This window comes from Xanthobacter sp. NM-59, assembly GCF_021401125.1.
Taxonomy (GTDB): Bacteria; Pseudomonadota; Alphaproteobacteria; order Rhizobiales; family Xanthobacteraceae; genus Xanthobacter.
On the sequence record NZ_JACBFQ010000006.1, the window covers coordinates 230,428 to 283,023 of the forward strand.

Genomic DNA, 52,596 nt, shown 5'->3' on the forward strand with positions numbered 1-52,596 from the left:
ACCGCCAACTACGTGATCGCGGGCACCACTTTCACGGGTGGCCTGCTTTACGACACCAAGACACAGAGCTGGTCGGCCTTCCCGACCGCCACGTCTAACGGTTCGAATTATCCCGGTGCCGACGTCTCATCCCCCTATGGACCGGGCTTCGGCTCACAGGGCGGCATTCTGCGCGTTGTCGGCAGCTATCAGACCACAGCTTCCGCGCCTTACGACCTCGGCTATCTCTACGATGCCGCGGCCGCGCCCGGACAGACACTAACCACCCTGCAATATCCAGGCACGGGCGCCGCGGAAACGCTGTTCACCATCGCCCATTCCACCTTCGGCAACCAGGTCGTCGGCAATTACGACACTCGGCTCGCCACGGGAAATGCCTTCATCTACGACATCAAGACCGGCACCTACACCACCAACAACAAACCCGGCGCCGTGAGCACCACGGCCTACGGTATTTGGGGTGACAAGATCTCGGGTGGCTATTTTGAAGCTCTGCCCGGCGGCGGCCTGGGGCCCGAGCACGGCTACATTTACGATCAGACCACCGGCCTCTTCAAAACATATGATCACCCCGACTCCATCGGCACCCATTTTGAGGGCATCGTCGGCGCCGGCCGGTCCGATGAGTATAACCTCGTCACCAACTGGTTCTCGGCGGATGGCGCGGTGCATCCGGCCGTGATGCATGTGGCGGCGGACGGGACCGTCACCTGGTATGAGATCAACATCCCCGGCGGCACGGTTTCCTCGAACTCCGCCTATGGCGATCAGGTGGTTGGCATCTATACGCAGGATGGCACGATCTACGCCTACATCGCCACCATTCCCGGCATCTACAACCCCATCCGCAACACCGGCACCCTGACCTCCAGCGTGGCCGATGACGTCGCGCTTTCGGGCCGCAAGGGCGATGACATCGTCAATAGCGGCACCGTTCAGATGAGCGGCCGGGGCGGCATCGGCATGCGGGGCGAAACCTATGGTGTGCTGAACAATGCCGGCGTGGTGCTCGCCACGGGCGCCGGCGGCGCGGCGGTGGACCTGCACGGCGTCTACGGCACCCTGCTGAATTCCGGCGTGCTGCAGGCGGGCATAGAAGCGGACGCCCTGCGCACGGGGGCCGACAGCTACGGCACCGAGATCGTGAACACCGGCGTCATAGATGGACGCATCGCCGCGACGGCCGGGGCCGATAAGCGGTTCGAGAATAGCGGCTGGATCGGCGTCACCGGCATAGACACCTCCATCACCCATCTCCTCAGCGGCACGTTCGTGCAGACCGAGGCGGGCACCTTGTCGCTGCGGGTCATGGGCATCACCGGGAACGACACATTCGAAATCACCGGCGTGGCCCGGCTCTCTGGCACGCTCCAGGTTCCGTTCCTCACCTCCAGCCTTCGCAATACCTATGACCTGCTTCATGTCACAGATGGCATGACGGGCGCCTTCACCACCCTGACCACACCCGGCCTGCCCAGTTATGTGGGCGCGTCGCTGGACTATTCCAGCACCGACGTGGCGCTGAACCTGACCTCGCGAATGGCCCTTCAGGCCGGCCTCTCGGCCAACCAGTCGGCGGTAGGCGCGGTGGTCGACCGCGCCTTCAACGCAGCGGCGGTGACAAATGCCGGCAGCTTGGCAACGGCCGCGCTCGGCCCGCTCTACAGCCTGACGGCGGCCCAGCTGCCCCAGGCGCTGAGCGCCCTTTCAGGCGAAGCCTATGCAAGCGAGCAGTCGATTCTGGTGGGCGACGGCCTCTATGTCCGCCAGGCGATGCTGAGCCGGCTGCGGCAGGATGCCTATGCGGGCGAGGGCGGGCCCGCGGCGGCCCTCGGCTATGGTGGCCCGGCTTTGGCCTATATGGGCGCTACCGCGCCCCAGCCGGGCACGGCCTCCGCCGCGCTCGCCACCGCCGCGCAGGCGCCTGCGGCCCGGCCGGCTGCTTCTGCCCCCGGCCTCGCGGTCTGGATGCAGGGCTTCGGCGTTTCCACCACGCTCGATGGCAACGGCAATGCCAGCAGCGTTGACGAAACCTTCGGTGGCATCATGGCGGGCGGCGACGTCGCGGTGGGCAGCTGGCGCGTGGGCGCGGCGCTGGGCTACACCCACTCCAACGCCACCATGTCGGCCGTCGCCAGCTCGGCCGGGGCCGATAGTGTGCTCGCCGCACTCTATGCCGGCACCAATGCCGGGCCGTGGAGCGTGCGGCTTGGTGCCAGCTACGCATTCAGCCAGATCGACACCAGCCGCACCATCCTGTTCCCCGGCTTCGCGCAGCAGACCGGCGCGCAATATGACGGTGGCACGGCGCAGGTATTCGGCGAGGTGGGCTACAAAGGCCTTGCGCTCCAGGCGCTGGCCCTTGAACCGTTCGCGGGCCTGGCCTGGGTGCATCTCGACACCAATGGCTTCACGGAAACCGGTGCCGGCACCTTCGCCACCGCCGGCCTGACCGGCTCGAATGCCGCGGCAGACATCGGCTACGGCTCCCTTGGCGTGCGGGCGGCAACGCTGCTGCCCCTCTCCGGTGAGCTCGCCCTCATGCCCCACGCGTCGGCAGCCTGGCAATATGCGTTCGGTGATCTCACGCCCAGCGCCAATCTCGCCTTCACCAGCCTGCCCGGGTCCAACTTCTCCGTGGGTGGCGTGCCGCTGGCCCAGAACACAGCATTGCTGGAGGTGGGGCTTGACCTCAAATTCAACGCCCAGGCACGGATCGGCGTCTCTTATATGGGCCAATTCGCGGACAGCGTGACCGTCAACGCCGTTCAGGGCGCCTTCATCTGGAGTTTCTGAGGGCCCATCCGGCAAAGCGGGGCAGCTCCAGCGAAAACCGCGTCAACTCCGGAGGCCGGAGGAGCTGCCCGTTTCCTTAAAGCCCAAAGGCGCTGCCCAAATGGCGCCGAAAGCCTGCGGGGCCAGTGGGGCCGCGCCTAGGCAGTGGCCCCATAAATTTGCGGGCCTAGTTTGGTCGTGATTCAAGCCACCAAGCTGGGAGCTTGAGAGATGCGCACCCCATTTGGCGGATGAGGAATGGTCAATCATCGCGCCGCTTTTGCTGAGCAAGGTGCGCGGCGTTGCGCGGGTGGATCACCGCCAGAAGATCGGCGACATCCTCTTGCGCTGCCGCGCCGGCACGTTGGGCGGGACGTGCCGGAATGCTATGGCCCGCCCACAACCCGCTGCAACCGCTTCGTGCACTGGCAGGCCGCCGGGGTCTGGCGCCGACTGCTGGAGGTGGTTCAGCGGCCCATAACGGCGATGTCGTGATGATAGACAGTTCCTGCGTTCGGGTGCACCAGCGTGGTACTGCAATCAAAAAGGGGGCGACAGCGATCGCTGCAGAAGAGGCTCCCGGGGTGCTCTGACCACCAAGATCCACGCCGGAGTGGATGGGACGGATGGCCGATCCAGCTCCCCCTGACCGCCGGCCAGGCCGGCGACGCGCCGATGGGCGCGAGCTTCTGGCACGCCTCGCGCCGGGCGGGCTTCTTCTCGCTGACAAGGCCTACGACACCGACGCCATCCGGGCCGAGGCGGAGAGGCGCGGCTGAGCGACGCGGCACATTCGCCGAAGTGCCACCGCGTGTCATCCGCAGTCTCACCTTCGCTTTCAGACCGTGGCTCCATCGCCAGCGGACTCACGTCGAGCGTTTCTTCAACCGCATCAAGAGCTGCCTGGTCTTGCCACGCGCGACGAGCACCGACCGGAGACTTTCCGCGCAGCTCTCAAGCTCGCAGACGCTCGTATCTGGACTAATGCGTTATGAGTCCGCGACCTAAAGCGGAGAACCGACGGCAATTTTCGAAAATGCCGCCAAAACGGAAGGCTTTTCCGGACGGTGACGTCGCGGCTACAAATGCCAATTACTCAGCTGAACGGGTCAATTTCGGCGATTGAAAAGCACCTTTAGAACGCCGCTCCACGCTGACCTGTAGGGCGCTCCGTCGCGCACTCAGGCTACGGGCTGATCCTGCCGCGCCTCAACAGGCGCAGCATGCGTGTGCCCCGCCCTCCAAGGTGAATGGCATGAAGACATAGCGCCCATATAGCCGATCTCATGTAATAAGATAGCTGACAACGGCGGTGGCCGACGCACCACAAAGGACGGCGCATTCGAAACCGAAGCACCTCCGCGATATCCACACCGTTTCAACCCGCCCGCGAGCGCCTCCTCCCGATTTTCGAGAAGAGAACTCGCCTGCGATAAATTCAGCCCTCCCGGAACCACGCCGGAAAACGCGGATCGTCTGCAAGGTCCAATTCCAGGCGCGTGCCGCAGACCTCCGCGCCAACGGTAAAGGCACCGACAGCACGCACCGAAGTACTGGCCTTCCCCCGCAGCGCCTTGATCTTCTCCATGGACGGCTGGAAGGTGGGATGGAAGAAGAACGTCACCGGCTCGCTGAACGAAGGCTCCTCCTCGGCCTCCACGAGCAAGTCAAAGCTCACCCAATTTCCATCCACTTCAATCTGGCTTGCCCTCAACGCAAATCCGTCCCGCGCGGGCATGCCACCGAATGCGCCCTTGTTTGGATCAAGGTCATAGGGGTCAACCTCGTCGCTCGTCAGGCGACCCAGCGGCACTATGCGGTCGCCACCCACCGGCGCAGTGATTACGGCACCCGAGCCTTGCGCAGCCGCTGGCGACAACGGGATATCGCCGAAGGCGCCCTCTTCCCAACCCGCATCCTGGCCGATGGAATCCAAGAGAGCCATCAGATTATCGTGCGAATAGGTCTTTCCGTCCGGCAGCGCCACGATCCGGTAGAAGATCGTCTGCAGACCGAACTTACCCTCCATGCGTCGGCGGATGAGATCCCGCTCTGCCGCGGTCCTGTAGCCGAAGACGCCGAAATGCCGCATTCCGAGCCTCCTGCCGCCATCGGCTCCTCCTGCGTTCGTACGGGGCACCGGCAGGCTGAACAGCACCTCGCGCATGATCTGCGCGAGGTCCGGATCGTTCATGGAGAAGCCGATAAACACCACCGGCTGGGTCATGAAAAGCGCGATCAGCCGCCGCCGGTTTTCCTCGCGCAGGTAGGTCCTGCCATAGGCGCTCTCCGTGAGCACGACATTCTGCGGGTCGCCGGCATGGCCATGCAGATAGACCACCGAGGTCTCGGCATTCGGATCGGTAAGATCGATGAAGAAGCTCTGAACCTGATCCGGCTTGCACCAGTCCACCTGTTTGGGCATCCGCCCATGTAGCTTCTGGTGCGACAGCGCCGCACAGGATTCGAAATTCGTCGTGAGGATGTGTCGGAAACCGAGCCGCGCGATCAGATGATGCGGCTCCGCGACGTCCTTATCCCTGAAGGCATGGCGAATGAAATCGTAGAAGCGTTCCGGCCCAAGAGCATTGAAGAACTCCTCGGCCTGCCATGCCGGATCTTGAAGCTCCTGCACGACGCTCGAATGCTTCGGAGCAATATAGTCCGTCCCAAGCTTCACCAGCTCCTGGGCCAACTGTGTCAGCAGATCGCCCCAAGATGGATAGCCCGAAGCAACACTCGTGCCCGCGCCCAGCAATGCCAGCGGCCGCACCCGCCGCATCGAGCTCACCAGCTCCTGATATTGCGCATCACGATCGAACGACGGCAGGTCTTCCGACCCAGCGCCTCCATTGCCTGTCTCCGCTCTCATGGCACGCACCTCCACTTCAGGCTACCGCAGACGCTCGGAAGGAAAGGACATTTCGATATATAAAATATGTCATTATAATATCTCGCTACATTTGATAAAAATAATATTTAATTTCTCATATTAATAATCAATACAGCCGCACAACACGCCAAATTCGGCACAGCCCATACGACCTCCGGATATCTCAATTTTAAGAAATACATTCTCGATATATTCTGTCTTTTTGGACAGTTTATGACCAGATCTGTGACATCATATTGGGTGAAAACAGGAACTGCTCGAAGACGATGGCCGCGAAAGCCCTGCAAACGGTCGCACCCGCCAGTGGACAGCAGCACCGGCCACCCATGGGTCAGCGCCGCCGCCTCGTCTGCACGGTTCGGATGGCAAGGGCATGTGATCTCAACCCCGGGTGCCGCCACTCCCATAAAGCTCAATCCCAGACGGCGCGCCCATATCCGCCTCAAGCAGATGCGGCCACGAGCAGCCGTCCAATCGGTGCGGTCCGTATATCATTGTGGTCTTTGATGAAATCGCAGCGCAGGCTGTGAATCCTCGCCTTCAGATTCAAGAGTGCCTGCCCATCGTACGTAACATTGAGAACCTCGCCGCTCTTCATCTTCTGTGGGCCGTTGGCACCCATCGCGCCGAAGAGGTCCTGGCTTCCACCGAAAGTGGGAGACACCTCGAACACCCCCTTGGCGATGTCCCCGGACGCACGAGACGCAACAGCATAGAGCAGGCCGACGGCGTGGTCGTTCCAGGTATGGGACACAACAATCCGCCGGCTGACTTTCCCGTCCGCCACAACGGATCGAAAGAAGCCGTCTTGGTTCCCGCTGATCTTTACTCCGAAAGCATTATGCGAGAACGCGCCTTGAAGCAGCGTCAGGCTGTATGCCTTGCGCCTTTGCATGGCCGCGACAGCCGCCGTGACCAGCCGGGCACCGAAGCTGTGGCCCACGTAATGAATGCGTTTCGCGTCGACGAGGTCTGCAGTGTCAAGGATGCTTCCCAGCCCGGTGCCGACCACGCCCGCGCGGCGCTTCAATTCGAAATAAGCGAACTGGTTGAGCACCTTGGCAACCGCCGCGATCGGGCCACTGAAAATGCCGAGGGCCGCGTCCGTCGCAACATCATGATCTATCGCCTGGGCTCCCCCGTCAGTGGTCGGCTCATACTGGTCGGCGCCGCTTCCGAGAAAGGACTGCATCAGGTCCCAGCCGTCGCTAGCCTGATCCAGGATCCGGCCATGTTCACTCAAAAGGTCCGCATCGCGGCTCTGCCCGATGGCACCGCGCAGCATCTCCACCAGAGCCCTCGCATCGCCGGGACTGGTATTGACCGCAGCATCCCGGACGTGCGCCGCGAACACGTCCGGGTCCAAGCCAAACATCGCTCCAAGCTCGCGGGCCCGCCGAACAAGCTTGGACGCATCCGCATCAGAACCGGCCGCCGCAGCTGCAGCGGCCGGATCGTTGCCGAGAACCGCAACCACTTCGAGGGACAGGTCGTCGCGGAACTGATCGGAAGGCCAATACACCTCCACCACTGCGAAACTGCGGCCGGGACGCGCATTGCCGCCTTGCTCGGCAAAATGCTGCGCGATCTTCCGGTACATTTCCCCGGCGTCGTCGGGGTCCTGATGCCACCCGTGGGACATGACGATCAGATCGCTTACGCCGGAACCACATAGGGGATGGGGCACGCCATCGGGAATTGCGCCGCTTTTGTCGAACTTCAACTGCACAAAAGGTAGAGCCGCAAGGTCCGCCATCGTCCTCTCCTGTTCAAACCGACTGCATGGCGCGCATCAGATCAACCAGCCCGCTGCCCTGGAATTCTCTGCGCCGCCCGAGATCCGTGGCGCTCTGCAGAAAAATATCCTTGATGCGTTCCGGTTGACCGATGAATTCGCGGCGAACGGAAAGAAAGGCAGCTATTGCGCCAGACACATGGGGCGCCGCCATGCTTGTTCCGCTTTGCTCACGATAATACACGACGTCCGAAGGCACCTTTGTCGCGTTATTGTTTCCAGTGGCCACGACCTCCGATGGCAGCTGTCCAGCAACTTGCTGATCGCCTCGCAGACTGGCGATGACCCCGGCCGAGGCGCAGGACACGATGCGCTCACCCGGCGCCACCAGGTCGGGCTTGTTGCGACCATCGGCAGTCGGCCCCCGTGATGAGAAGTAGGAGACGCCATAGGTGTGCGGCTGTTCGGGATGGGTGGAGCCGACGGTTATGGCGAATTCCGCGTTGCCGGGATCACTGATCGACTGGTCGAGGCCAACCCGGCGGTTCTGGGAGGAAAGCTCCGGCTTGATGAGGGCTGACCCATCGTTCCCCGCCGCGACGACAACCACGACCCCCTGCTTGACGAGACGGTTGACCGCGACACACAGCGGGCTCTGGCCTGCAGCGAACCATTCGGCCTCGAACGGGTAGCCAAGGCTGAGATTAATACCGTGAATGCTGAGCCAACGCCCATCGTCATTGGTCCGAGCCACGAAATCCAGTGCGGACAGCAGCCAGCTCTCCCGTCCCCTCCCATTGTCTCCCAACACCTTCAAGCTCAAGAGCTTAGCCTTCGGGGCAACGCCGGTGAGCCGAGACCCGCATTCGCGCACGAACTGCCGCACGCAGGCGTCCCCGTCCCGTTCACGCGTCACCTTGAAGACGTTGGTCACCTTGCCATCTTGACCGGCCACTCGCTTGGGCGTGGCACCGGCGATGATGCCCGCCACATGGGTCCCATGCCCGTAGACGTCCGTCAGCGGGGCATCCCCGCCCGTGAAGTCACGGTGGGTAAGCTTGCCATCCACCGATGGCCGGGGGCTCGAATAAGGTGCCGAGCCCTGAAAGGGGGGTGAAAGATTGTCGAAATCCGCAAAGTGCGGGTGCGTCCCGTCAATGCCGCTGTCAGCGACCGCCCAAACGATACCCACCCCTTCCGCCCCGAAGGAGCGCAGGCACGCATCCGCCTTAATGGTCTGAACCGAGTGGTCTAGATACGGCTCCAACTCTCGATCGGGCCAAACCTTGTAGATCGCGGGTTTACCGTTCTCAACGTCACGCTCCAGCAGGTCGCGCAGTTGCTGCAGCGTGAGCTCAGCAAAAACGTGATGCCGGCTCCCCTCCGCGTTAAAGCCTTTTTTATGATTTCTTCCAATGACACCGCGAAGCAGTTCGACAATCTGTTTCACCGCAGCGTGACGACCGCCCGGAAAATCGAGATTCATCTCGATAATTAGCGCCTGTACCCGCTTCTTGTCATCACCATAGGCGGCGACCACCTTCGGCGAGACGACATAGCGTGCAGATGTATCGTTAATCTCATCAAGTGAAGAGCGTTTCTCCACGTTCGCCTCCCAAACGCTGGCTTTTCTGGATTTGCCAACCGCGAACCCGGCCCTATCAATATGTCCACCGCCCCGGCCCCGCTGGAAGCCGGGATTGGCGTGTTGCTTGTCGCTTTCACCCAGGGAGCCGCTTTTCGGGGCACGACAGCGTCAAGGCTCACACAGGCAGCCGGTCGCCTCGGTCAGCGCCGAACCCATTTTTCAGCCTTGCCGAGGGCCCCCCATGCCGCAAGACCGAGGAAGACAGGCAGAAATGCGCTGCTCGTTCCCGCAAGCGCGGGCACCGAACTCGCAATGGTGCCCAGCAGGGTGCCGGACGAGGAGCTGGCAAGTATCTGCGTGAGCACGGCGCCAATGATGCCGATCGCGCTCTTACGGCCATTCAGCAGCTTGCCGATCGTCTCGCCGAGCGCGCCATTGACCGGTCCAAGGGTCTTGCTGGCCTCAGCCACCTGCGGGCCGATGCGCTCGGCGAGCAGCCGCGTCAGCATCAGGAGTGCTGCAGCGGAATCGTCGGCCGCGGCGGCGGGCTGCTGCGCAATGGGTTGCGGGATTGTCGCGGGCGTGGCAGGCGCGACGGCGGCAGTGGGTGGAGGCGCGGCAGCATCCCTCAATGAAGCGACGATGCCTTCGATGCGGCCGAGATCGGCCGGCTTGCTGGCCAATGCCAGACGCAGCAGCAGCAAAAGCAGGTCCTCGGGGGCCGTGGGCGACTTGGGCGTCTCTTCGGCCATAGGTTTCTCCTGGGCGGCAAGCAGCTTGCGGATAAGATCGAAAAGGAGAAGGCTCCCGGCCCCCTCGCCAGGTGCCAGCGGCGCCGCAGGCCCGGGGGTCACGACCGCCTCGCCGGTAAGGGAGATGCCGAGAGCCCCTGCCGTCTCGGGTCCAACCTCCCCGTCTGCGGTGAGGCCATTGCGACGTTGGAACTCCACCACCGCGGCCTGCGTGCCGGCCCCATACTCGCCGTCCACACCGCCCGGGTCGATGCCCTGACGGAGCAACGCCTCCTGGATCGCCACCACGACTTTCGCGTCCATGTTCGGGGCCTCGGGCCTGTAAATGACCGCAGGCTGGACGAGGGGGTGGATCGGCCCTTGCGTGTAGCTGATGTGGGTTGGAATGAGGATGCCCGCATCCCAGTGGCGGCCCTGAACCGTGTCTCGCACCACGCCGTAACGCACGCCTTTGGCTTCCACGGTGCCGCCGCGCCCGTCACAGAGTACGATATGGCCCATCGCATCGGGACTTGGGGGATAGCGCAACAGAATGCCACCCACCGTCGCGGCCGCCTGTTCTACCGGAATCCGTGTCCCCAGACGCAGCATGTCGGCTTTCCAGGCCCCGGTATAGGCATCGGCCTGCGCTGGCGGAACCGCATCGTCGACGCAACCATAAAGTATACCTGCCTCCTGAAACACCAGCCAGGAAATGAACTCAGCACAATCCCATGGCCCCTTCCAGTTGGCGTTGTCCTTGGGTACCCGGATGTTCTTATACTCTTCACCGACATGCTCGAGCGCGCGCTTCAGGAGGCCCTCTCCGCTGGCGACGCCCGGGGACACCACGACATTGAGCTTCGGCTCGTCGGCCAGAAATGCGTCGGCGCTGCCCAGCTTGAACATGCGATGAGCCTGTCGCCATTGCTCCTCACTAAGATTGTTGCCCTTTCCGGACTCACGGTGCGCGATGGCCTTGAGGAGGGCGATGGCGCCCTCGGGATCATCCAGCATGTCCCGCGTGAGGATGCGGGCCGGCGGATAGCCGGGAATGCCGAAGCTGTGCGCTCCGGTCCATTTCGCGCCGGCCTCGCCAATACTCATTCCGGTGTACTTCCGAAAGAGCAGGTCAAAATTGGAAGCCGCGCCATTTACCGGCGAGGGGAAGCGCGCAATCTTGTGTTGCCCGTGTCCAATAATCCCGTAGCCAATCTGGCCGAAGCGTGCCGCCTCCTCGGCTGGATATTGTGCACCTGGATTATTGTATCGAAACGAAGCGACTTCCGTGCCGGAGACATCCGACCGGATATCTGCCGTATTCGGACTTGTCGACTTGCCGATTGCGCCCGCCATCGTCCGCTCCCTCGCCCTGAGAAGGTTGCGATTTTCAGCATCTAACTCTTGCGCACTGCTTGTTCGGGCCGCCGCTCGTCAAAGGCGGCTTGCGGCCTTTCAGGCGCGGACACAAAATAATTATAACGCGTATTTTTGTACTATACACCAATTAGGTGTAGTCAAGCTGACGGCAAATCACATCCTCCATTTAGGGGATGGACAGCGACAGGGACGTCGCGATGGGGGAAGCCGACGAAACTCGGCATTGCCCCCTCCCACAATGCGCCGCGGAAGCCGCAGGGCGGCTGGCGTGCCGGTGGGGAGATTGGATCTGTTCGCGCGCCACGGCGACGCCCGATCGGCCCGATCGGGGGCCCGCAGGGCGCACGCATGGGGCGTCCGGCAGCCCGACCTTGGGATGGCCGTGCTCGCCTGCGCGGCGGAACTCGCTATTGCGCCGGCCCGGCGGGCGCGCTCCGCAGGTGCCCGGGCCAACGGCCTTCGATTGAGGCCTCGTGATGACCCGACGCGTTCTGCCCGTCGAAACCTGCCTGCGGTTCCCAAAGGGTTACAGTGGCGTTCACAAAAGCTCGGGAATACTGATCTTCGAGCCGGAAATAAAAATGACAGGTGAGAGCGCCAAACAGGCTCGCTGCTTGACACCCTCGCCTGTCAGTCTGGCTCGCCGGGAGGTCCGCCATTCAAGATGCAGAAGACCACACCCTAGAGGTCGGTGATCGTCCCCTCGAACACTTCGGCCGCAAGGCCAAGAGTTTCGGAGAGGGTCGGATGCGGGTGGATGGTCAAGGCAAGGTCGCCCGCCTCCGCGCCCATCTCGATCGCAAGCGCCGCCTCCGCCACCAGCTCGCCAGCGTTCGGGCCCACCATGCCAGCACCCAGAAGGCGGTGGCTGTCCGGATCGAATACCAGCTTCGTCACGCCCTCGCCGCGCCCCATGGACAAAGCGCGCCCGGAGGCTGCCCAGGGAAAGGCGCCGGTCTTCACGGCGATGCCCTCCGCTTTCGCCTGGGCCTCGGTGAGGCCCACCCAAGCCACCTCGGGGTCGGTGTAGGCCACCGAAGGGATCACGCGGGCGTCGAACGCCGCTTTGTGGCCGCAGGCGACCTCGGCCGCCACCTTGCCTTCGTGCACCGCCTTGTGGGCGAGCATGGGCTGGCCGACCACGTCGCCGATGGCGAAAATGTGCGGCTGGCTGGTGCGCATCTGCCGGTCCACCGGAATGAAGCCGCGCTCATCCACCGCGACGCCGGCCGCGGCGGCATCCACCTGCCCCCCGTTGGGGCGGCGCCCCACTGCCACCAGAACCTTGTCGAACTCCGCCTGGTGAACGCCCGCCGGCCCCTCGAAGGTGACCATCAGCCCGGAGGCCGAGGGGGTGACCGCCGTCACTCTGGTCTTGAGAAGGACCTGCTCATATTGCGCGCCGAGCCGCTTCATCAGTGGCGCCACCAGATCGCGGTCGGCACCGGGAATGATCTGCTCCATCAGCTCGACCACGGTGATCTTCGCGCCAAGGGCATGATAGACCTGCGCCATCTCCAGCCCGATGATGCCGCCGCCGAGAACCAGCATCCGGGCCGGCACATCGGCAAGCTCCAGCGCTCCCGTGCTGTCGATGATGCGCGGATCGTCTGGCAGGAAGCCCAGCCGCACCGGCTCCGAGCCCACCGCGATCACCGCCTGATCGAACGAAATCGTCCGGCCGTCCTCACCCGTGACCGCGACGCGGTTTGCGCCGGTGAAGCGGGCGGTGCCGCGCATCACCTCCACCTTGCGCCGTCGGGCAAGGCCGCTCAGCCCGCCGGTCAGCCGGCCCACCACGCTCCGCGTCCACTCGCGGATGCCGTCGAGCTCGACGGTGGCCGCGCCGAAGCGCACGCCATGGGCGGAGAGCCCCGCCGCCTCGTCCATCACCTTGGCCACATGGAGGAGCGCCTTGGACGGGATGCAGCCGACATTGAGGCACACCCCGCCCAGGGTCGGCCTGCTATCCACCAGCACCACCTTGCGGCCGAGATCCGCCGCCCGGAACGCTGCCGTGTAGCCGCCGGGACCACCGCCGATCACCAGAAGCTCGGCATGAAGATCGGCCCCCGCCGACGGAGGCCCATCCGCCGCCTGCGGCGCGCCGGCCGGGCTCGCGCCGGCCTCGGCTCCTGTGTCCAGCCGCAGCACCACCTGGCCCCGGCTCACCTTGTCGCCCACACCCACCAGCAGGGCGACGACCACGCCCGCCGCCGGCGAAGGCACGTCCAAGGTCGCCTTGTCGCTCTCCAGCATCAGGATCGGCTGGTCGGCGGCCACCCGCTCGCCCACCGCCACCAGGATTTCCACCACCGGCACCTGGGCAAAGTCGCCCATGTCGGGGATTTCGACATCCAGCGTCATCGCATCCCCCTTCACAACGAGATCCGCCGGAAATCGGCGAGGATCGTCTTGACGAACACAAGGAATTTCGCCGCCGCCACGCCATCCACCACCCGGTGGTCCCAAGACAGGCTCATGGGCTGGATGAGACGCGGCTGGAACGCCGTGCCGTCCCACACCGGTTTGACGGCCGCGCGGACCATGCCGAAAATCGCCACCTCCGGCGCATTGATGATGGGGGTGAAATTGGTGCCGCCGATGCCCCCCAGGGACGAGATGGTGAAGGTGGCGCCCTGGATGTCGGCCGCCTTCAACCGCCCGGCGCGGGCGTCGGCGGCAAGGTCCGCCATTTCCGCCGCGATCTCCTGGATGCCCTTGCTGTCGGCGGCCTTCACCACCGGCACCACCAGGCCCTCGGGCGTGTCGGCGGCCACCCCGATATTGTAGTATTGCTTCAGCACCAGGGCATCGCCATCCAGCGAGGAGTTGAACGCCGGATAGGCCTTCAGCGCCGCCACGCAGGCCTTCACCACGAAGGGCAGGATGGAGAGCTTCACCCCGTCCTTAAGCTCCGCGTTCACCGTCTTGCGGAACGCCTCGAGGTCGGTGATGTCCGCATCCTCGAAATTGGTCACATGGGGAATGATGGTGGCATTGCGCGCCAGATTGGGACCCGAGATCTTCTTGATCCGCGACAGGGGCTCGCAGGTGATGGGCCCGAACTTGGCGTAGTCCACCTTCGGCCAGGGCAGCAGGTCGATCCCGATGCCCGTGCCCTCAGCTGCCGACAGGGGCTCGGGCGCCCGCAGCGCGGCCTTGACCACGCTTTGGATGTCCTCCCGGGTGATGCGCCCCCGCGGCCCCGTGCCCGCGACGGCCGCCAGATCCACCCCCAGTTCCCGCGCGAACTTGCGCACCGCGGGGGAAGCGTGCGGCGGCAGGCCCTCCGACGCCCTACCCCCAGGCATTCCGACCGCAGCCGCCGTTGCCGGCGCGGCGGTGGGCGCTGGCGCCGGGGCCACAGCCGGAGCCGGGGCATCGGCCGGCGGCACCGGGGGAAGCCCTGGCGCGGCCTTCTGTTCCGCGCTGGCGACAGCCTCCAGCAGCATCAGCACGCTGCCGGTGCTCACGCGATCTCCCTCCACCACCTTGAGCGCGATGACGCGCCCAGCCGTGGGGGCGGGAATATCGAGGGTCGCCTTGTCGGACTCGATCATCACCACGGTCTGGTCGGCGGCGACCACGTCGCCCACCTGCACCGACAGCTCGACCACCGGCACGTTCTTGAAGTCCCCGATATCGGGAACGCGCAATTCAATCGTCTGGCTCATGTTCGCGCCCCCTCACGCAGTCCAGGGCGCGGGCGCGCCGGCGTTCTGCCCGAAATGGTCGATGGCACGGGTGTGCAACTCGGCCGGTGCGAGGCCAGCCCGCACCAAGGCATCGATGGCGGCGAGCGCGATGGAGTTGCGGTCCACCTCGAAGAAGGCCCGCAGGTCCGCGCGATTGGCACTGCGCCCGAAACCGTCAGTGCCCAGCGCCACGAAAGGCGCCCGCACATAAGGCGCGATCATGTCCGGCACGGCGCGTACATAATCGGTGGCCGCGATCACCGGCGCAGCGCCGGCTAGACAGGTCTCCACATGGGAGCGATGGGCGCTGCCGGGCCCCTCCAGCCGGTTACGGCGCTCCACGGACTGGGCATCGCGGGCGAGCTCCGAATAGCTGGTGGCGCTGAAGATGTCGGAGGCGACGCCGAATTCCCGCGCCAGGATCCCGGCCGCTGCGATCACCTCGTTGAGGATGCAGCCCGAGCCGATGAGCCGCACCCTGGGGCCCGCGCCCTCGCCCGCCGTGAGGCGGTAGAGGCCCTTGAGAATGCCCTCGGCCACGCCCTCGGGCATGTTCGGCTGGGCATAATTTTCGTTCATCACCGTGACGTAGAAGAACTCGTCGGCCTCCTCCGCCAGCATGCGCCGCATGCCGTGATCGAGGATCACCGCCAATTCGTAGGCGTAAGCGGGGTCATAGGCGCGGCAGTTGGGCACGGTGGCGGCGATGAGGTGGCTGGTGCCATCCTGGTGCTGCAGCCCCTCGCCCGAGAGCGTGGTACGCCCGGCCGTGGCGCCCAGCAGAAAGCCGCGCGAGCGCTGGTCGGCCGCGGCCCAGATCAAGTCTCCCACCCGCTGGAAGCCGAACATGGAATAATAGATGTAGACCGGCAGCGTCGGCACGCCATGGACCGAATAGGAGGTGGCCGCCGCCGTCCAGGACGAGAGCGCGCCCGCCTCCGTGATGCCCTCCTCCAGGAGCTGGCCGTTCTTGGCCTCCTTGTAGAACATCATGGATCCGGCATCCTCGGGCTCGTAGAGCTGGCCCTGCGGGGCGTAAATGCCGATCTGCCGGAACAGATTGTCCATGCCGAAGGTGCGCGCCTCATCGGCGACGATGGGCACGATACGCGGGCCGAGATCCTTGTCCTTCAACAGGCCGCCCAGCATGCGGACGGCGGCCATGGTGGTGGACATCTCCTTGTCGGCGGACTCCAAGGCGAACTTGGCATAGGCCGCCGGCGCGGGAACCGCGATGCGGGTGCCGGCCGGCGCCTTGGGCGCACGCGCGGGCAGGAAGCCGCCGAGCGCCGCCCGCCGCTCGGCGAGGTAGCGCATCTCGCGGCTGTCGGGGGCAGGCCGGTAGAATTTGAGCTCCGCCAGATCCGCCTCCGACAGCGGCAGGCCGAACCGATCACGGAACGCCACCAGCGCGGCGAGATCGAGCTTCTTGGCCTGGTGCGCCGTCATCCGGCTCTCGCCGGCCCCGCCCATGCCATAGCCCTTCTTGGTCTTGGCCAGGATGACGGTGGGCTTGCCCTTGTTGGCCTTGGCGGCGGCGAAGGCGGCATGGAGCTTGCGGAAATCGTGGCCGCCGCGCTTCAGCGCATTGATCTCGGCGTCCGTCATATGCGCCACCAGGGCACGGGTCGCGGGATCGACGTCGAAGAACTTCAGCCGGTTATAGTCGCCATCCTTGGAGCCGAGGTTCTGGTATTCCCCGTCCACCGTCTCCGCGAAGCGGCGCAGGAGCACGCAATCGGTGTCGCGGGCGAACAGGGCATCCCACTGCGAGCCCCACAGCACCTTGATGACGTTCCAGCCGGCACCGATGAAGAGCGCTTCCAGCTCCTGAATGATCTGCCCGTTGCCGCGCACCGGCCCATCGAGCCGCTGCAGGTTGCAGTTGACGATGAAAGTGAGGTTGTCGAGGCCCTCGCGCGCCGCCAGCGTCAGCGCGCCAATGGCTTCCGGCTCGTCCATCTCCCCGTCGCCGAACACGCCCCACACATGGCGTCCCGCGGTGTCGGCCAGGCCGCGCCCTTCCAGATAGCGCATGTAGCGCGCCTGATAGATGGCGCTCATGGGGCCGATGCCCATGGAGCCGGTGGGGAACTGCCAGAAGTCCGGCATCAACCAGGGATGGGGATAGGAACACAAGCCACCGCCGCCGGCCTCCTGCCGGTAGCGGGCCAGATGGCCCGAGCTCAGCCGACCTTCCAGGAATGCCCGAGCATAGACGCCGGGCGCCGAATGGGGCTGGAAATAAACGAGGTCGCCGCCGAATTCAGGTGTCCGCGCGCGGAAGAAATGGTTGAAGCCGGTCTCGAAAATCTCCGCCGCAGAAGCGTAGGAGGCGATGTGGCCGCCCAGCTCCCCATAAGCTCGGTTCGCCCGCACCACCATGGCGAGCGCATTCCAGCGGATGATGGAGGTGAGCTTCTCCTCGGTCTCCAGATCGCCCGGATAGGCGCCCTGCTGCTCAACGGGAATGGTGTTGCGATAGGCGGAAAACGGCTGGCTGAGGCCGATGCCGCCACGCCGACGGGCTTCTTCCTCCAGCCTGCTCATCAGGAAGCGGGCGCGCGCGCCGCCACTGGCGTCCATGACAGCATTGAGCGCCTCCACCCATTCGCGGGTCTCGACGGGATCCGGATCCTGGCCGGGCTCGACGATCATTGAGCATTTCCTCTGATTTGTGCTTTAGGCGCCTCTCGGACGTCCCCTGTCTAACCCGTCAGGCGCCGCAGATGTTGCTTTATGTATTGATGATACTGTCGATTATAGGCATATAATGCTGCATCATATATTTTGTGAGGCAGATTATGCCGCCCAGGCCCATCGATGCGACAGACCGAAGAATTCTCCGTGAGTTGCAGCGCGAAGCGAAGCTCACCAATGCCGAACTGGCGTCACGGATTGGCTTGTCGCCATCGCCCTGCCTGGCGCGTGTGCGCGCCTTGGAGCATGACGGCGTGATCTCGCGCTACGTGGCCCTAGTGCAGCCAGAAACTCTTGGGCTCGAAATCAGTGTATTCATTCAGGTGACGCTGGAGCGCCAGGCAGAGCAGGCCCTCGACACCTTCGAGTCTCGGATGGACCGCTGCCCGGAGGTGATGGAGTGCTATCTGATGACAGGAGACAGCGACTATCTCCTGCGGGTCCTGGTGCGCAATATCAGCGAACTTCAGCGCTTCATCGTTCGGGATCTCTCCAAGATTCCGGGTGTCGCCAATATCAAGTCAAGCTTCGCGCTCAAGCAGGTAAAGTACAATACGGCCCTGCCGATGGAGTGATACATTGCCTGTCGGGAGCGACACTTGTGGCCGCAACACGCCCCTATCTTTATTTCGGGTGGGATAAGGCGCCCTCGTCCTGCTCCAGGCCCCACCCGGGGGGGCCTGGAGTTTTACCGTCGCCTCTCAGTGCCCCGGCAAGTAGAGCGCGAGGGGCGGGAAGATCCACACCAGCGCAAGGGCAAGAAGTACGATGGAGACGGAGGGCACAGCCGCCCGTGCGATCTCCTCCAGCCGCTCATTCGGCAAGATCGTCTTCAGGGCGAACAGGTTCATGCCCACCGGCGGCGTGATGACCGCCAGCTCCATGTTGATGACCAGGATGATTCCGAACCAGATGGGATCGAAACCCACCGCCATGGCCACCGGGTAGAATACCGGAACGGTGATCAGCAGGATGGAAATGACCTCCAGGAAGCAGCCCAGCGCGAACCAGATCAGGTTCATGACGAGCAGGACGATCCAGGGCGAAAGGTTCGCTTCCGTCACCGAACGGGCGAGCATCTGCGGCAGGCCGATGAGGGTGAGGGCCGAGCCCAGCACCAGCGCGCCGATGACGATGGCCAGCAGCATGGCGCTGGAGCGCGTGGCGCCGACCAGGATGGACGGCAGGTCCTTCAGCGTCACCGTCCGCCGGGCCACCATGGTCAGCAGCACGGCATAAACCACGCCCACCGCCGCGGCTTCGGTCGGCGTGTAGACGCCGAGATAGATGCCCCCCAGCACGACCACAGGTAGCGCGAGATCCGGCAGGCTTCCCAGCGTGAGCCGTATGGCCTCGCCGAGCGACCAGCGTTCATCTTTCGCCACCATGGACGGTGCGGCGACGACGGCCCAGACCGCCAGGAGCCCCGCCAGCAGCAGGCCGGGGATGATGCCCGCCGTGAAAAGCTGGCCCGGCGAGGCATTGCTGAGCGAGGCATAGATGATGAGCGGGATGCTCGGCGGAATGAGGATGCCCAGCGCGCCGCCCACCGCCGAGAGCCCGTAGGTCAGGCGGTTGCTGTAACCCAGCGCGCGCATCTCCGGAATGGCGATCTTGCCGATGGTGAGCACCGAGGCCATGCTCGAACCCACGATGGCGGCGAAGAAGGTGAACGCCGCCACCGCCGCCACCCCGGTGCCACCGCGCACCCGGCGCAGCCAGACATTGGCGACACCGAACAATTGCTGGCCCACCTTGCCGCGATAGAGGATCTCGCCCATCAGGATGTAGAGCGGAATGGCGAGAATGATGGGGTCGGAAAGAGACCGGTAAAGGGTGAGCGGAAGCTGCACCAGAAACCGCTCCCCGCTCGCCACCAGGATGGTGACGACCCCGGCGAGCCCGAGCGAGAATGCGATGGGCACGCCGAGGGTGAGGCAGCCCAGCACCACGACCAGCAGAAGGGCGATGACACCGAACGAAATCATGCCGCTTCTCCCCGGCCATGGGCCAGCCCCATATAGGCGGCCGGGTCCCTCGCAATCATGATGATCTTGGTGAGCGCCCCCAGTGCGAGCAGCAGGCCCCCGGCCGGGATCAGGCCGTAGGGCAGCCACAGCGGGATCTCCAGCAAGGTGGGCGAGAGCATGCCGCGATTGAAGGCATTGCTGGCATAAAGGCCGCCGTACCACACCAGTATGCCGGCATAGGGCAGGATCAAAGCGGTGGTGACAGCCTCCGCCCACGCGCGCCGCGGCCCCGTCTGCCCCTCGATCCAAAAGGTGACGCGCACATGGCTGCCGTCCAGCACCAGCGCCCCGAGGGTGAAAAACACCAGGAACTGAAGCAGATAGAGGGAAACCTCACTGGCCCATATGGTGGGCGCGTGGAACAGGTAGCGCATCATCACGTCGTAGAAAGTGATGAGCGGCAGCAGGCCGAGGACCAGCGACGCCAGCCACAGGCAGGCGCGCTGGATGCCCACCAGCACCCGGATCAGATTCGACATTGGCAATCCCCTGGAATTCTTCTGATGCGCGGGTCAGAACCTCAGCGGGTCGATGCCTTGGCGTTTTCGGCCGCGATAACGTCCAGGAGCTGCTTACCCGCCGCCCCGGTCTTGCGCAGATATTCTTCCTGACGGGACTTGGCCGCCGCCACCCATTGGGCGCGCTCCTCGGGGGTGGGGGTGTAGATGGTCACGCCCTTGGCCGCGAGCTCCGCCTTCAGCCTGGCATCATCGGCCTTGGCCTGATCGCGCGCCGCTTTTGTGGCAATCGCCGAGGCCTGCAGCACCGCCTGCTGCACATCCCCCGGAAGGCCGGCCCACCATTGCGCATTGGCGGTGGCGATGAAGGGAATGTAGGACAGGCCCACATCAGTGCCGAACTTGCTGACCTCGTAAAGCTTGCGATCCATGACCGTGGAAGGGCCGGTGGAGAAGCCATCGATGGTCCCGCGCTGCATCGCCTGGTAGACCTCCTGCGAGCTCATGGTCACCGGCGCGGCGCCGAGGTCGCGCAGCAGCGTGGTGGAATCAACACCGAAGGCGCGCAATCTCAGGCCCTTCACATCGGCCGGCTTGTGGATGGGCTTGTTGGCATAGATCTCGATCGAGCCATACTGCACCCACCCCAGCATTTCCTGATCGTACTTGCGCAACTGCGTGTCGAAGACCTTTCGGAAGGCAGCACTATCCTCCGCATTCCACTCCGCCTCCCAGGAGGAATAGAGGAACGGCAGCGCCCAGATGCGCAGCACGTCGGCATCCTTTCCGGCCATGAAACCGAGATTGATCATTCCGATATCCACGGCGCCGGTGCTGACGGCATCGGGGAGCTGGGTGTCGTTATAAAGCTGCCCGTCGGGGAAGGTCTGAGGGATCAGACGTACCGAGGTGTGTGCCGTGCGCGTCGCAATCTCGCGGGCCAGCACCTCGAAATAGGTGCCGACAGCATGCTCCCTGGGCAGGTTGTAGGCGATCTTCACCGGCCGTTCCGTCTGCTCCGCCGCCTGGGGCTGGCCCGCGCCCGCCACCGCAACCACCGCGCCCAACAGCGCCGCGGCAGCACGGTGCCGCCACCTCTGAGACATCGCTCGAATCGTGCCCATGTTTCCTCTCCCTGCGGCTTTTCATTGCGTTGCGCGAGGCCCTTTGGGCGGCGCTTGCCGGTGTGTCCTGGAGCCGCTCCAGGCACACCGGCAGATCGTTCTCAGGTCGTTCTGCGCCCGGCCGCCCCAACGCTCCCACCAACGGGAAGCACGGGAAGGCAATGCAGGCTCACTGTCGAAAAAGGGGTTGGCGCCCCATCGGCTCAGGCCCCGGCTCCGGTGCCGTTCAGATCAGGCGCAGACGCCCGCGCGGGCCTCGTCCCGCACCAGCTCGGGCGCCGGAGCAGTGCGCGGCAGGCCGGCGCGGGCCAGCGCACCGCCGAACCGCTCGCTGGGCAGCCAAGCCGCCACCGTGGGCATCAGCGCCAGCAGCGCCGGCAAATCGATGCCCGTGTCGAAACCCAGCCGTTCCAGCAGGAACACCGTGTCCTCCAGGGCGATGTTGCCAGTGGCACCGGGGGCGAACGGGCAGCCGCCGAGGCCGCCGAGGGAAGCATCGAAGCGCCGCACCCCGGCTTCCAGGGCGGCGCACACATTGGCAAGCCCCAAGCCCCGCGTGTCGTGGAAGTGGGCGGAGAGCGGCGTGCCCCCGGCCACCTTGGAGAGCGCGCGGAACAAGCTACCGACGCCCGCGGGATCGGCATAGCCCACCGTATCGGCCAGCATGATCTCCTCGGCGCCGCCAGAGAGGAGGGCCTCTGCCACCGCCACCACCCGGGCTGGCGCCACGGGACCTTGGAGCGTGCAGCCGAACGCCGTGGCGATGGCCACCGACAGGACGATTCCGGCACCGCCCGGATGGGCGTCGCGAGCCTCGCGGATGCGGACGAACTCGGCCACGGCATCGTCGGTGGAGCGGCGGGCATTGGCGCGGCTGTGGGCCTCGCTGGCCGAAACCACATAGCCCACATGCTTGAAGCCCGCCGCGAAGGCACGCTGCGCGCCCTTCAGATTCACCACGAGCGCCGACGCCTTCAGTTCCGGCAGGGCAAGCGCCCCCTGCCCCACCTCGTCCGCATCCACGAATTGCGGCATCACCCGGGGCGGCACGAAGGAGGTGACCTCCATCTCCCGCACCCCTGCCGCCAGCTCGGCACGGCACCAGGCAAGCTTGCGCTCCGCCGGCAGCACCGATGCCACCATTTGCAGGCCATCCCGCAGCCCCACCTCGCGCACGGCGACAAACTCAGCCATGGTTTTCTCCTCAGCAGCCGGCGAAGCGCGGCCGGCGCTTCTCGTTGAAGGCGAGCACCCCTTCGCGCCGGTCCTCTGTGGGGACCATGCGGTTATAGGCCTCGATCTCGAAGGCGAGCCCGTCGGCCAGGGACATCTGCAGCCCGCGATGAATGGCGCCCTTGGCCTGGCGCACCGCGATGGGGGCGTTGTCGGCAATGGTCGCCGCGGTGGCGCGCGCGGCCGCCAGCAGCTCGGCCACCGGGAAGCAGGCATTGACGAGGCCCATGGCCTGGGCTTCGCGCGCCGAGAACGGGCGACCCGTCAGGATCAGCTCCTTGGCCCACCGTTCGCCGATGGCGCGGGGCACGGTCTGGGTGCCGCCGGCGCCGGGCATGATGCCCAGCTTCACTTCCGGCAAGGCGAAACGGGCCGTGTCAGCGGCGTAGATGAAGTCGCAGGCGCTGGCGATCTCGCAGCCACCGCCGAAGGCCGCGCCGTTCACCGCCGCGATGAGGGGCACGGGACAATCGAGGATCGCCCGCGCCATGCGCTCGAACACCAGGTGCTGGCTCGCCCAGGCGGCATCACTCATGCCGCGGCGCTCCTTGAGATCGCCACCGGCGCAGAAGGCCTCCTCCCCGGCGCCGGTGAGCACCATGGCGCGCCAGCGGCCGGGATCGAGACGCACCGCCTCAAACAGGGTCACAAGGTCACGCCCCATCTGGGTGTTCAGCGCGTTGCGCGCCTGCGGCCGGTTCAAGGTCACCTGCACCACATGCTCGCCGAGGGCTTCAAGCTTCAGGGTCTCATAATCGTTCGTCATGGTCCCGCTCCGCGGAAAGAGGCGCCGTGGCGCCGCCCGGATAACCTTCACGCGCCCCGGAGGCCCGTGAGCCACGGCGCGACCTGCGGCAGTTCCGCCAGGCCCTCCCCTTCGGCGAACAGTCGCTCCGCGACATCCGCGCCGAGACCGGGCAGGCCACGGGCAAGGCAATCGCGCCACTTGTCCTGCAACTGCGCGCGGGTGAGCGGGTCTTGCCGTGACCCGGGGGAGGCCACCACCTCCCGGCTGACCTCAGCGCCATTGGTGAGCAGAAGGCGCACGGAAACCGGCGCCGCGCCGATGTCTCCGCCCCGGCTCAGTTCGGGCCCCGCCTCCACCAGCTCCACGTCCTTCAGCCGCGCCTGGATGGCCGGACGCAGCACCGCCGCGTCGGTGAAGCTCGCGAGATTGATCGAGCCGTCATGAAGCGCCGCCACCACCGCGTGCGGGCCGCTGAACAGCGCGTTGAGGCCACTGCGCGGGAACGGATGGATCAGCGGCTTGGTGCCGCCCCGGGGCATGGTGACGACTGCCTTCGCTACATCGCCGAGGTCAATGCCCTCCTCCCGCCGCAGGCGGAGCGTGGCCTCGATCATCTTGTGCAGCAGGTAGCAGCATGGATACCGCTTCTGCTCGAAGCCCGGCTCGTCCACGGCGAACGGGACGCCGAGACCCAGGCCATCTGGCCAATGGTCCACCTCACCGCCCGAGAAGGCATGCAGGAAGCCTTCATTCTCCAGCGGAGCGGCCGCCCCCTCGATGCCCGTCGCCGCCAGCCGCGCGGCGCGAATGCCGTCTGCCGCAGCAATGCCCACATGGAGCGACTTCACCATGGAGCCGAAGTTCTTGCGCAGGCCGCCGGCAAGGCTGGCCGCGATGGCCAAGGCATGGCCGGTGCGCACCGCGTCAAGCCGCATCAGTCGGGCAGCTGCGGCCGCCGCCCCGAGGGTGCCCAGCGTCGCCGTGGCATGGAAGCCGAGGGCATAATGGCGAAAGCCCATGGCCTGCCCAACCCGGATCAGCACCTCGGTGCCGATCGAGAAGGCGTCCACGAACGCCGCGCCCGACACCGTGTCCAGCGGCACCGCGGCGAGCGCCGCCGAGAGTACCGGTGCGCTTGGGTGGCAGACCGTGAGCATGCTCACATCGTCATAGTCCAGCACATGGCTGCAAAGGCCGAACAGAAGCGCGGCATCCTCGGCGCGGAAAGCTTCCGCATGCCACAGGGACGCAACCGCGCCTTCCCCCTGCGCCGGCGTCAGGGCTGCCCGCAGACGCCGCGCCGCCGGCTCGCCGCCGCCCGCGACCATGACGGCAAGGGTATCCAGGATGGCCGAAACCGCATGCCGGCGCGCGGTTTCCGGAGGAGCCGCCTCGCAGACGAAGGCAGCAAGGTTCCGGTCGACGGAGGACGCAGCCGGCATGGCGCCGGACGCCGCGGGACCGCAGGCATTCATGGCGGCGTCCTCAATAAGAGCGGGGCATGCCGAGGGCGTGCTGGGCGACCTGGGCGAGGATGAGGTTGTTGGAGAGAGGCGCGGTGCGAAACAGCCGGGCCTCCTTCCACTTGCGCTCGACGTGGTATTCGCTGGCGAAACCAAAGCCGCCGAAGGTGGTCATGCAGGCTTCCGCCGCCTCCCACGAGGCTTCCGTCGCGAGATACTTGGCCATGCTGGTTTCCGAACCACAGGGCTCACCCTTGTCGAACAGCGCAGCGGCCCGGTTACGCATCAGCTCAGCGGCCTGCAGGTTCATGTGGGCGCGGGCGATGGGGAATTGGATGCCCTGGTTGGCGCCGATGGGCCGCTCGAACACCACGCGCTCCCCGGCATAGCGCGCCGCCTGCTCCACGAACCACTTGCCGTCCCCGATGGCCTCGCTCGACACCAGCAAGCGTTCGGAATTCAGCGTGTCGAGCAGGTAATAGAAGCCCCTGCCCTCCTCGCCGATCCGGTCGGCGTCGGAAACCTCCAGGTTGTCGATGAACACCTGGTTGGTGTGGTGGTTGATCATGGTGTGAATGGGCGTGGCACGCAGCGCCGCGCCGGCCTTGGCGATGTCCACCAGGAACAGTGTCAGGCCATCGGTCTTGCGGGCCACCTCCTCATAGGGCGTGGTGCGCGCGATCAGCAGGTACATGTGCGACTGCTGATAACGCGACGTCCAGATCTTCTGGCCATTGATGATGTAACCGCCATTCGTTCGTCTTGCGAACGTCTTGATCTTCAGCGTATTGGACCCGGCATCGGGCTCTGTGACGCCGAAGGCCTGGAGCCGGAGCGCGCCGGATGCGATCCTCGGCAGATAGGCCGCCTTCTGCTCCGGCGAGCCGTGCCGCAGCACGGCGGCCATGGTGTACATCTGGGCGTGGCAGGCGGCTCCGTTGCCGCCGGAACGGTTGATCTCCTCGAGGATCAGGCAGCCATCCAGAACGCCGAGGCCGGCGCCACCGAACTCCTCCGGGATCAGCGCCGCGAGCCAGCCCGCCTCGGTCATGGCGGCAACGAACCGCTCCGGATAAGCGCCCTCTTCCTCACTCTGGCGCCAGTAGTCCGGGCCGAAGCCGGCGCAAAGCCGGGCCACGGCTGCGCGGATGTCGTGCTGGGTTTCTGTATAGTCAAAGTCCATGGGCCGGCTCTGCTTGATTTTTCTGGAATGCGGGAAACCCGTCAGGCGACAATGCCGGCAGCACGCCACGCAGCCACCTCCTCGGCACCAAAGCCGAGGTCGGATAAAACGCGCGAAGTATCCGCGCCAAGGCCGGGCGGCGGGGCGAGGCGCCCACTGCGCCGCCCGCCCGCCTTGAACGGCAGCGCCACCACCTGGTGATCGGGCGCCTGCGCCACCGGCAGGTTGGCGATGATGCCGGCGGCCCGCACCTGGGGATGCTCCAGCATGTCGGCCACGGTATTCAGCTCGCTGCACGGCGCCCCGGCTTGGCGCAGGCGGCCGACGATCTCGGCGGCGGGGCGGGTGCTTGTATGAGCGCCCAGCGCTTCACGCAGCGCCGCCCGGTTCTCCACCCGCTTGGGATTGGTGATGAAGCGCGGGTCGCAAGCCAGGCCCGGCGCGCCAAGCCCGGCGCAGACCCGCGCGAACAGGCCGTCATTTCCGGCCGCGATGAACACATGGCCATCCGCCGCTGGGAACAGCTCATAAGGCGCGGTCATCGCCATGGCGGAGCCGAGCTTGCGCGGCAGACGGCCGGTGGCACGAAAGCTGGCGATGAACACCGCCATCCAGTTGATGCCGGTATCCATCAGGCTGGCCTCCACCAGCGTGCCGGCGCCGGTGCGGGCGCGCTGCATGAGCGCGCTCAGGATGCCCAACGCCGCCCACATGCCGGTGCCCATGTCGATGAGGGAGACCCCCACCCGCACCGGGTCGTCCCCCTCATTGCCCGTGGTGCTCATGATGCCGGTGAAGGCCTGCATCAGCGGGTCGTAGCCCGGCAGGGCGCTCAATGGGCCGTCCTGGCCGAAGGCGCTGATGGCACAATAGACAAGAGCGGGGTTGAGGGTGCGCAGATCATCATAGCCGATGCCCCGATGCTCGGCGCTGCCGGGCTTCATGGAATGCACGACCACGTCCACCCGCGCCGCCAGCGCGCGTATGATCTCGACGCCCTCGGCGGAGGCGATGTCGACGCAGATGCTGCTTTTGTTGCGGTTCAGCGCGAGGAAGGTGGACGACTGGCCGCCAACTTCCGGCGGGCGCCACTCGCGGGTGTCGTCGCCGCGGCCCGGCCGCTCGAGCTTGATGACCTCCGCGCCAAGGTCGCCGAGAATTTGGGTACAGAACGGACCCGCGACGTTCTGGGTGATGTCCAGAACGCGCACGCCCTCCAGCGTGGTTTCGAGCATAATTGGCGATTTCTTCCCTGGTGGCGCTTGCGCCTATTTGTTCGAACTTTATCCGAGCAAGCGCTCCTGTCAACCACGCAAGGCCGGCCATAGACGCGGGCCATCACTTTTTATTCGGACTATTTTTCCATATCGCCAATGAGCGAACATATCATTCGGATAATATGACGTAGCCTTGTCGCGCCTCGCAGTTGAACCCGGCGCCAAGGTTTGCGAGAAAAGGTGGACCGGCGCGGGGTCGCTGCCCCGTGGCCTGCCGCCTCTTCATTTGTTCGGATGGTTCAGCCCCGTGCAGCAACCGCGCCACAAGACACTGAGCGAGATCCTCGCCCAGGAAATTGCCAACGGCACCTACCCTGTGGGCGGCCGCTTTCCATCCGAGCATGAATTGCAGGCGCGGTTCGATGTCGGCCGCCATACCGTGCGCGAAGCGCTGAAGACCCTGACTGAGCAGGGATTGCTGGGCCGACGGCAGAAGGCGGGCACAACCGTGCTCGCCTCCACGCCTTTCGCCCATTATGCGCACACGCTGCGCGACACCAGCGGCCTGTTCGGCTTCGTCGGGGACACCGCCCTGGACGTGCGCTATCTCGGCTTCGTGCGGCGACCGTCATTCGTCATGGAACACGTTGAGCCCAAGCCCCCGACCGAGCGGTGGCTGCGGATCGCCGGCGTGCGCCATACGCGCAGCAACGGCTCCCCTCTGTGCTGGACCGAGATCTATATTCCCTCGGCCTTTCCGCTGGACCGGCAGGCAGTGCGCGGCGCCCATCAGGCCATCTACGAGCTCTGTATGGAAACGCATGGCCTCAAGCTCAATTATGTCGAGCAGGAGATCAAGGCCACCACGCTGCCCCGCGCCATTGCGGGCCTGCTTGCGGCCGAGCCTGAGTCCGCCGCCCTGTTGGTCCTGCGCCGCTACGTGACCGACACCGGCGCGACTTTCGAGATCTCGGCCAACCTCTATCCAGCGAGCCGATATTCAGTGCGCACCATCATCCGCTGAGACGACGCGGCGCCCCGTGATGGCCAGCCACCCCACGGGCCTCCGGAAAACTCCAACGCCGCGCGAACGGTGCCACGACGCGCCACCCGCCGGCGCAGCGCGTGACCCCGAAAGGTGATCCTCAGAGTTGACGGCTCCCCCAGGGGTCTTCCACGCCCAAAACCGCGTCGCCCGCGCGATCCAAGCCCGAATTGAGACCCGCCACATTACCGGCCCGCTGGGCGCATCGTGAAAGATGGGCGGCGATCTCGCCCGGTGCCAAACGACCCGACAGTACGCCAGGTGTTTCGTCCCCGGATGCCAGCACATGGAGATGGCGACGTTGCAATGAGGTAAGGCCGGTACGGATCGCAGTTGCCGCGCCTGAAGAATGGCAAGCAGGCCAGCTCCGTCCGATCCATTGAACTGCCTCCTGGGAGGCGACAGAAAGAGGCCGTCGCAGGCGCGGGCGCACGGCAATGCCGCCTTCGATGCGCATGTCGAATCGGTGCCCCGCGCCGCGCCGAAGAAGGATGCGGACGAAGAGCAAAGGCACCTCGTCGAGGCGCTCCGAGCCCGCGCCCCTGAGCGCGGCGAGTCGTGCATGCAGCGCCGTATCCGCTCCGCCGGAGCCAAGCTCTTCGGATTGAGCGACCCGTAAAGTGCACGGCGGAGGTGCGGCTGCGCGTCCGTGGCCGAACGCAGGCGCCATCGGCCGATTGTACCGGATTGATGCCAGAACGGTGTCAGCTCTGCGCAGGCGCCGCGATGTTTGCTGTGCCGCTGGGCGTCTTCATCCACATTTCCAGCATCGTCCGGATGAGCTGCAGACCGTCCGGCGCGAGGCGGAAGCTGTCCTTGCCGAGCGCCCATTCCAGCACCAGACCGCTGATGGTGATGCCCAAGGCGGCAGCGGCGGTCTGCGGCGTCCAGGGGGTTCGCAGCCCGACATCACGTTCGACCACCTGAAACATCCGTTCCAGGGCCGATCTCATCTCTTCACGGAACGTGCTGCCGCCGTTGTCCTCCTGGTCCGACAGGCCAAGATCGAGACGCATCAGCACGCGGATCAGCCCCTTCTGGCGCGGATCGCCCTCCAGAGCCGAGAACATCTCGGATATGGCTTTGTCGAAGCGCAGGAGCAGGGCTGGGCCATTTTCGTCCGCGACATGGTCGGCCAGTTCGTGAAACGGGGCTTGGGCCTCTTCCTGCAGGGCCAGCAGCAGGCCCTGCTTGTTCTTGAAGTGCCAATGCACGGCGCCGCGCGTCACCCCCGCAGCCGCCGCAATCTCCTCAAGACGCACGTTGTCGTAGCCCACATCAAGGAAAAGGGCTTCGGCGGCTTTGAGAATCTGGCGCCCGGTTTCCGCCGCCTGCTCCTTGGTTCGCCTCATGACCGCGTACCGCCTCCCCCACCTGGGCGTCACCCGTGTTTGGCGCGCCGGCTTCCCTGCTGACTGCCACCTCGCTGCGGGCTCCGCAACCAACTGGGCCAGGCAATGGGCCTGCGCTTCTGATCGTGCGAGCGGCAGCAATACTGTCCCCGGCGGCCGAGCGCCACCGTAGCGCCACACCCGTCCCCCCACCAATTTACAAACAATCATAATGTATGTATATGAGCCATCGAGAAAGGTTCAAGCCATGCGCTCCTCGTTCGTCGCCATCTTCCTCGGCAGCTCCCTGCTCATGCCCGTCCCCGCCCTCGCGCAAATGCCAAGCGGCGGGCCTCCGGCGGTCGGCGTCGCCACCGTGGCGCCCGAGGACGTTCGGCCGACCACCGAGTTCAATGGCCGCATTGAGGCTATCGAGCGGCTAAACGCCGTGGCCCGCGTCACCGCCTTTCTGGAAGAGCGCCTGTTCACGGAAGGCACGGACGTCAAGAAAGGGGATCTCTTGTTCCGGCTGGAGCGTGCCCCCTTCGCCGCGGATGTGGCTGCCAAGCAAGCTGCAGTGGCGCAGGCCCAGGCCCAGCTCGACAACGCCAACCTCACCTTCGATCGTGCCGACAAGCTGCAAAAGTCCGGCACCGGCTCCCAAAGCACCCTCGACAATGCGGTGGCCAGCCAGCGCACGGCGCAGGCCCAGCTGCAATCCGCCAAGGCCGCCCTGCAGATTGCCCAGATCAACCTCGACTACACCGAGATCAGCACTCCCATTGACGGGCGCATCGGCCGCATGGCGGTGACGGTGGGCAACGTGGTGTCTCCCTCATCGGGCGCTCTGGTCAGCGTGGTGAGCCAGGACCCCATGTACGTCACCTTTCCCGTGCCCACCCGCAAGCTCATCGAGCTGCAGCAGGAGCACGCCGCGGAAGGCGGCGCCGAGGGGGGACTGCGCCTCCGCCTGCGGCTGCCCGATGGACGACTTTACGAGGAACTGGGGCAGCTCGACTTCATTGATGTGAACGTGGCGGCAGCGACCGATTCCATTACCGTGCGCGGACGCATCCCGAACCCGGTCCGGGGCAACGGGCAGCGCGAGCTCTACAATGATGAGTTCGTCCGCGTGGTCCTGGAGGCGGTGAAGCCACAGCAGGTGCTGGCGGTGCCGCGGGCGGCCGTGATGACCGACCAGCAAGGCGACTTCGTCTATGTGGTGGGTGCGGACAAGACCGCGCAGGTCCGCCGCGTGAAGCTCGGCCAGTCCACCGCGGGCAAGGCCAGTGTCATCGAAGGCCTCTCGCCCGGCGAAACGATCATCGTGGAAGGGGTGCAGCGGGTACGACCGAACGCGCCTGTCGATCCGCAGGCCGCCATGGCGCAGACCGCCAAAGCGGAGTGACAGCGATGATCTCCGACATCTTCATCGACCGCCCCCGCCTCGCCATCGTTATCGCCATCGTCATTTCCATCGCCGGAGCCCTGGCCCTGATGCGTATTCCGGTGGCCCAGCTGCCGGATATCGTGCCGCCGCAGGTCTCGGTCACGGCCACCTACCCCGGCGCCTCGGCGGAGGTGCTGGAGGCGACCGTCGCCCAGCCCATCGAATCCAAGGTGATCGGCGTCGACAAGGCGCTCTACATGAAGAGCACCTCGGGCAATGACGGCAGCTATACCCTCACCGTCTCCTTCGCCCTCGGCACCGACCCCGACATCAACACCGTCAACGTCAACAACCGGGTGCAGACCGCGCTTTCCCAGCTGCCGGCCGACGTGCAGGCGCTGGGCGTGACGGTGCAGAAGAAGTCCTCCTCCATCCTCCAGTTCATCACGCTCAGCAGTCCGGACGAGCGTTATGACCCGCTGTTCATGACCAATTATGCGGTCATCAACGTGATCGACGAGCTCGCGCGCACGCCGGGCGTCGGCTCAGCCTCCCTGTTCGGACAGATGAACTATTCCATGCGCATCTGGTTCGATGTGGAGCGGCTCGCCAGCCTCGGCATGGTGCCGTCCGACGTCATCGCCTCCATTTCCGCGCAGAACGTGCAGGCCCCCGTGGGCCGCATCGGCGCGCGCCCAGTGCCGGACAACCAGCAGTTCCAGCTCAACGTGCAGACGCAGGGGCGCCTCACCACGCCGGAGGAATTCGGCGACATCGTGCTGCGCGCGAACCGCGACGGCTCGGTGCTGAAGGTGAAGGACGTGGCGCGGGTGGAGCTCGGCGCGCAGAACGAGGATTCGGTCAACCGCCTCAATGGCAAGCCGTCTGTGGCCATCGGCATCTATCTGGCCCCCGGCGCCAACGCACTCACGACGTCTTCGGCGGTGACCGCCAAGCTCAAGAGCCTTCAGTCCCGCATGCCCGAGGGCCTCAAGGCCCAGATCATGTATGATTCCACCGACTTCGTGTACGACACCATCGATGCGGTGATCCACACGCTGATCGAAGCGTTCATGCTGGTCGCGGCCGTGGTGTTCCTGTTCCTCGGCAACTGGCGCGCCACCCTCATCCCGATCATCGCCGTGCCCGTCTCCATCATCGGCACCTTCGCCGTGCTGCTGGCCCTTGGCTATTCGGCCAACACGGTGTCGCTGCTCGCTTTGGTGCTCGCCATCGGCATCGTGGTGGATGATGCCATCGTCGTGGTGGAGAATGTCGAGCGCGTGATGGAGGAGGAGCCCGAGCTCTCCCCCGCCGCGGCGAGCAAGAAGGCCATGGCGCAGGTGACGGCGCCCATCATCGCCATCACTTTGGTGCTGCTCTCGGTGTTCGTCCCCATCGGCTTCATCCCCGGCATTTCCGGCGAATTGTTCCGCCAGTTCGCGGTGACGATCTCCGCGGCCATGCTGATCTCGGCGCTCAACGCGTTGACCCTGTCGCCGGCCCTGTGCGCCGTGTTCCTGCGCCATGGCGGGGAGAAGCGCGGTATCATGGGCTTCATCTCCCGCCGCATCGACAATCTGCGCGACGGCTACGCCTTCCTGGTGCGCAAGACCCTGCGGCTGTCCATCCTCTCGCTGGCCATTGTCGCCGTGTGCGCCTTCGGGGTGCTGAGCCTTGCGAAGATCACGCCCTCCGGCTTCCTGCCCGAAGAGGACCAGGGCGCCTTCTTCATCAACGTGCAGTTGCCGGATGGCGCCTCGGTCGCGCGCACCAGCGACACCGTGCGCCAGGTGGAAAAGCTGGTGGGCGCGCTGCCCCAGGTGGAGAACGTGACATCGGTCATCGGCTTTTCGCTGCTGGACAGCTTCTCCGCCAGCAACAACGCCTTCATGATCATCCAGTTGAAGCCCTTCGAGGAACGCAAAGCGGCTCTCGACAAGGTTCAGGTCATCATTGGCCAGGTGTTCGGCGGCGTGCAGCAGATCCGCTCGGCCATGATCCTGCCGTTCAACCTGCCGCCTGTGATTGGCCTGTCCACCTCCGGCGGCTTCGAGGCCATGGTGGAATCCCTGGAGGGCGCCGACCCTGCCACCATGGGTTCCATCTCCAACGCCATCGTGGGCGCCGCCAACCAGGATCCCGCACTGAACCGCGTGTTCACCACCTATGCCGCCAATGCCCCCTCGCTCTATCTCGATATCGATCGCGAGAAGGCCCAGGCGCTGGGGGTGGGCATCAACGATGTGTTCACCGCCCTGCAGGCCACGTTGGGCGGCTCCTATGTGAACAATTTCAACCTGTTCGGCCGCACCTGGCAGGTCAAGGTGCAGGGTGATGTGGATAATCGGCGCGATATTCCTGCCTTGTGGGACATCTATGTGCGCGCCAAAGACGGCGCCATGGTGCCCCTTCAGTCCATCGCCGAGCTGAAGACCATCGTCGGGCCGGCCGTCATCACCCGCTACAACAACTACCGCGCGGTGACCATCAACGGGTCGCCGGCGCCGGGGGTTGCCTCGGGCACCGCCATGGCGGCGTTCCAGCAGGTCGCGGCCAAGGTGCTACCGGCCGGCTATGCGCTGGAATGGACCGGAACGTCCTACCAGGAACAGCAGGCCGGCGGGCAGACCGGCATCATCCTCGCGCTGGCGCTGCTGTTCGCTTACCTGTTCCTGGTGGCACTCTATGAGAGCTGGGTGATCCCGGTGCCGGTGTTGCTCTCCGTGATCGTCGCGGTGCTTGGCGCGTTCGCCGGCATGGTCGCGTTCGGCATCACCCTCGACCTTTATGGCCAGATCGGCCTCGTGGTGCTCATCGCGCTCGCGGCCAAGAACGGCATCCTGATCGTCGAGTTCGCCAAGGAGCAGCGCGAGCACGGGGTGGAGCTGAAGGAGGCGGCGGCCAACGCGGCCAAGCTGCGGTTCCGGGCGGTGATGATGACGTCCATCGCCTTCATCCTCGGCCTCGTGCCGCTGGTGTGGGCCAACGGCGCCTCCATGATGGCCCGCCAGAACGTTTCGACGCCCGTGTTCATGGGCATGCTCACGGCGAGCTCGTTCGGCATCCTCGTCATCCCCATGCTCTACGTCACCTTCCAAGGCATGCGCGAGCGCATCAAGGGGCTGTTCAGATTGAACATGGCGAGATCTCGTACGTGATTGCCGATCTGCCAGCGGGTGCGCAGCGCCCAGATGTGTTTGGGCTTCACCGGAGGCTTTGCGCCGACGATGCGGCCGGCGCATTCCGGCTGTGATCGATGGGTCCTGAGCCTGGCCTTGATCATGTCGAACACCGGGAACCCCGCCACGCTGCCGGGAAATGCCGAGGCGATCGCCGCTCTCACTGCACCGCCGCCTGAAGGCAGAGAGGCCTATATCGAGCATCAATTGGGCATCTGGCGGCGGATCTGGAGTCCGGGATTTCCGATGGAAGACGACCGCGCACGCCGGTTTCTCACGGCTTGCTACGATCGGGCCTTGAACCCCGCCGGAATGGCGCGCCAGAACCTGGCCCTGCTCGCGACCGGCGACAGAAGACGGAAGTTCGCCACCGTCCGCGTCACCACGCTTGTCGTCCACGGCGCCGCTGACCCGCTGCTTCCCGTCGCGGCAGGACGGGAGGCAGCCGAGGTGATCCCCGGCGCCGCGCTGCTGGTCATTGACGGGATGGCGCATGATCTTCCGGTGGAGACATGGCCCCGGCTGGTTTCCGCCATCGCCGACAATGCCCGAGGATCCGTAGGGTGGGGGATCAGCACCCTTGAGCCCCGCACGCCGGATCCGCCGGGACCGGATGCTGGGTTCTTCGTGAAGACCCCACGGGCGCTCACGGGACCGCCCCGCGAGGGCATCCCGAAGCTCCGCGCCAGCCAAATGGCCGGACCTCACCCCGCGAAGATAACCCTGCGGAAACGACGCAACGCGAAAATGAAATAGAGCGCTCCGATGATTGCCGTCGGCAGGATCTGCGGCCAGACGATGGATGCCCCGGCGCCGCGATAGAGCACGTTCTGGGCGAAGATCACGAAATGGGGCGTCGGACTGATGAAGCGCATCAGGTATTGCAGCCACACGGGCATGCTTTCCAGCGGCGTGGTGCTGCCCGACAGCAGCATCATCACCAGCAGCACGGGGATCGAGAGCAGGCCGAACTGGGCCATGGTGGTCGCTACCGTGCCCAGGGCGATGCCGAGCGAGGCCACCGTGAACACATAGACGCAGGCGCCCGCCAGGAACAGCGGCAGCGAGCCCGCGATCGGCACATTCAGCCACCACTCCACCACCAGCACCAGGGACAGGCCGGTGGCCACCAGCACCACGATGCCGTTGGCCAGCACTTTCGCGAACATGATCTCGAAGGGCACCACCGGCATCACCAGCAGATGCTCCACCGTGCCCTGCTCGCGCTCGCGAATGAGGGCTGCGCCGCTGAGCATCACCGTGATCATGGTCAGGTTGCTGATGATCTGCATGACCGAAGTGAACCAGCTCGACTTGAAGTTCGGATTGAACTTCGAGCGCGTGACCACCTTGATGGGGATGCTGCCGCCCACCTCGCGGCCGGCGATGAAGCGCGCGACCTCGTTGAGGATGATGTTCTGGATGTAGGTCATGCCGTTGAAGGCCTGGGCGGCAGCCGTGGCATCGACATTGATCTGGACCGACGCCTCGCGACCGGCCAGCACATCCTGCTCGAACCGGGGCGGGATCTCGATCACATAGATGAAGCGCTGCGCATCCAGCGCGGGGTCGATCTCGCCGACGGAGATCTCCACCGCCGGCTTGAAGGTGGGCGGGGTGAGGCTCGCGGCGATGCGTCGGGACAGGTCGGAATGGTCCTCGTCCACGATGCCGACGGAGAGGTTGGTCGCCTCCGTCGAGGCGCCGGTGGCGGCGGCATAGATGGCGATGGTGAAGGAGAACGCGACCAGCGCCAGCATGATGGGATCGGCGCGGATGCTGCGCAGCTCCTTGATCGTCAGCCGGTAGACGTTGGTGAGGTGCCACCACAACGCTCCGCCCCGATGATCCGCGCGGGACGGTGTTTCGGCCGCGGGCGGCGTCGGCTCATGCTTCGCCTGATCCGTGAGCGACATCTCAGCTCTCCTGCTTGCGAAGCATCAGGTGCGCGCCGACAAAATAGGCCAGCGCGAACAGGCCAAGCACCAGCGCGTTGAGCCACATGTCGGAATAGCCCAACCCCTTGGTGAAGACGCCGACGCTGATCGGCTGGAACCAGGCCGCCGGAAACAGGAGCCCGATGAGCCGGCCGGTGCCGGTGAGGGAGGAGACGGGCACCAGCAGGCCGGAGAAATTCACTACCGGGATCACCGCCAGCACCGTGGTGGCAAACACCGCGGCCACCTGGGTCCGGGTGAAGGTGGAGATGAACTGCCCGAAGCCGCAGGTGGCGAAGACATAGAGCAGGGCTCCGAACGCCAGCGCACCGAACGACCCCTTCACCGGCACCCCGAACACAAGCCGCGCCATGATCACCAGGAGGATGAACGTCAGCATCCCGACCACCACATAGGGAAACTGCTTGCCCAGCAGGAATTCCATCTTGGTAATGGGGGTGGACCGGAAATTGGCGATGGAGCCGGTCTCCACCTCACGCACGATACCGATGGTCGCCATGATGGCAGGGATCAGCACCAGCATGATGACGATGACGCTCGGCACCATGCTGAAGACGCTCTTGAACGCCGGATTGTAGCGGAAGCGGTTCTCTATATTGATGCTGCCCAGATAGGCGCTGGAGACGGCATTGGGGCCGAGGCGCTCGACGGCGAGGTCCTTCACGTAGCGCAACAGCAGTCCGGAGACATAGCCGCTCGCGGTCTCCCCCCGGAACGGCATGGCGCCATCCACCCAAAAGGCGACCTCGGGCGGCCGCAGATTGGTGAGGTCACGGCCGAAGCCGGCCGGGATCTCCACCACGAGGGCAAGCTCACCACTGCGCATGCGCTGTTCCAACTCCTCCTCGGAGCGGATCGGTGGCTGCTCGGAAAAATAATGGGAGCCGGAAAAACTCTCCAGCAGCCGGCGGCTCTCCGGCGTCTGGTCCTGGTCGAAGGCGGCGTACTTCAGGTTCTCCACGTCGAAGGTGATGCCGTAGCCCATGGCCAACATCAGGACGAGGGGACCGATGAAGGCGAATGCCAGGCGGATTGGATCGCGCAGCAGCTCCATGGTCTCGCGGCGTGCGTAGGCCCACAGCCGCCGCGGATCGAACCGCCAGGAGGCATGCCGCTGCGTCCCTTCCGTGGATGGCGGTGCGGCCACCGGCGCCGGCACCGAGGGCTCCTGCTGCTTCTTGTCCGCTGCGCCCCCGGCTTCCTCCAGATAGGAGATGAAGGCGTCTTCCAGGGTGGCACAGCCGCGCGCCTCGGCCAGGGCCTTGGGCGTGCCGACCGCGAGTACGCGGCCCTGATGCATCAGCGAGATGCGGTCGCAGCGCTCGGCCTCATTCATGAAGTGGGTGGAGAGGAAGATGGTGACGCCGTCGTTGCGCGACAGGTCGATGAGCGTGCGCCAGAAGGCGTCGCGGGCCACCGGATCGACCCCCGAGGTGGGCTCGTCGAGGATGAGCATGGCGGGCCGGTGCAGCACCGCCACGGCGAGTTGCAAGCGCTGCTTAATGCCGAGCGGCAGGCTTTCCGGCTTGGCGTCCGCTTCGGCCTTCAGATCGAACCGCTCCAGCAGCTCGGTGATCCGCGGCGCGATCTGGTCCTCCGGCAGGTGGTAGAGATGCGCGTGCAGCTCCAAATTCTGGCGGACCGTCAGCTCGCCATAGAGCGAGAAGGCCTGCGACATGTAGCCGACGTTTTCGCGCGCCGCCGCGTCGTCCGCCAGCATGGGCTTGCCGAACAGTTTGGCCGAGCCTTCACTCACCGGCAGCAGCCCCGTCATCATCTTCATGGTGGTGGTCTTGCCGCAGCCGTTGGAGCCGAGGAAGCCGAAGATCTCGCCGCGCCCGATGCGGAAGCTCACATGATCCACCGCGACGAAATTGCCGAACCGCCGCGTCAGCCCGTCGGCTTCGATCGCCGGTGTCGCGTCCGGCTCCTCCACCCGCGGCGGCACCACCACATCCTGATGCTGTCCGCGTTTTTCGGGGGGCAGCAGGGCGATGAAGGCGTCGTCGAGCGTGCTCTTGTTCGCCCGTTTCAGGATTTCAGCAGGTGTGCCCTGGGCAATGACCTTGCCATCGTCCATGGCCGCGAGCCAGTCGAAGCGGCTCGCCTCGTCCATATAGGCAGTGGCGACGATGACGCTCATGAGCGGTCGTCGGGCACGGATGGAGTCAATCAGCTCCCAGAACTGGCGGCGCGACAGCGGATCGACGCCGGTGGTGGGCTCGTCGAGGATCAATAGGTCGGGATCGTGCATCAGCGAGCAGCACAGGCTCGCCTTCTGCTTCATGCCGCCAGAAAGCTTGCCGCAGGGCCGGTCCGCGAACGGATCGAGGCCGGTCGCCGCCAGTAGTTCGGCAATGCGCGCGCGCCGTTCGGTCGCGCCCTGGCCGAACAGCCGGCCGAAAAAGTCGATGTTGTCGAAGACGCTGAGGGTCGGATAGAGATTTCGTCCCAGCCCCTGCGGCATGTAGGCAATGCGGGCGTAGCTCTGCCTGCGATGGTTCTCCTCCGCCATGTTGCCGTCGAGCGCCAGGACCGTGCCGGCCTGGATCTTCCGCACCCCGGCGATGAGCGCCAGCAAGGTGGACTTGCCGACGCCGTCGGGCCCGATCAATCCCGCCATACAGCCGGCGGGAATCTCGAGCGTGAGATCATTGAGGGCGACAACCTTGCCGTAGCGGTGCGTGATGCCCTCGACCCTGGCGGCGACGGCGGAACCGCTCATTGCGGGAGCCTCACCTGGAGATCCTCCGGCCAGGCGATCCTGGGATCCGTGCGCACGAAGCCGAGCCCGCGCACGCCGGTCTTCACCTGACGATAGTATTTGCTCAGCACCTCCGGGGTCGCCTGCAATTTAACGCGAAACATCAGCTTCTCCCGCTCTTCGGCGGTTTCCACGCTCTTGGGCGTGAACTGGGCTTCCGTCGCCACGAAGCTCACCGTGGTCGGGAACACGTAGTGCGGCAGCGGATCCAGGATCACCCGCGCCTCATCGCCCAAGGTGAGCCGGCCGGCCTGATCCGCCGGCAGGAAGATGGTCATGTAGACGTCGTTCAGGTCGAGGATGGTGAGGACGCGCTGTCCGGGGGCGACCACCTCGCCGGCACGCGCCAGCCGATATTGCACCCGACCGCTGCGTGGCGACACCAGCGTGAGATCGACCAGCACCGATTGCAGGCGCTCGACATTGGCCTGCGCGGCCTTGATCTCGGAATCGGCCTGGTCGCGCTGAGCGTTCGCCGCGACATATGCCGCCTCAGCCGCATCAAACTTATTGCGCCTCTGGTCGGCGACCTGCTGGGTGATGAAGCCCTTCGCGACCAGGGCCACGGCGCGATCATAGTCGGTGCGCGTGAAGTCGAGGTCGCTCTTGCGCTGGGCGATCAGCGCCTGCGCCTCGGCCAGCGCCTGCTTGGCCTTCATCAGCTGCGCCTGCGCGCCGCGCAGCTCGGCCTCCGTCTCGGGAGAGGAGATGGTGGCCACCACCTGGCCGGCGGTCACGTTGTCCCCCTCGTTCACGGTCACGGTGGCGAGACGGCCGGGATATTTAGCCGATACGTCCACCTCGGTGGCCTCAATCCGCCCGTTCGACTTCACAATCCCTTCCGGCATGTCCCTGCCGCGCAGGCGGTTGATGAGTGTCTCCACCGCCGCCTTAGCCTTGTCGACCCGATTAGGCTGGCTCTGCTGGGCTTGCGCGGGCCCGGTGAGGAGCCCGGCGCCGGATATGTCAGCCATCAACGCCAATCCGAGCAGCATGCTGCAGGACAGGTACCGACGCGGCTGGACGGCGCGCGCGGATCCGCGGCCGGCGAAACGCCGAGCGGTGTTCACAGGCATGGTCAATCCTCCTGCGCCGGGGCCAAGCCAATGGGCCGCCTGCCGGCTTATCCTGTCCAAATCGCGGCATGCATCGGAACAGCACCCCGCCGCGTGCAAGGCGCTGGCACGAGACTTTACCGTCTCGCGGGCTGGTAGCCTCATGTCCCGCTCACCGACGGATCGTCGCCGATCAACTGCTCCAGCATCTCTATGGTGAGCTTGCGAAGTTCTCCATCCCCCTTTTCACGGAGCGGCTCGATGGCGAGGACCTCCTTCAGCACACCGATTCCCACCAGAAACGCGACCATCAGCGCAGCCCGGCGCGTGGACGGCGGATCCATCATCTCGGCAAATGGCACGATCAGCTCCGTGAGCAATCCGTCGTGCATGACATGCAACGCCTCCCGGCTGGTCAGCGAGCGCATGAAGATGTCAAGCGGCCCCACTTCTTCATGGGCGCGCGCGGCATCCTGCTCGAAGACCTCATCGACGAGTTTGGTCACGAACCCCTGACGGGTCTCGCCGCGAAACCGCTCCGGCTGAGCCGTGGCAAGCACTGCAGCCATCAGGAGGCTCTCCTTGGAGCCGAAGGAGCGGTGCACATGCGCAACATCGACACCCACGTCCGCTGCAATCGCCCGGAGTGTGGTGTCCTCATAGGATTGCCGCGCAAACCGCAGGATTGCTGCCTGCAGGATCTGTTCTTTCTTCGCCGCAGCAGCGAGCGCCGTCGATCGAGCCATCAGCGCCTCCCGACTTTCTCTGCCCATTCAACTTCTAAAAAACATCTTGATTTGCTCAACACGCGTTGTCAATCTTGCGTCGCGGTGGCGGACAGGGTTTCGCGCCGCCGCACCCCATCTGAAAGGACCGAAGCTATGACCTCGGAGACGGCTGCCATGGATGCGACGCTTGCGAGCTACGCCAACCTGCCTTGGGTAAAGGCCTGGAGCGCGGCGCCTGTTCAGGGATTCGGCACGGGCTGGAGCGCCGCGCTCAATCTCTTTGCAGATCGGCTGGAAGAGCAGGCCAGCTTCGTTCGTCAGATCTCACAATGCAACGACCCCGCAGCGGCGCTCCAATTGAGCGCGACCTACACCCAGAAGACCATGAAGCATCTTTGGGATGACAATACCGCGCTGTTCGAAGGCTGGCGCTCGAAGCTTGCCTCGGCGGCTACCGCCCGCTGAGCGTTCCAAAGGTTTAGGCGCCTTAATGGGGCGCTGCCGCCCCCACCAAGAAGGTCAAGGACCATGAACGAGCAGCCCTTCGGGATTTTCTCCAAAATGGCGGCGGATTTTTCGTCCTTGATCACAGCGGGGCAGGCCTACGCCGTGGATGCCGCCCAACGCGCCGTTCTTTATGCCGACGTCCGGCGCCAGCGGGGTGACCAATACCGCACGCACTTGGCTGAGGCGGTGCCGAATGTACTCAATTTCCCCTCCGAGCTTGTTCTGGACGGCCGTGAGCTTGAACGCCCGGTGAATTACGGTCTGGTGCGCATTACCCCCGCGCCGGATCACCCTGTGCAGGCCGGCAAACGGCCCTTCGTCGTCATTGATCCCCGCGCCGGCCACGGGCCGGGCATTGCCGGATTCAAGGCCGATAGCGAGATTGGGGCCGCACTCGAAGCCGGGCATCCTTGTTACTTCGTTGGCTTCACGCCCAATCCGGAACCCGGCCAAACGGTGGAAGACGTGATGCTCGCGGAGGCGGCCTTTCTCGAGAAGGTCATCGCTCTTCATCCCGATTGCGAGAAGCCCGCGGTCATTGGAAACTGCCAGGCGGGCTGGCAGGTTCTGATGACCGCAGCCATGCGCCCAGACCTGTTCGGGCCGATCATCGTGGCAGGCGCTCCGGTGTCCTATTGGGCCGGGTGGAGGGGCAAGAATCCTATGCGCTACGCTGGTGGCATGCTGGGTGGCAGCTGGCTGACGGCCCTTGCCAGTGATCTTGGTGATGGACGCTTCGATGGCGCGAGCCTCGTGCAGAACTTCGAAAACCTGGACCCCGCCAATACGTTCTGGAAGAAGAGCTACAACCTCTACGCGAATATCGACACAGAAGCGTCCCGCTATCTCGGGTTCGAAAAATACTGGGGTGGCCACGTTCTCCTAAACGGTGCTGAGATCCAGTATATCGTCGATAATTTGTTCATAGGTAACAAGCTGTCGACTTCTAGCCTCGTTACGTCTAACGGGATCCGGATTGACCTGCGCAATATCCGATCACCAATCGTCGTTTTCTGCTCGAATGGCGACAATATTACGCCGCCACCCCAGGCTCTCGGGTGGGTCACGGATCTTTATCAGAATGAGAGCGATGTCCTGAGCCACGATCAGACGATCATCTACGCTCTCCATGACAGCATCGGGCACCTTGGCATTTTTGTTTCTGGCGCAGTAGGCCGAAAGGAACATAAGAAATTTGCCACCAACATCGAACTCATCAACCTGATCCCCTCCGGGCTCTATCAGGCGGTGATCCAGGACGGGGCGCAGCAAGCCGATGGTCAGTCGGATCAATTCGTCATGGCTATCGAACGGCGGACACTCGATGACGTTCGAGCAATTGTCGCACCAGCCCCCGAAAGCGACCGTCGCTTTGCCGCGGTCGACCGGATCTCACAGATCAATTTGAGTCTGTATCGCGATTTCGCCCAGCGCTGGGTTCGCGGGGTGACCACGTCGCAGTCCGCCGACGCGCTTCGCCGGCTGCACCCGCTGCGGATCTCATATGAATTCTGGTCGAGTCGCAGTCCGATGGCCCAACTGGTGAAGAAAGCGGCGGCCGATATCCGTGCGCATCGCAGCCCGGCGGCACCGGACAACCTGTTTCTCAAGATGCAGGAGAGCTTTTCGGAAGCCATCGTGACGTCGCTGAATACTTGGCGGGACATTCGGGATACCGCCTGCGAGCAGTGGTTCGAATGGGTCTATAGCTCACCGGTGACCACGGCGCTCGCCGGGCTCGATGCGCACCGGGGCGAGCCCGTTCGGCCGTTTCCCGGCGTTTCGCCGGAGCATAAAGCCTTCGTTCGCGAGCAACTGGCTGACCTGCGGACCGAAATTGAACAAGGCGGTCTTCTCGAGGCCGGCATTCGGGCGCTCGTTTATGTGGGACAGGATCATCTGCAGGTTGACGAGCGCCAATTCAATCTCGCGATTGAATTGGCTCCTGCTGTACGCGATTACGCACCGGACGTCTTTCGTAAAGTCATTCGGCGGCAGGCAGCTCTTATGCAATTGGATTTTCAGGCTGCGGTCGAAGCCATTCCACGTCTTTTGGGGCGAGCCGCAGAAGGCGACATTCGCAACGCCGCTAAGGTCATTGCGCTGATCGAGCGCCTCGGGCCCTCACCATCCGGAAAGAGCCACTCACGTCTACTGGAAATGCTACAGGTCTTTGAGGCTGCGGCAGTGACGGCCTCTCATTGAATATTATACGTAATATCGTAGAAAAATGACAAAACCCGCGATCGACGAAGACCGCGCGGGATATGTCCACGCGCATCTCCGGAGTCTATTTCGATAAGCTTGAAGATCGCAAATTATAATGGCTGACGGTGCTCGCAGTCTGTTTCGAAGCCGAGGCGAGCCGCAGCTTTGTCGCAATGATCGAACTATCAAAACCGAATGGAGCTCATGATGTCGGAAAGTGCTGATGCGCATGCGTTTGTGAGTTGGGCCAAACAACGGCTCGACGAGATGGATGCCACCTTGGTGGCGCTGGAAACCACGGCCAGCCAGATTCGGTCAGACGCTAAGACGGGGGTTGATCAGCTGATCTCCGACCTGAAAAGTCGCCGTGATGAATTCCGCGCGCAGATGAAGGCGCAGGCCGAAGGCGGCCAGAGTGCGCTTCAGACCTCGCGGGAGCAGCTCGAAGCCAATTGGAGTGCCTTTGAGGCGGAAATCGAGACCTACTTCGATGCCGCGGGCAAGGAAGTCTCGCGGCAGCAGCAAGCGTTTGGGAATATGGCCGAAGCCCAGGTGAAAAACTGGCGCGAGGCGGCGGATATGGTTCTTAACACTGCAGCCAAGATCGCAACCGAAAAGCGCGCCGGCGTGGACGCAGCGGTCGCTCAGATGCAGGCGGATGCCCAAGTCGCTGAGACCCGGTTGCGTGAGCTGAAGCAGGCGGGCGAAGAATCCTGGTCGATATTGGCTTCGGCGCTGGCGGACTCGCGCAAGGCCTTTGACGCAGCCAGCGAGAAGGCATGGCACGCACTGAAGCACGCTTCCTCGCCGAAAGCATAACCGCGGGTAGCGGTAGATCCCGCCGGCGTGGAGAGAAATAGGGTGGCTGATCAAGTCAACGAGTTCGGCCGCCCGCATCCTGTTCCTTGGCTGGGAGGCATGGTCCCGCTAAGGCTTCGGAAGGATCACTCCCGAATGCTCCTCAAGCCACGATCAGCTTGGCCGGAGGGCAAAAATGAGTCCGTCGGGCTTACCACCTCAACGAAACGGGATCTTGCCACCATCAGACTCGCACCGTACATCGCGCTCGAACAGGAAGACCTCAAATTCTTCCGTCAGCATCCTCACTCTGGGCCAGCGCTTTGCACGCCCACGGTGAGGACATCTTCGGCATGGCGAACCTTCGGATGTTTGGCGACGGCGAACACCCAGATCGGAGATATTCAACTCAACGTGGAACCGCAATAAGCGCGACCCCCTCGCTCTTGAAGACTATTTTTGTAACGGCTGGGTTCCACCATCCCTCAGCGCTCAAATTTTTGTATTTCTGTTTTACTCGCGATGAAATGAAAGAGATCATCTAAATTCGCGATATCAGCGTGCGCTATGATAGAAGGCGCATCTGAATTCATGATCGGCACATCCCCTCGTGTTGGGATAGTTCTGGCAACAGCGGAATCTCATCAAGACGCATTTCGAGCACGGCTATGACAGGACCATCGAGGATTGAGGTGGTGCCCATTCCGCAGAGAGATTGGCGGCTTTTCTAAGCTTGGTTCTGGCGTGGGTTACGCCGCCATGTTGATCTCGCGCAGGCCGTATGGACCTCCTCCGGCGTTCTACAGCCGAGAGCCGAGTGGGGCCTCGTGCGATTGCAGCAGGTGACCCACCTGCCAATCCCCTCCCGAGCCTCGGAACTGGTTTCGAAGGCATTGAGGGTGATGCACTCGTATTTCAGCGACCGCCAGAGGCGTTTGATGAACACGTTGTCCATCCACCGGCCGCGGCCATCCAGGGAGATCCGCACGCCGGCCTCCAGCAGTACCTTGGTGAAGCGCGGGCTGGTGAACGGGCTGCCCTGGTCGGTATTGAAGATGCCGGGCCGCCCAAACCGGGACAAGGCCTCCTCCAGCGCCTCGATGCAGAAGTCTGCCTCCATTGTGTTGGAGAGCTTCCAGGAGAGAACTCTGCGGCTGTGCCGGTCCATGATGGCGACCAGGTCAGGCACCCGCGCCGCATCGGGATGTCGGTGATATCGGCGCACCAGACCTAATCAGGCCTGTCGATCGCCATATTCCGAAGGCGATAGGAGAAGACGCGGTGCTGGGGGTGCCGCACCGCGCTCTTCGGCTGCTGGTAGATGGCGGGCCAGCCCCATGCGGGCCATGAGACGCCGCACGCGCTTGCGCGCGACTGCGAGCCGCACCAGGGCGTCTCGAGGAACTGGCCGTGATCGCCCGGAGGGCGGCGACGGTCTCGGGGCTTTCGGTCCGCGGGCCGCCGTAGAATGCCGACCGGCTGATGCCGACCAGGGCGCATTGGCGCGTGATCGGCAGTTGTGGGTGATCCGGTTCGATCATGTCGCGTCTCGCCCCCACGCTCAGCGCCCGGAGGCCCGACGCTAAAATCCCCTTCCACCACAAGCTGGCCGATCTTCGCGTGGATTTGGTCGATCTCACCCTCGCGTGTGGCCTCGGCGGCTTCCGCATTGCCGGAGGACACCTCGGCCATGCCCTCGACCGCCTGTTTCTTCCAGGCGTTGATCATGGCCTGGTGGACGCCGTGTTTCGCCGCCAGCTGAGCCACCGTCCGCTCGCCGCGGATGCCCCCCAGGGCCACCTTCGCCTTGAACTCCGCTGAATATCGCTTCCCCCTCCCCCTCATCGGGTTCGTCCTTCCGTCGGGCCGAACCAAGCTCAACCCCCTGTCCAGGTTTCGGGGACCACTTCAGGGCGACGTGGACGTGCTAGCCTGGAACAAAAAGACTGGGACGGCCTGGGCCATCGAATGCAAAGGGCGGCTTCTCGATCGGACAATCAGTGAAATTGGCGAGCGTCTCGCCGAATACACAACGATGTGTACCCATCACAAGAAACGCACTCCGATCCGGAAGAATCTGGATCGTGTCGACTTCCTCAGAGCCAACCTTTCGACCGTGGCGTCGATAACCAAAATCCCTGTCGAAGACATCAAGCTGAAAGCCGCGGTCGCGACCGACAACATCGTACCCGTGCAGTTCACCAAGACGATGTCGACCCGGGTGGATCGAACCTGCACTTTCCGCGACCTCGCCAAGCCGTTTGGTTCGTCGTGAGGCGGCGGAAGCCGAGGTATGCCAACGTCGCTATGGATGGGAAGCGCCCCCTACGCCGCACCCCGGATAAGGGGCCCCTGGCCGCTTTGGGTCGACAAGGGGGCATCTTCGGCAAGAAGATCGAATGGCAGTTTAGCGCCGAGCTTTACCAGAACCGGACGTTTCGTAGTCGGCCCCAACCCGGCCTCCTTCCACACGCTGTCACCAACGTCAGCTTTGCGCCAGAAGACTAAACCGCTGCCGCGGTAGCGGCCCTGCGTGACGGGCGTGCGGATGTTTTCGATGTGGCACCCGGCATAGGCGGGCGGACGATCAGGGGGTTTCTCAACCTTTGGAGAGCCCCATGGACGCTTCCGAGCACCCCACCAACACGCGGCCAGCCATCAGCCCGCTGCGGCAGCGGATGATCGAGGACATGACCATCCGCCGGTTCGGGTACCATACCAAACGCGACTATGTGCGTCAGGTCGCCGAGTTCACCGCCTTCCTCGGCCGGGCGCCGGACCAGGCCGAGCCCGAGGACCTGCGGCGCTACCAGCTGCATCTCGCCAGCCTCGGCGCCAGCTATGCCCGCATGAACCTCGCCTGCACGGCGCTGCGCTTCTTCTTCCACATCACCCTCGGCCGGGCGGGGTTCGGCAACCGGATAGCCCGCATCCCAACGCCCGAACGACTGCCCGTGGTGCTCACCGCCGAGGAGGTGGCACTACTGCTCGCCCACACCCCGAACCTCAAGTACCGGGCCGCCTTCAGCCTCGCCTATGGCTGCGGCCTGCGGGTGCCGGAAGTGGCCCACCTCAAGGTCGCCGATATCGACAGCGCGCGCATGCTGATCCGGGTCGACCAGGGCAAGGGGCGCAAGGACCGCTACGTGATGCTCGCGCCCGATCTGCTCGACCTGCTCCGTCGCTGGTGGAAGGAGCGGCGACCGCAGGGCCGGACTGTTTCCCGGCAGCGATCCCGGCCAGCCCATCACCACCCGCCAGCTCGACCGGGCCTGCAGGACGGCGGCCTCCGCCGCTCGGCTCGACAAGCGTGTGGCCATGCACACCCTGCGGCACAGCTTCGCCACCCGCCTGCTGGAGCGCAAGACCGATATCCGCGTCATCCAAGTGCTGCTCGGGCACAGGAAGCTCGACACCACGGCGGTCCACACTCGCGTCGCCCTGAAGACCCTGCGCGAGGTGGAGAGCCCGCTCTCGCTGCTGACCCCGCCGCCATTATAGGCCGTGCCGGTCCATGGCGCGCCCTACGCTCGAGGTCGCGGATATCCTGAACGCCCATGGCGATGCCTATGAGAAGGCACATGCCGGGCATCTCAGCCGCGGCGAGCTGAAGGCGATGTGGGCGATCCGCTCCTGCCGCACGGCGGTGCTCGGCGGGCATTTGGCGCGCTGTACCGACTGCGCCCATGTGGAGATCGCCTACAACTCCTGCCGCAACCGCCACTGCCCCAAGTGCCAGGGGACAACGGCCCGGGACTGGCTCGCGGCCCGTCAGGCCGAGCTTCTGCCGGTGCCCTATTATCATCTCGTCGTCACCCTACCGGCCGCGATCGGCGCCATCGCCTATCAGAACAAGGCGGCGGTCTACGACCTCTTGTTCAGGGCCTCGGCCGAGACTCTGGCCACCATCGCCGCCGATCCGAGGCATGTCGGTGCCCCTGTCGGCATCGCCGCCGTGCTCCACACCTGGGGATCGGCACTGACCCATCATCCCCACATTCATGCCGTGGTGCCCGGCGGGAGCCTGTCTGCCGACGGCTCCCGCTGGATCGCCGGCCGGGCCCGCTTTTTCCTGCATGTGCGGGTGCTGTCCCGCCTGTTCCGGCGGCTGTTTCTCGACGGACTCCGGGCGCTGCATGCCGCCGGCCAGCTCGCCTTCTTCGGCGATCTCACACCACTGGCGGAGACGCCTGCCTTCGAGGCGATGCTCGCGCCCCTGCGCCGCGCCGAATGGGCGGTCTATGCCAAGCGCCCCTTCGCGGGACCCGCGGCGATGCTTGCCTATCTGTCGCGCTACGCCCACCGCGTGGCGATCACCAACAGCCGGCTTCTCTCCATGCATGCCCACGGAGTCACCTTCCGCTGGAAGGACTATCGCGCCCGGGCCAAGGCCTCGGGCAACGGCTGGATCAAGGCCATGACCCTACCGGCGGATGAGTTCATCCGCCGCTTCCTGCTCCATGTCCTGCCCAACGGCTTCCACCGCATCCGGCACCACGGCCTGTTCGCCAGCGCGGTCCGCGCCGCCAACATCACTAAGATCCGCGCGCTTCTCAAAGCGAAAACTGAGAGCGCGCACCCGGCGTCTTCTGCTGAGCAGCAGAAAGCCGACGAGCGGCCGCAGTGCCGCTGCTGCGGTGGCCTCATGACCATCATCGAGACCTTCGCTCGCGGATCACTACCGCGGACCTGGTCCGCCGACCCCATCAGGATCGACAGCTCATGAGCGCCGCTCCCGTTCCCCGGTATCAGGCTCTCGTCGCAGGCCATGCCATCTCCGGCATCGGGGCCGCATGCTCTCTGTCATCGGCAAGGCCGCGTTCATCGTCGTCGTGGCACCGCAAAGATGTCGCCGCCGCGCGCCCCCCGGACACGATCGGAGAGGGTCGGCACCACCATGTGCCCGGATATCCGCCCCTCGATCGGCATCTTCCCCGTCGACGCGGGCCTCATCCCCATAGCACCGCGAAGACCTCAACCGTCGTGCAGGTCGGACCGCGGTTTCCTCCCCTGGAGGCTTTCCGACGCCGGCCCGCGCGCCCAGACCCACCCTCGCGATCGGGCCGGCATCCGAAACCCTTCACAGCTTCGGACGTCGGCGTCGGAGCCGGACAACAGACGTTTAACAAGCGAGGCGGCCTGGCGCGATGGCGCCGCTGCCCCGGTCCCAGAGACCGGAGTTGTTGCCTGCCCCAACCCGAAAACGGCTGGCCGATGCCGGATTAGAGGCGACATTCTTGAGGCCGCGGTACAGCGGTCTCGGTCAGGCCCCGATGGTCCGCTTCGCCGCGGAAGGCCGCAAACAGGTCGAGAGATCAGGACCGAATACCCATCTCCTCTGTGAACCGCGAGGCGCGCATCGTTCGTCTCCGTCATCGACGGACTTTCCCCAAGTCTGGTGGAGAATCACGAGCTCAGGCCAAACTGAACGGTATTCACCGGCTGGGAAAACTGAGCCTAATAGAGTGTCACCACCCAGGCCTAAAAACACGACCTGAATCACATTCCGCTGACGGTCTTTCTTGATGAAGCATCACACCGCCATTCTCACTTTCGCTTTCCTCGGATGCCTGCTGATCGCCTTTGCGCCGCAGGCTCACGCCGTGTCGCCTACGCCAGTGGAGGGCGAAGGCGGCATGGTGGTCAGCGAGCAGTCCCTTGCCGCTCAAGTCGGTGCCGACATTATGCGCCAGGGTGGCAATGCGATCGATGCCGCGGTGGCCGTGGGCTATGCGCTTGCTGTGGTGCATCCCTGCTGCGGCAATCTCGGCGGCGGCGGATACATGGTCGTTCGGCAAGCCGATGGCACATCGACCTTCATCGATTTCCGCGAGATCGCCCCGGGCGCTGCGCGCGCCGACATGTATCTGGACAAGAACGGCAATGTCATCCGCGGTGCGAGCGTAAGGGGATGGCGGGCGGTTGCCGTTCCTGGTTCCGTGCTTGGTCTCGACACCGCGCTTCAGCGCTTCGGCTCCATGACACGCGCCGAGGTGATGGCTCCCGCCATCGCATTGGCCCGAGATGGCTACGTTCTTTCCCCTGGCGATGCCGCCATTCTGCGGGCCGGCACCGCGGATTTTCGCGCGGACCCCACCCTGTCCGCGATCTTCCTGAAGGACGGCGAGCCCCTGAAAGCCGGCGACCGCCTGGTCCAGGCGGATCTTGGCCGAACCCTTGCGGCCATTTCCGCTCAAGGGGTCTCTGCCTTCTATGATGGCGAGATCCCGCGCCGCATGGCCGCCGCGAGCGCTGTCGGCGGCGGAATTCTGAGCGACAAGGACTTCCAGGATTACAAGGTCCGTGTGGGGCCCCCCGTCCGATGCACCTATCGCGGCTACGAGATCCTGACCGCCGCCCCCTCGAGCGCCGGCGGGACCGCCGTGTGCGAGATCCTCAACATTCTGGAGGGATACCCGCTTTCGGACAGCGGCTTCGGCGCCGCCGACACCGTGCACCTTATGGCCGAGGCCATGCGCCATGCCTTCATCGATCGCAATTTTGTCCTGACCGATCCCGCCTTCGGCGACAATCCGCTGGATCGGCTCTTGTCCAAGGACTATGCGGCCGCCATCCGCCAGCGCATCGATCCTCACCATGCCGACGCCTCGAAGCTGGATGATGCCGGCGTCGTGCTCCATGAGGGCACGGAGACCACGCACTATTCAGTGGCGGACGCAGCAGGCAACACGGTCGCCGTGACCACCTCGCTGAACGCCTATTTCGGCGCGCGGGTCATGGCACCCGGCACGGGCGTGCTGCTGAACGACACCATGGACGACTTCACCACCAAGATCAGCGGCGAAAACACCTTTGGCCTCGTCCAGGGCGCGCGCAACGCCATCGCTCCGGGCAAGCGCCCACTCTCCTCCATGAGCCCAACCATCCTCGTGCGCGACGGCAAACCCGTTCTCGTGCTGGGCTCACCCGGCGGCCCGCGCATCGTCACCTCGGTCGTTCAGACCATCCTCAACGTCATCGACCACGGCATGAACGTGCAGGAGGCGGTGGACGCCCCTCGCATCCATCATCAATGGCTGCCGGACGTGATCTACGCCGAGCCCTACTCCCTCTCTCCAGACACGGTGCGGCTGCTGGAGGCGCGCGGACACAAGGTGGCGGTTCAGCGGCCGTGGAGCGCGGTGGAGGCAATCCAGTTTCCAACGGCGGCGCCCCAGAGGTCGCAGCATCCGTCCTCCGCCGCTGACACCGCGCGACTTTGGACGCCGGAGCCCGGCGCCATTTATGGGGCTAATGACAATCGCCGGCCCGCAGGAGCTGCAATCGCCCAATAAGCCGAAAGCTCCATGCACCAATAGGGGTCCCGAAACAAAGCAAGCAGCTGTCTGATGCCAGGCGAACGCGCCAATGGCCGCACATTCGTCGAGGCAGACGTCGACGGCTGCACACCAGACGTCGTGTGCCGCAGCTTAGCCGATCCCGCGCGTCACTCTTCGACGACGATCGAGCTAGTCATCGAACTGCACTTGATCAAAGCCCTTGCCGGGATCCGACGTCCGCTCCTCCGGGCCGGCGACGGCATCACAAGATGCCTCGATCTTGACCCAATGGGCGTGGGCCTCATGGAGCCATCGAGCGCCTCCAGCGCGCCTCCATGAATTCCTTCGACCGGGTGTAGTACAGGCTCTGTGCGATCCCTTCGCGGCGGCACAGCTCGGCGATGCTGTCCTCGCTGCGCAGCCCGTCCAGCACGATCCTGATCTTGTCCTCGGCCGAGAAGTGCCGCCGTGTCCGTCGGCACATGTCCTTCACTACGGTCTCCACCGACGCCTTGGCCGGCGATTTGCGCAAGGAGGGTTAGGCTTCGTCGTAGTGAGCTCCACGCCGCCAATGTCCTGGTCGGAGCGGGCGATAGCCCGTCTACGGCGACGTGGGTGAAGCCTGCTCCGTCGTCGCCCCGCTGATGCTCCAACTCAGCCTCTTCAGTCATCCTCTTGGCGGAGCGTGCCGTGAGGGGTGGCTGCTGGACTTCTCGGCACCGTGGGAAAACACCGCGGCCTATGCCGCGGCCGGTCCGATCGGCGACTTCATCATGGCAGCGCGGATGTGGACTTATGCGACTGCATTTGGCGACCACGATGTCTTCGCCAGCCGTTATGGGTATTTCCTGACGCAGCTAAAATACCCCAACACAGATAAAGAGTTTTTCATCCGAGCGGCTGGTGAGATACGTGGTTGTCTCGAACGTGGGTGATGAACCTTCCTGCCGGAACCGGACTTTCCCAAGGTCCGTTCTCAGGCGGAGCCGCCGGCCTTGAGGCCCTGCCCGGCGAAGCTCTCGAACACGATTTTCGCGAGCGCGTTGAAGTTGCCGATGATCCAGGCAAAAAAAGGCCGACGGCGAGCGTCTTCCTCACCAGCCTGCGCATCACATCCTCGTCGGCGCTCCAGGCCCAGAACAGGCCGGCGAGCGTGATGTCGAGGGCGATCAGGATGGAGGAGAAGCCTGTCACCTCGCCTTTGATCAGGCCGAAGCTGGAATCGATGTAGCTGGTGAAGGTGTTGAGGAAGGTGTCGATGACCCCCACGTCATTCATGTGCGCTGGGCCCCTATCAAAGAAAGGAGTGCTTTGATTTTCATGCCGTTTCTGATCTCGCGGGGTGAGAGACCCTGCACACCGTGTGACGCAACATGCGGTGATAAGCAGACGGG

General features: G+C 64.7%; 33 protein-coding genes and 5 pseudogenes (1 of these 38 only partly in view). 15 read left to right on the forward strand and 23 right to left on the reverse strand.

The genetic code is table 11. The features are described from left to right. Positions 1-2,796, forward strand: the 3' portion of a protein-coding gene (locus L0966_RS13185; protein ID WP_234052402.1) for an autotransporter domain-containing protein. It extends 99 nt beyond the left edge of the window; only the last 2,796 of its 2,895 coding nucleotides appear in the window; its start codon lies beyond the left edge, outside the window; it ends in the stop codon at positions 2,794-2,796. Positions 2,797-3,019: 223 nt separating this feature from the next. Continuing rightward, positions 3,020-3,770 (forward strand): annotated as a pseudogene (locus tag L0966_RS13190) (IS5 family transposase). 443 nt (positions 3,771-4,213) lie between these two features. On the opposite strand, the gene L0966_RS13195 reads toward L0966_RS13190, so the two are convergent. From L0966_RS13195 to mdeB, 7 genes are all read right to left on the reverse strand, one after another. Continuing rightward, complete coding sequence (locus tag L0966_RS13195; protein WP_234052403.1) at positions 4,214-5,647, reverse strand: SIR2 family protein; 1,434 nt, start codon at positions 5,645-5,647, stop codon at positions 4,214-4,216. A gap of 463 nt (positions 5,648-6,110) precedes the next feature. After that, positions 6,111-7,424, reverse strand: a complete 1,314-nt coding sequence (locus tag L0966_RS13200) for a hypothetical protein (protein WP_234052404.1) — start codon at positions 7,422-7,424, stop codon at positions 6,111-6,113. A 13-nt stretch (positions 7,425-7,437) separates the two neighbouring features. Further along, positions 7,438-9,009 carry a S8 family peptidase gene (locus L0966_RS13205; protein ID WP_234052405.1) on the reverse strand — a complete coding sequence of 524 codons (1,572 nt, stop codon included), beginning with the start codon at positions 9,007-9,009 and terminating at the stop codon, positions 7,438-7,440. Between the two features lie 182 nt (positions 9,010-9,191). Beyond that, positions 9,192-11,078, reverse strand: a complete 1,887-nt coding sequence (locus tag L0966_RS22375; protein ID WP_304945423.1) for a peptidoglycan-binding protein — start codon at positions 11,076-11,078, stop codon at positions 9,192-9,194. Positions 11,079-11,783: 705 nt separating this feature from the next. After that, positions 11,784-13,469: a dihydrolipoyl dehydrogenase gene (gene lpdA / locus L0966_RS13215; protein WP_234052406.1), complete on the reverse strand. Its 1,686-nt coding sequence runs from the start codon at positions 13,467-13,469 to the stop codon at positions 11,784-11,786. A gap of 11 nt (positions 13,470-13,480) precedes the next feature. Further along, on the reverse strand, positions 13,481-14,779 hold the full coding sequence (locus tag L0966_RS13220) for a 2-oxo acid dehydrogenase subunit E2 (protein ID WP_234052407.1): 1,299 nt from the start codon (positions 14,777-14,779) through the stop codon (positions 13,481-13,483). Between the two features lie 12 nt (positions 14,780-14,791). Continuing rightward, positions 14,792-17,458, reverse strand: coding sequence for an alpha-ketoglutarate dehydrogenase (gene mdeB, locus L0966_RS13225; RefSeq protein ID WP_234052408.1), 2,667 nt, complete (start codon positions 17,456-17,458; stop codon positions 14,792-14,794). A 146-nt stretch (positions 17,459-17,604) separates the two neighbouring features. Between mdeB and L0966_RS13230 the strand changes: the two genes are divergently transcribed. Then, positions 17,605-18,075, forward strand: a complete 471-nt coding sequence (locus L0966_RS13230) for an Lrp/AsnC family transcriptional regulator (RefSeq protein ID WP_234052409.1) — start codon at positions 17,605-17,607, stop codon at positions 18,073-18,075. A gap of 126 nt (positions 18,076-18,201) precedes the next feature. On the opposite strand, the gene L0966_RS13235 is transcribed toward L0966_RS13230, so the two are convergent. From L0966_RS13235 to L0966_RS13270, 8 genes are all read right to left on the reverse strand, one after another. After that, positions 18,202-19,488, reverse strand: a complete 1,287-nt coding sequence (locus L0966_RS13235) for a TRAP transporter large permease (protein ID WP_234052410.1) — start codon at positions 19,486-19,488, stop codon at positions 18,202-18,204. Continuing rightward, positions 19,485-20,009, reverse strand: a complete 525-nt coding sequence (locus tag L0966_RS13240) for a TRAP transporter small permease subunit (RefSeq protein ID WP_234052411.1) — start codon at positions 20,007-20,009, stop codon at positions 19,485-19,487. Before L0966_RS13240 ends, L0966_RS13235 begins: the two co-directional genes overlap by 4 nt. A gap of 41 nt (positions 20,010-20,050) precedes the next feature. Further along, the gene (locus tag L0966_RS13245; RefSeq protein WP_234052412.1) at positions 20,051-21,112 is read right to left on the reverse strand and encodes a TRAP transporter substrate-binding protein; all 1,062 of its coding nucleotides are present in this window, start codon (positions 21,110-21,112) and stop codon (positions 20,051-20,053) included. A gap of 231 nt (positions 21,113-21,343) precedes the next feature. Continuing rightward, positions 21,344-22,306 carry a hydroxymethylglutaryl-CoA lyase gene (locus tag L0966_RS13250; protein WP_234052413.1) on the reverse strand — a complete coding sequence of 321 codons (963 nt, stop codon included), beginning with the start codon at positions 22,304-22,306 and terminating at the stop codon, positions 21,344-21,346. Between the two features lie 10 nt (positions 22,307-22,316). Beyond that, positions 22,317-23,111, reverse strand: coding sequence for an enoyl-CoA hydratase-related protein (locus L0966_RS13255; RefSeq protein WP_234052414.1), 795 nt, complete (start codon positions 23,109-23,111; stop codon positions 22,317-22,319). A 47-nt stretch (positions 23,112-23,158) separates the two neighbouring features. Further along, on the reverse strand, positions 23,159-24,568 hold the full coding sequence (locus L0966_RS13260; RefSeq protein ID WP_234052415.1) for an MmgE/PrpD family protein: 1,410 nt from the start codon (positions 24,566-24,568) through the stop codon (positions 23,159-23,161). Positions 24,569-24,578: 10 nt separating this feature from the next. Beyond that, a complete protein-coding gene (locus L0966_RS13265; RefSeq protein ID WP_234052416.1) occupies positions 24,579-25,739 on the reverse strand; it encodes an acyl-CoA dehydrogenase family protein in 1,161 nt (386 codons plus the stop codon). Positions 25,740-25,780: 41 nt separating this feature from the next. Then, the gene (locus L0966_RS13270; protein ID WP_234052417.1) at positions 25,781-26,974 is read right to left on the reverse strand and encodes a CaiB/BaiF CoA-transferase family protein; all 1,194 of its coding nucleotides are present in this window, start codon (positions 26,972-26,974) and stop codon (positions 25,781-25,783) included. A gap of 289 nt (positions 26,975-27,263) precedes the next feature. On the opposite strand from L0966_RS13270, the gene L0966_RS13275 reads away from it, so the two are divergent. Beyond that, entirely contained in the window at positions 27,264-27,980 is a 717-nt protein-coding gene (locus tag L0966_RS13275; protein WP_234052418.1) for a GntR family transcriptional regulator, read from the forward strand. Positions 27,981-28,705: 725 nt separating this feature from the next. Here L0966_RS13275 and L0966_RS13280 read toward each other — a convergent pair. Further along, positions 28,706-29,494: a TetR family transcriptional regulator gene (locus L0966_RS13280; protein ID WP_234052419.1), complete on the reverse strand. Its 789-nt coding sequence runs from the start codon at positions 29,492-29,494 to the stop codon at positions 28,706-28,708. 106 nt (positions 29,495-29,600) lie between these two features. Here L0966_RS13280 and L0966_RS13285 point away from each other — a divergent pair, with 106 nt between their 5' ends. From L0966_RS13285 to L0966_RS13295, 3 genes are read left to right on the forward strand one after another with little or no spacing between them, the layout of a single operon-like run. After that, positions 29,601-30,740 (forward strand): efflux RND transporter periplasmic adaptor subunit, encoded by a 1,140-nt coding sequence (locus L0966_RS13285; RefSeq protein WP_234052420.1) that lies wholly within the window; start codon positions 29,601-29,603, stop codon positions 30,738-30,740. A gap of 5 nt (positions 30,741-30,745) precedes the next feature. Beyond that, positions 30,746-33,883, forward strand: a complete 3,138-nt coding sequence (locus L0966_RS13290) for an efflux RND transporter permease subunit (RefSeq protein WP_234052421.1) — start codon at positions 30,746-30,748, stop codon at positions 33,881-33,883. After that, positions 33,884-34,660, forward strand: a complete 777-nt coding sequence (locus L0966_RS13295; RefSeq protein ID WP_234052443.1) for an alpha/beta fold hydrolase — start codon at positions 33,884-33,886, stop codon at positions 34,658-34,660. It abuts the gene before it with no gap. Here L0966_RS13295 and L0966_RS13300 read toward each other — a convergent pair. From L0966_RS13300 to L0966_RS13315, 4 genes are all read right to left on the reverse strand, one after another. Further along, positions 34,609-35,820, reverse strand: a complete 1,212-nt coding sequence (locus tag L0966_RS13300) for an ABC transporter permease (RefSeq protein WP_234052422.1) — start codon at positions 35,818-35,820, stop codon at positions 34,609-34,611. The two genes, L0966_RS13295 and L0966_RS13300, sit on opposite strands and share 52 nt — an antisense overlap. Before the next feature lies 1 nt (position 35,821). Beyond that, complete coding sequence (rbbA, locus tag L0966_RS13305) at positions 35,822-38,587, reverse strand: ribosome-associated ATPase/putative transporter RbbA (protein ID WP_234052423.1); 2,766 nt, start codon at positions 38,585-38,587, stop codon at positions 35,822-35,824. Then, entirely contained in the window at positions 38,584-39,600 is a 1,017-nt protein-coding gene (locus L0966_RS13310) for an HlyD family secretion protein (RefSeq protein WP_234052424.1), read from the reverse strand. Before L0966_RS13310 ends, rbbA begins: the two co-directional genes overlap by 4 nt. 242 nt (positions 39,601-39,842) lie before the next feature. Beyond that, on the reverse strand, positions 39,843-40,427 hold the full coding sequence (locus L0966_RS13315) for a TetR/AcrR family transcriptional regulator (RefSeq protein WP_234052425.1): 585 nt from the start codon (positions 40,425-40,427) through the stop codon (positions 39,843-39,845). Positions 40,428-40,562: 135 nt separating this feature from the next. Here L0966_RS13315 and L0966_RS13320 point away from each other — a divergent pair, with 135 nt between their 5' ends. From L0966_RS13320 to L0966_RS13330, 3 genes are all read left to right on the forward strand, one after another. Then, positions 40,563-40,874 (forward strand): phasin family protein, encoded by a 312-nt coding sequence (locus tag L0966_RS13320; protein ID WP_234052426.1) that lies wholly within the window; start codon positions 40,563-40,565, stop codon positions 40,872-40,874. A gap of 63 nt (positions 40,875-40,937) precedes the next feature. Beyond that, entirely contained in the window at positions 40,938-43,121 is a 2,184-nt protein-coding gene (locus tag L0966_RS13325; RefSeq protein WP_234052427.1) for a DUF3141 domain-containing protein, read from the forward strand. A 207-nt stretch (positions 43,122-43,328) separates the two neighbouring features. Next, on the forward strand, positions 43,329-43,943 hold the full coding sequence (locus tag L0966_RS13330) for a hypothetical protein (RefSeq protein WP_234052428.1): 615 nt from the start codon (positions 43,329-43,331) through the stop codon (positions 43,941-43,943). Positions 43,944-44,649: 706 nt separating this feature from the next. Here L0966_RS13330 and L0966_RS13335 read toward each other — a convergent pair. Continuing rightward, a pseudogene (locus L0966_RS13335) lies at positions 44,650-45,767 on the reverse strand (IS3 family transposase). Between the two features lie 73 nt (positions 45,768-45,840). Between L0966_RS13335 and L0966_RS13340 the strand changes: the two are divergent. The 4 genes and pseudogenes from L0966_RS13340 (at position 45,841) to ggt (ending at position 51,217) form a co-directional block, all read left to right on the forward strand. Then, positions 45,841-46,197: a hypothetical protein gene (locus L0966_RS13340; protein WP_234052429.1), complete on the forward strand. Its 357-nt coding sequence runs from the start codon at positions 45,841-45,843 to the stop codon at positions 46,195-46,197. A 415-nt stretch (positions 46,198-46,612) separates the two neighbouring features. Further along, a pseudogene (locus tag L0966_RS13345) lies at positions 46,613-47,423 on the forward strand (tyrosine-type recombinase/integrase). A 13-nt stretch (positions 47,424-47,436) separates the two neighbouring features. Next, complete coding sequence (locus L0966_RS13350) at positions 47,437-48,648, forward strand: IS91 family transposase (protein ID WP_234052430.1); 1,212 nt, start codon at positions 47,437-47,439, stop codon at positions 48,646-48,648. Between the two features lie 799 nt (positions 48,649-49,447). Next, positions 49,448-51,217 (forward strand): gamma-glutamyltransferase, encoded by a 1,770-nt coding sequence (gene ggt, locus L0966_RS13355; protein ID WP_234052431.1) that lies wholly within the window; start codon positions 49,448-49,450, stop codon positions 51,215-51,217. Between the two features lie 301 nt (positions 51,218-51,518). Here ggt and L0966_RS13360 read toward each other — a convergent pair. Continuing rightward, positions 51,519-51,686, reverse strand: a pseudogene (locus L0966_RS13360) (transposase); the annotation flags it as partial. Between the two features lie 160 nt (positions 51,687-51,846). Here L0966_RS13360 and L0966_RS13365 point away from each other — a divergent pair. Beyond that, the gene (locus L0966_RS13365; RefSeq protein ID WP_234052432.1) at positions 51,847-52,137 is read left to right on the forward strand and encodes a hypothetical protein; all 291 of its coding nucleotides are present in this window, start codon (positions 51,847-51,849) and stop codon (positions 52,135-52,137) included. Between the two features lie 44 nt (positions 52,138-52,181). On the opposite strand, the pseudogene L0966_RS13370 reads toward L0966_RS13365, so the two are convergent. Then, positions 52,182-52,480: pseudogene (locus tag L0966_RS13370) on the reverse strand (type IV secretion system protein); the annotation flags it as partial. Between the last annotated feature and the right edge of the window lie 116 nt (positions 52,481-52,596).

What these genes read in the sequence shown, in the direction of transcription:
- ggt (WP_234052431.1), top strand. Translation starts at nt 49,448, where the DNA reads ATGAAGCATCACACCGCCATTCTCACTTTCGCTTTCCTCGGATGCCTG.
- mdeB (WP_234052408.1), bottom strand. Translation starts at nt 17,458, where the DNA reads ATGATCGTCGAGCCCGGCCAGGATCCGGATCCCGTCGAGACCCGCGAA.
- L0966_RS13330 (WP_234052428.1), top strand. Translation starts at nt 43,329, where the DNA reads ATGATGTCGGAAAGTGCTGATGCGCATGCGTTTGTGAGTTGGGCCAAA.
- L0966_RS13290 (WP_234052421.1), top strand. Translation starts at nt 30,746, where the DNA reads ATGATCTCCGACATCTTCATCGACCGCCCCCGCCTCGCCATCGTTATC.
- L0966_RS13245 (WP_234052412.1), bottom strand. Translation starts at nt 21,112, where the DNA reads ATGGGCACGATTCGAGCGATGTCTCAGAGGTGGCGGCACCGTGCTGCC.
- L0966_RS13285 (WP_234052420.1), top strand. Translation starts at nt 29,601, where the DNA reads ATGCGCTCCTCGTTCGTCGCCATCTTCCTCGGCAGCTCCCTGCTCATG.
- L0966_RS13200 (WP_234052404.1), bottom strand. Translation starts at nt 7,424, where the DNA reads ATGGCGGACCTTGCGGCTCTACCTTTTGTGCAGTTGAAGTTCGACAAA.
- L0966_RS13255 (WP_234052414.1), bottom strand. Translation starts at nt 23,111, where the DNA reads ATGACGAACGATTATGAGACCCTGAAGCTTGAAGCCCTCGGCGAGCAT.
- L0966_RS13265 (WP_234052416.1), bottom strand. Translation starts at nt 25,739, where the DNA reads ATGGACTTTGACTATACAGAAACCCAGCACGACATCCGCGCAGCCGTG.
- L0966_RS13220 (WP_234052407.1), bottom strand. Translation starts at nt 14,779, where the DNA reads ATGAGCCAGACGATTGAATTGCGCGTTCCCGATATCGGGGACTTCAAG.
- L0966_RS13350 (WP_234052430.1), top strand. Translation starts at nt 47,437, where the DNA reads ATGGCGCGCCCTACGCTCGAGGTCGCGGATATCCTGAACGCCCATGGC.
- L0966_RS13310 (WP_234052424.1), bottom strand. Translation starts at nt 39,600, where the DNA reads ATGGCTGACATATCCGGCGCCGGGCTCCTCACCGGGCCCGCGCAAGCC.
- lpdA (WP_234052406.1), bottom strand. Translation starts at nt 13,469, where the DNA reads ATGACGCTGGATGTCGAAATCCCCGACATGGGCGACTTTGCCCAGGTG.
- L0966_RS13320 (WP_234052426.1), top strand. Translation starts at nt 40,563, where the DNA reads ATGACCTCGGAGACGGCTGCCATGGATGCGACGCTTGCGAGCTACGCC.
- L0966_RS13365 (WP_234052432.1), top strand. Translation starts at nt 51,847, where the DNA reads ATGCTCCAACTCAGCCTCTTCAGTCATCCTCTTGGCGGAGCGTGCCGT.
- L0966_RS13235 (WP_234052410.1), bottom strand. Translation starts at nt 19,488, where the DNA reads ATGATTTCGTTCGGTGTCATCGCCCTTCTGCTGGTCGTGGTGCTGGGC.
- rbbA (WP_234052423.1), bottom strand. Translation starts at nt 38,587, where the DNA reads ATGAGCGGTTCCGCCGTCGCCGCCAGGGTCGAGGGCATCACGCACCGC.
- L0966_RS13250 (WP_234052413.1), bottom strand. Translation starts at nt 22,306, where the DNA reads ATGGCTGAGTTTGTCGCCGTGCGCGAGGTGGGGCTGCGGGATGGCCTG.
- L0966_RS13260 (WP_234052415.1), bottom strand. Translation starts at nt 24,568, where the DNA reads ATGAATGCCTGCGGTCCCGCGGCGTCCGGCGCCATGCCGGCTGCGTCC.
- L0966_RS13195 (WP_234052403.1), bottom strand. Translation starts at nt 5,647, where the DNA reads ATGAGAGCGGAGACAGGCAATGGAGGCGCTGGGTCGGAAGACCTGCCG.
- L0966_RS13270 (WP_234052417.1), bottom strand. Translation starts at nt 26,974, where the DNA reads ATGCTCGAAACCACGCTGGAGGGCGTGCGCGTTCTGGACATCACCCAG.
- L0966_RS13325 (WP_234052427.1), top strand. Translation starts at nt 40,938, where the DNA reads ATGAACGAGCAGCCCTTCGGGATTTTCTCCAAAATGGCGGCGGATTTT.
- L0966_RS13230 (WP_234052409.1), top strand. Translation starts at nt 17,605, where the DNA reads ATGCCGCCCAGGCCCATCGATGCGACAGACCGAAGAATTCTCCGTGAG.
- L0966_RS13315 (WP_234052425.1), bottom strand. Translation starts at nt 40,427, where the DNA reads ATGGCTCGATCGACGGCGCTCGCTGCTGCGGCGAAGAAAGAACAGATC.
- L0966_RS22375 (WP_304945423.1), bottom strand. Translation starts at nt 11,078, where the DNA reads ATGGCGGGCGCAATCGGCAAGTCGACAAGTCCGAATACGGCAGATATC.
- L0966_RS13240 (WP_234052411.1), bottom strand. Translation starts at nt 20,009, where the DNA reads ATGTCGAATCTGATCCGGGTGCTGGTGGGCATCCAGCGCGCCTGCCTG.
- L0966_RS13300 (WP_234052422.1), bottom strand. Translation starts at nt 35,820, where the DNA reads ATGTCGCTCACGGATCAGGCGAAGCATGAGCCGACGCCGCCCGCGGCC.